This window comes from Nitrospira sp. T9 (assembly GCF_052156535.1).
Lineage (GTDB): Bacteria > Nitrospirota > Nitrospiria > Nitrospirales > UBA8639 > Nitrospira_E.
Map to the genome: position 1 here is coordinate 57,672 of NZ_JBQKUP010000026.1, position 57,061 is coordinate 114,732.

Sequence of the window (57,061 nt, forward strand, 5' to 3'; positions counted from 1 at the left end):
AGGAAAGCCAATGCAAGTGCGAAGCCTTTTTGATGTACGTTGTTTTGTAAGAATCCGTAAAGATTTCCATTAATTTTTAGCACGGGTGGGGATCTTCAAGCCAAGGAAAGATTTGCTCGAGGATCAGGTCCTTCTTGCCGATTCCACCAATGAATTGCTTGAATTCCCCATTCACAAATAGGGCTAAGGTGGGAAGAGATTGAATCTCTAATTCGCCGGGAATGAGGAAATTCTCCTGCACGTTCATTGCGACAATGAGAAGGCGTTTCCCAAACTCTTCCTGGATGTGCTCCAATTCTTTGGACAGAGCTCGACAATGTCCACAGCCTGGTTGCCAAAATTCCACCAAAACCGGCACGGTCGACCTTTCGATTATCCCATCAAATTCGCGGTCTTCAATGTTTGCAATCATCTCATTCAATTATGCTGATTCTTGAGCCTGATAAAATAGGAATGCTTAAATCTAAAAACGGCAGTTGGCCATCTCGAAACCCTTCGACTGCCGCGGAAGCCGCAGCGCTCAGGGGGAACGGATTCTCACCTAACGGGTGACCACTTCGATACCCCGTTCGTGCTGAGGCACTCGAAGCATGAACGGGCTAGCAGCCCTGTAACTGCCGTTTTTATGTTAAAGCATGCGTCGCCCCGGCAATAGGGTGACGATATTCCGTGACAATTGGTTTACGACAATCCGGGAAGCTGATGAGGGAACTCACCTTGTCCAACGATTGTCCCATGACAGGAGGAGAAATCCAATGAAGCTCCCCAATCATACGCTTCAGGGATTGGGTGGCTTCAAAGCCTAGACCGCCTCTTGGAATGTTTTGTTGGAAACCGCTTCCGAATCGATACACAAACCTTCCACTACCCGGTGCTTCCAAATGACCAACCCGCAATCCCATTTTGCTTACTTGAACGGCGGCCACTTGACCTGCCGGATGTCTGCCGATACATAAAAAGGCAGCTTCTTTGGTAATCATCTGCCTGAACGATTTGGATTAATTAAGATTTCCTAAGAACCACCTTTTATTCCAATACAATACTGTGCTGCACAAATTTTTTAATATTGGAATCGGTTGTAACGATAACAATTGTCCAAGGATATTTCGTGTCGCAAATCGCGTTCATAATGGACTCTCTCCGGGAAGAAAAAATTTCATGAAGACCCCCATCGATAATAACCAGTTTCGGACGGGCGATCAGGGCACGGGCCAATAAAATTTGAATCGTTTGACTTGGAGAAAAGTTTTTTCCGCCGTATTGAACCATACCTTGTAATCCGTCAGGAATGTGTTCGATTTCCTCCTGTAAGCCCACCAAATCCAGAACCCACAACAAATCTTCTGTGGCCAGATTTTTTCGTCTCAGGGTGATGTTTTCCATCAGGGTGGATTCAAAGAGGGTCATATGTCGGCTCAGGACGAGCCCGCGGGTTTCATTGACGTCGTCGGGGTGGAGATCCCGGACATTGATGCCATTGTACCGGATGGATCCTTGCGGTGGATGATCCAATCTGGCCAGCAGTCTGGACACCGTCAGCCGTTGGGACTCCGTGACACAGACGATGGCCCATTTTTCACTCGGGGCAAGGTTCATGTTGAGTTCCAGCGTAGGTGGCCATGGCGGGGGCAGGCCCCGTACATGGGAGATGGAAAGTGCCAATCCTTGTGGAGAGCCGGTGGCCGGCAGTTGGACAAATTGAGTTGTCGGTCTTTGATCCTTGGGGAGAGAAAAAATATGATGAATTTCGGTCAAGGCAGTTAAAAAATAAAAGATGACATACGTGCGTTTGATCACCGATTCCAGATTTAACAGGAGGGTGGCAATAATGACTTCCGCAGCGACGAGTTGACCGAGCGTCAGTTGCCCCTGGCTCATCAACCAGCCTGCTGTGCCCAACAGGCCGGTGTGCAGAATCACCTGAAGGAGCAGGGATCCGATGTATTGTCGAACAAGAATGCGAAAACGCGATTGTCGTGTACTGACATACGTGTGGGCCAGGGAATCGGCTTTTTGCAGAATAAGTTCGCGGCTCAGGCTGGATTTAAAATGGCTGAGGTTGTCGGCAATCTCCTGAAACCAATGGTAGGTGTCATATTTTGCCTCGGACATGTGTAGGGTAGCCTGGAGTCCTCCGTGCCCCAATATGCCAATGAAGCCTACCGCAAGCAAGAGGAGAAGATCAAAGAAAAGAAAATACGGGTGATACAAGGCGAGCAAGGTTATGCCGATGACTCCTCCGACTGCCACATTGGTCAGATCCACCAATAACGCGGCAACGGCTCGCTGCATAAAGATAATTTCAAAAAACCGGCTGGCGTATTCACTCCGAAATTGGGTTTCCTGAATCGATGGAAAGGTTCGCGCAAAGGCCAGAGTGAACCGGACAAAGATACGGCGTTAAAGGAGATCCGTGGCGAAAAATTGAAGGGTTTTGAAAATCCCGACAAATACAAGAATGCCGGCCATGATACTGACTAGGGTGACCACCATGATCGGTTGAATGGCGAAGGCGAAGGTATTCACCAGCTCTTGGACCGTGAGGGGAATAATCAGGGAAAAGAGGCCCACGGCCAAGGCATACATGATGATCGTGAGCAGGATCTGGCGTTCCTGCCTGAAAAAGGTCGCCACATGTTGAAGCACCTCCTGGTTCATGGATCGTTCGGAAGGGGGAGGGGAGCCATTGTGCATCGCGTCCTTGACGTCCTCAGGTAACAGGTTGCGTCCATTCGCCGATAGCCCATGAGTAAAAAGCTTTGGCTTGTTGATATTCAGCCTGTGCCTGAATGTGAATGATTTGGGCTTCGATCACATTGCGTTCCCGAAGATTGACAAACAGTAAATTCGTGGCACCCATTTGAATGCGGTTTCGTTCACCCTTAACCAGGGAACGGGCATAGGCAAGGGATTGAAATGCCGCCTCTATGCGCTCTTTCGCCCGATCCAGGGCCGAGCGGGCGTTTTCGATATCCAGGGCCACCTGCTGCACCCGATACCGAGGCAGCCAGACTAATCGTTCAGCCTTGGCCTCTAATTGAAGCTTTTGGCCGGTGGCGTCCTGTTGAAGAAATGGAAAACTCAATTGCACGCCAAATCGGTACCCCAGACCCAGCACAAACTCTACGGGTTTGCGTGTGGGTTCGGCTTCCGCACGAAGATCGGGGAGCAAGTTGTTTTTGGCCACGCCAAGATCAATGTTGTTACGTGCGGCTTCAAGGGACACTTGAAGGATTTCGGGTCGGCGCTGTTGGGCCAGCTCGGTCTCGGGATCTCCTCCTGTCTGCTGGCTTGACGCATTGAACGCCGGGAATTCAGGGATCGAATACCGATCGAAGGAGAGAAGGGCATTATCGTTCCAGGTAAACAGGGACAGTTTGAATTGTTCCTGTTCGGCTTCCCGTTTGGACTTAATGAGGTTTTCCAATCGACGTTAGACCTCCTGGTGGGCTTCAGTGACGTCAAATTCCGCGACCGCCCCTGCTGCAGCCTGACGGGTGAGTTGCTGCAGACGGGCCTTGGCCACGTCTAAGGCTTCCTGCTGCAGTACCACAATCTTCCCTGACCCGACCCATTTCCAAAATTGCGTAGCCGCACCCAAATACAGGTCCTGACGTGTTTGTTGAATGTTCAGGGTCGCTTCCTGTTCGGCGAGTTTGGATTTTTCCAATTCGCCCCGTTCGGGGTTGGTACCCAAGCCTCGAAGGAGAGGCAAAACGATACCGAGGAGAGGTTGATTCGTGCGTTGAACTCCAAGGTCGGCCACATCTACGTCTCCGATACCGGTGCGCCAGCCTGCAAACCCTTAAATTCCCCAGGGATGGCGGGCCTGGATCAGCGTGTCGTTAAACCCCACACTCTTGGTCTGCCCGTCTTTCACGAGCCGTTCCAATTCCCAATCATTGACCAAGGTCGGTTCAAATGCTCCCATGGCTTTTAATAATTTGCCTTGCGCTTCCAGTTTTTCCGTCCGGCTTCCATGCAAAAGAGGATGTTGGGTTTCCACGAGGGTGAGCACAGTTTCCAGATGTAGCGATCGGGATTGCTGGTTTGGGGTAGGAGTGACGTCCGGTCCTGAAGCAGCCCGGAGAAGAGGCGGAAGCAGATTTTCCGGGTCTTCCGGCCTTGGGCAGAATGGACTGTGGCAAAGCTTTGCCATGTTCCTGGTAGTCAGCCGGGAAAAGGTTCACGCGGCGCCAAAGTTCATACCAGAGAGGTACCCGGTTCAACAGGACCCAACCCATCACTTGGGTGCCTTGCCGGACTTGATTTTGTGGTGGCCAAGGTGAGCCTGCCGGATCCGGTACCACCCAGAACCGGAAGCGACCTTGTGCGTCCGATGTCTGATCCACGACACGAATGCGGCCATCGAACGTGCCCGCCATCAATTCAGGCCAGGATGGTAAGGGAATGGCTGGTATGCCCTGAAACATCAGAAGCACGTTTCGATCCTGTTTGAGCAGTGGGGCATCCAGGGCGTCCGCCCACATCTCCACGGCACGAGTGGCGGTGGTTGGAACGATTGTGACCAACGGATCGCCGGGATGTACGATCTCACCTGGGCCCACCCGGGCCATTCGCACCACAGTCCCATCCATGGGGGCGGTAATACGGCTGGCTGCCCGTCGTTGGACGGCATTGGATTGCGTCAAGGCCAGGTCGGCCAGTTCCTTCGATGCGTTGGCGGCTTCCGCCAGTGCCGAAGCCCGTTGTGACCGGGTGTCAAGAATTCGTTGAACCAGCTCTGCTTCAATTTTAGTCCGCCCATACGACAGGGCCTGACGTGATTGGCCCACTTCCTGAAGAGCCGCTTCACTGGATCTGAGTTCGGCTTGAGCGGCCGCTTCCGCTTGAATGGCCAACTCGAGATCCCGCCGGGAGAGGAGGCCTTCGGCTTCTAACACCTGCGAGCGCTGTAAGTTCAGTTGAGCGGTCTGGGCTGATATTTTTGCGGCCGCCAGCCGTTGTTCGACACTTTGAATCCGCCGGGCGGCTTCCTGCACCCGGGAATCGGCCGAGCGGGTGGCCGCGTCGCTCAACTTTTTCATTTCCTCGATTTGTTTCTCCAATAACAGGGCCCGGGATAACGCCGCTTCCCGTCTCTCCTCTAGAGCCTCCCTGGATTGGTCCAGGCGTGACAACAGATCGGGGGCGAGAAATTTGGGATCGACATCGGCAAGTTCAAGCAGGAGATCACCTGTTTGTACCATAACCCCTTCGTTGATTTTCCAGGTCATGATGCGCCCTTCTATGGGAGCATGAACTTCCTGCGGTCGTTCGGCAGGGGAATAGGCCGATAGTTGGCCCTGAGCGGTTATCGTTTGGGGCCATGGAACGAAGACAAGAATGAGAGTAAACAGAAGAAAACAACCGATGGCGAGACGGGTCGCGGTGTACAATTTCGTGGGTATTATGACCGCTGCCCATGACTCATACTGTGCCGGACGACCGGTAACGCGTAGCGAAGAAAGGTCCTGGCGGGAAACGAGTTGAGAGCCGGATGGTTTTGTGGGTAAACGCTCAAGAGCCATCGGTTACTGGTTGTCCACCAAGTTTCCTGGGGATTCGTCTCACCTGTCGCACCCCTCGTCTAGAGGGAGCGCCGAAACGGAATCATATGCCGGAGTGTGGCTCATCGATATCTTAATCGGATATGTCATATTAGGATTTTCGGATCGCAAAGCCAAGTCCTGTCATACTTTTCAATATCCCCAATTATCACCATTGGTCGTTGACATAAACAAATTCATAATTCTTTCTTGAATCATTTAAAAACTGAATGTATGCTTCCGTACATGGAATGGTTAAATTACCATCATCTTCTGTATTTCTGGGTGATCGCGCGGGAAGGCAGCATTAAGCGTGCTTGTGAAGAGCTGAACCTCTCCCAACCGGCGTTAAGTGCTCAGCTTCGTGCGTTGGAAGAATCCCTGGGAGAAAAGTTATTTGATCGGGTCGGACGAACCCTGGTCTTGACCGAGATGGGACAGGTGGCCTACCGGTATGCCGAGGAAATCTTTTCACTGGGGCAGGAATTCACCAACCTTTTGAAAGGTCGACCGACTCATCGTCCTTTGAAATTAGTGGTAGGCATTGCCGAAGTTGTCCCAAAAATGGTGGCCTACAAACTGCTGGAATCGGTCTATACCCTCCGCGAGCCTGTGCAAATTGTCTGTTGGGAGGGACGGTTGGACAGGTTATTGGGAGAATTAGCCTTGCATGCGTTGGATCTCGTGTTGGCAGATACCCCCATTCCCGCCACTGTCAAAATTCAAGGGCACAGTCACCTTCTGGGAGAATCGGGGGTGGCCTTATTTGGGACGAAAAAAATAGCGACAAAATATCGAAAAGGTTTTCCGAAATCGTTAGCCGATGCCCCATTTCTCCTGCCGACGAGTAATTCGATCCTTCGTCGTGGGATGGATGAGTGGTTCGCACGCATTGGAATCGTTCCCAGAGTAATCGGGGAATTTGAAGATGGTGCCACCATGAAGGCATTTGGAGGGGCCGGCCAAGGCATTTTTCCGGGATCGGCTGTCATGGCCAAAGAGATTGCCCGGCAATATGCGGTGCAAAAAATCGGAATCGTTTCCGGTATCCGAGAGCAATTTTATGCCATCTCAGCTGAGCGACGCCTTAAACACCCTGGTGTGCTGGCTATTGTCGACTCAGCTGAAAAAACCATTTTTCGACGCCACGGTTCAGCCTGAAAAGATTTTGTGAATTTCTCATTTCATGAAAATACCTCAAACGACATGCTGTCTGGCTTCCCCCTTTCCAGTGGAGCAGATCCAGGAGGATGGTCTTTGACTCTCACCACCCTCAAACCATTTGGTATGGTTTTTTGTGGCTTAAGACCCTTCAGGACTTTTGAAGGCTAAAAGACGTTGCCCTTCCTGCCGGTGCATGGCGGCCATTTCATGAAGATCCCGAGCTGCTTGCCAGCGTGCGGAGGCCACATGCATGAGGCTTGTCCGTTGGAAGCCTTTAGGATCCATGTGCGGTTTGAGCATCAGGGACGTGGCTTTTTGTTCTATGCGAACGGCCTCACTTTGCAGTTCATCGGCTTGTTGATCATAAATTTTTGCCATCTCCAGGAGATCGTCTCCCGACCAGGGCTTCACATCTTCTGTTTCAGGTGCAGGCATGGCATAAGTCATCGGGGAAGATAAAAAGTTTTGTGAAGGTGATCCTGTAAAAAAGAACACCAGCCCCGCTCCTCCTAAGACCCCAATCAACACATACGCAAAGGCTTTCATTTTGATCCCTCCTTGTTAGTTTAGTTTTTCTGAAACACGACGAATATCGAAATGTTAACAGGAAAATTTATCAGAGTCCCTTTTCGGAATGCTATTTGGGGCCGTAGGAACCACTATGACCCCACCTCGGGTTGTCTTCATCCTTCATTCCATCCAGAAGCGAGGAGTTTGCACCTGTTTAAGAAGTCCTGCTGGAAGGAGCAGGTTCACCGACTCCGTCAGCCCACTGTTGAGCCAATTTCATGACTGCCTGATCAAGGGCCTCGTGTAATGCAATCATTCTGACAGTCTCAAGAGCCTTACCTTCTTCAGGATAAATTGCGCTGGTCATGGCAGATCCTCTCACTCTGGGATACCGGTTGGATGCCAGAGGGACATCCAATTGTTCCAGGGTTGCATGAGAGCGGCCTAGTACCCGGAGAAGTAATTTCCCAGACTTGATGTCCAGCAAACCTAATTCGACCGTCGCGTGGTTTTCCGTCTGCTGACCGTTGAGCCGACTGACTTCGGGGAGAAGATCAAACTGGGCCGGTCCCGTGATTTCCTGGTTGGCTGCCAGGAGTACCAGGACCACATCGAGATCCTTGGTAGCTCTCAGCCCGTCCAGTAGGTTGAATTTATCTCCGGAGGGGATGTCCTCCAGACGGATGACCTCCTCAACGGAAAGCGGAACCTGGTTTTGAACCTCCTGCTTCACCCTGGCCGCGAACTGTAACCAGCTATTGTCGGTCAGCGCCTGCGTAGTCCGGGAGTGGTCCGAGGACATGACGATGGCCATTCCAGCCGGAAGCCGGTCCTGAGATTGAATAGAAAGCTTTTCCTGGATGATCGACGAAGAATTCAATTCTTTTTCAAATTGCGTTTCCAGCCCGAGAGAAGAAGAGCCGGCACACCCGCCCGTCCAGGCAAGGGCTAAAGTCAAAAGAGGAATAATTCTCGAGCAGGAAGATTGGGGGGCCTTTGTTAAAACGTCACATGTACGGCCGGTCACGGATGGGTTATGGGTACGCATGATTCGGATCTCCTCTTCAGTTTGAATCAGATTTCAATAGCGGTTGTTTACAGGGACGAGTTGGTTCGGAAGACCTCCGGGATGGTGATGACGGAAAATGGGTGGGAGGATAATTTCGCTGAAAATCCTCCCATCCAACAAGTCCCTATGCGAGGGTCCAATCGACCTCCTCTTCCTCATCACTGCTGTCGTTGCTGGCAGTTGTCCACTCGGCCTCATCCTCGTCCACATCATCGGACTCACCCTGGGCCAGAGTCCAATCGGTTTCATCCTCCTCGGAGTCTTTGGCGTCCTTGCTGGCTAACGTCCAGTCTGTCTCATCCTCGCTATAGAGTCTCTGGTATCTTTGCCGGCCAGTGTCCAGTCCACCTCTTCCTCCTGAATACCCTCATCGGTGGCCATGATCCAGGTGGATTTGCCGTCGAATAAAGGCAACTGCCCGCTGCCTTCCATACCCCAGCCTGTGCCCATTTGAGGCCAAGCCAGCAGTCCGGCGAGAGCTAACGCAAACATGAAACTCAAGGCTTTGGTTGGTGTCAGTCGAGTGTTCATTTTTGAATCCTCCATGTAAAGTAGACGGCCTTCCGTCCCTGCTGTGAAGGCTTTATGTATTCCTTCGCTATCCATGATTTATTGAATACTAATTTTACATGTATAGACAAATACATAAAAATTCATGTAATCATAAAAAAATTGGATGATTAAAAAATGTTCGGGAATTCTTGATAATGAAGAGTGGCTTGGGGGATAGGATAGGTGTTCCTGCAGATCTTATCGAATATTGTCTGTCCATTCGGCTCCCGGCCCAAAGCCTGGATGCTCATCCCTACCTGGCCGTCATGGATTTCAATGAAAGTGTGCGAATCTGTCCAAAGAAATGTTTCTAGGCTGTTGAGAACACACCCGGGAGATCGGGAGCGGGGCAGTCAGGGTTTTTCGAGGAAGCAAGATTCTGTGAGCAGGGTGAAATTCTTTCGGCAAGGAGCAGATGCGCAGGAGTTAAGCTTGTGGATTTTTCAAGTTCGCGCAGCACCATGGTAAAGATTCGACGATCTTTACGAATGGTGGCCTGTCCTCGTTTCTGCAAGTTTCGAAGTGGCAGCAGGAGGCGGGGATTTTGTTGCAATTGCTTTTTGTGGCGGTCAAGAAAGGCCCAATATAAATTGGTAATGGGGCAATTCGTTTTGGGGTTGAAGGCGCATCCGGTGCAGAAATCACTCATACGATGGATGTAGGCTGCTCCCGAAATATACGGTTTGGTGGTCATGAAAGGACCTGTCCCGAAAGTTCCCATAGCCAAAACATTCGGTTCCACGACCCAATCAAAAGCATCAACATAGGCCACCCAGAACCAATCGGTCAGTTCACGAGGAGACACATCGAGCAGGGTGGCAATATTCGCAAGGATCATGAGCCTGGTAATGTGGTGGGAATAGCCTTGTTCCCAGACCTGATCGATCACTTGATCAAGACAGTGCAGGCCGCTCGCCGCTCCCCAAAAGGCAGAGGGCAGAGGGCAAAGAGTTCATGGCTCCCAAGAATGAAGGAGTCGCGCCTCCATCCAGATCGGGTACATTCCTGGAAGCCTTCCATTTTGGCCGGACCAATTTGTTGTATCCGGCATGACCGGGGATGTCTGCGCTGGGGAAGTGATTCCGGAACCCATCTGTTGCCTGATGGACATGCCGGACAAATTCACGCCAGCCTAGAACCTGCCGGATAAACCCTTCCTTGGAAGGCAAAGGGAGCCTTAAGGCTTCGACCTCTTTGATCATCTGTCCGGGCAGCAAACGATGAATGTTGAGGAGAGCCGCCATGTGGGTATGAAAGAGCGTCTGTTCTTTTTCCGCCATGGCATCTTCATAGGGACCGAAATGCGGGAGACAATGTGTTTTGGCCCAGTGCCATTGCCGGAGAGCATCTTTTTTCGTTCCCGGAAGAAATTCCGGATGAAGTGTGCCTGGGTGGTCGGCAAATCGGGATTCAACGAGTTTGACGACCTCGGTCTTAATAGGGTTGGGCGGAAAGCGGAGTTCCTTTGTGGGGCGCGGGCTTCCTTTCCAGGGCTTACGATTTTCGGTATCGAAACTGTATTTTCCGCCCATCGGGCGGGGACCTTTCATCAGGATGCCGGTGTGTTTTCGAACAAAACGATAAAAGGTATCCATTCGCCAGGGAGGCTCTTTACCCGCGCCCTCCTCAAAGTCATGCCTGGAGGTCAAGCAACCTTCATGAGGAATAAAGGTGACCAAACCCCTTTTGACGAGCGGATCAAGATCCTGCCTGACTTCCAGTTCCGCGGGTTCCATGACGCGCAAAGAGCCTAATTCCTGAATGAGGGTTTTTAGCGTTTCTCGCAAGGGTTCGGAGGTCGTTTGGTAGCGAACGGCCACACCCCGCTTCGCCTGTTCGAGTGCGAAGTGACGCAGGTTGAGAAGATGAAAGGCGATTTTTTGCTTGTGGTAGGGCCTTCTTTTTAGTTTCCAATGCGACTCGATGAACACCACACCAAGGCCCTGAGGATCTTCCCGGCTCAAGGGGCCGATGTCATCGGAAAGTTGGTCCTCTAAAACGAGAATCCAGCTCCTCCCGTTTTCCCCCGTTGCAAAGGAGTTCAGTATTCTGAAAAATTCATTCATGCTTGGTCGGACCGTCCCGGAGTTAGGAATGAAACAGGGCTCAGGCGATCTCTGCATGAGCCAACCGCATGAATGCCGTTACAATCCGTTCGAGGAACCCGGTCAGGCGCGGCCGGTCAGGCGTAAACGGTTTCTGGCAAACCAGTCATACGCCCGAACTAGAAGTTTGTTGATCGTGGGCCGCCGGGCCAATCTTGCGAGAGCTCGCAATCCGATGGCTTCCCACATTTCCCTGAACACCTCGACGCCCGAAATGAGCGTTCCATCCGACCACCGGGCATGAATGACCTGGCCCAAATCACATGGACTTAATCCGTGTTCTGCCGGTAGGTAGGATGAAGACGAAAAATCGATGAATGCGAGGTGTTTCTTCCGGTTGAATATTTTCATGAGATCGATCTCACGACGACAAATTGGGCAGTCGCCATCAAAATACACGGTCAAGGGATAGGGTTTGGTTTCCCCGGAATGAGGCATGACATTGGGGTGCGCATCTGGGGATGTTTGGCAGTGTCCCGTAGAGGACTTCTTATCCATGGTGCCCCTTATTTCGAAACAAGGTGTTTCCTTTAAAAATTCGAAACAGATAAAACAGTGAAGGGAACAGCAACAGTGTGCCAACCAATAACGCCCCTGCGATAAAATGCAGGGTGACCTCGGGAGCGGCAGTATTGAAGACCGTCAGGTTGGGGGGGATCAAATAGGGGAATTGTGCGATGCCCCATGTCCAAATCGTCAGGGTGACTTGCAGGATGGCACAGGTCCGGGCCCACCAGTAGCGCTGTGTCAGGAGCAACAGGATAGCTGCAATTGTCAAACTGCCGACGCCGAGTTGAATGAACACTCCCCAGAGGCTGGTCGTCAACTCTCCCCAGAGTCGCGGCGCCCCGGACCGTCCCAGGTACATCACGGATTCTTCCAATATGCCAGCCAGGAGGACTGCAGTAATCGCCCGTTTCCGGAAAATCTTCTGCAGTGTGGGATCCTGGGTTTCCAGAAGAAGATACGTGGCTGCCAGATAAGAAAACAGCAAGAGGGTCAGCAATCCCATGCCTAACGAAAAAGGCTGCAGCCAGGGAGAGATGTACCCATCAAAAAAGGTTGCAGGGTTGACGGGAAAGTGGCCGGTGGTAATGGCGCCAATGATCATGCCCAGAAGGAAAGGGCTGATGAGACTGGAAATAGCAAACAGTTGATCCCACCTGAGGTGAATGTCATCATCCTTAATGTCATAGTGACGAAAGGCAAACGCTGATCCGCGAAGGACGATGCCGATGACCAGGATGGTCAGAGGAATATGTAGTGTGGTGGAAATATGCACATAGGCACGCGGAAAAGCCGTGAAGATGATCGTTACGATCAGAATCAACCACACATGATTGGCTTCCCAGATCGGTCCGATGGCTTCTCCGATCAATTGATGTTGCGCTCGCCTTGTGGGACCTCTGGCCAGGAGATGCCATACCCCGGCTCCAAAGTCTGCCCCGCCCAGCAAGGCGTAAAACGTCAGGGCGATCAGTAAGACATTGGCGAGAGCGATTTCCAGTTCCATCAGGCGGGTTCCGCCTCCTTCCGTGGGGAAGTCATCTCAAACTGATCGGGAGTGGCTGCGACATGGCGCCACATCAACCAGATCACGATACAGGCCAGGAAAATATACAAAGCGCCAAAAATCATCAGGGGAATGATTAATCCCGGCATGGGTGTGACGGCGTCTGCGGTTTTCAGGTATCCCACAATGACCCAGGGTTGCCGGCCCACTTCCGTCGCTACCCAACCGGCTTCGATTGCCAGGAAACCTAACGGCGTCGCCAACACCATCGCCTGGAGGAATCGCCGGCAATGAAATAGCGTGTTCTTCTTATACATAAGCCAAAGGCCCCAGAGAGCCAGGCCCATCATCAAAAATCCGATGAACACCATGAGTTGAAACGCCGTCCTGGTTATTCCAATGGGCGGCCAGTTTTCCTGTGGGAAATCTTTGAGACCTATCACCTGACCGTTGGGATCCGATGTGACGAGTAGACTCAAGGCATAAGGGATTTCCAGCACATAGTCGAACATTTCTCTTTCTGAATCCCAAACTCCGCCGATTCGAAACGGCGCGCCCTGTTGCGTCTCGACCTGGGCTTCGAAGACCGCCAATTTTAGGGGTTGGAATTCTGCCACCCGTTTGGCGAGGAAATCTCCGCTGAGCGGTTGGAAAATGGCGCTGATTCCACCAATGACCAATGCGATTTTCAAAGCCGATTGATGAAACGCATTGTCGGGTTGGCGGAGAAGCAGGAACGCATGAATGCCGGCCACTGCAAAACCGGTAGCCGCAAACGCGGCAAGGATCATGTGGGGGGCCTGCAATAAACCCGAGGGATTGAAGAGGGCCGCCACGGGATCGATGTTGGCCGGAATTTCGCCATGCATCATAAATCCTCTGGGGGTATTCATCCACCCGTTTGCCATGACGACGACCACCCCGGACATGATTCCACTTAGCGCCACCACGCCTCCCGCCGCGAGGTGTGCACCCGGACTCACCTTTTGCCATCCATAGAGATAGATCCCGAGAAATATGGCTTCCGTAAAAAACGCAAACCCTTCTATGGCAAAGGCTGGTCCGATAATGGGACCGGCCCATTCCATAAACCGGGGCCAGAGTAGTCCCAATTGGAACGACAACACGGTCCCCGTGACGGCTCCAATAGCAAAGAAAATGGCCGTACCTTTGGCCCAGCGTTTGGCAATGATCAGGTAGACGGCTTTCCCTGTTTTCAGCCAGCGCCATTCGGCCATCACCATTAAAAGAGGCATGGCCATGCCCACAACCGCAAAAATGATATGAAACCCCAGCGACATGGCCATTAGGGATCTTGCAGCGATTAAGTCATTCATATAACCAATATACTCCAAAGGGTGAGGTGGGATCTCATCCATGAGCTCAGGTCTTTCGGTTTGGTAGGCCAAGGGTCAATTATTTCCAGGACGGGTCCTTGAGTCCCAGTGTGCAGAGACCGTTCCTTACCCGTAGGAACGAGGACCGAAGAGAAGCGGAGCCAAGCAACTTTTTCCCCGGGAATTTGCATGCGCTCAGGGTGGTGGGGCCGGCTTGAGTGTTTTCAAGTAGGCTTGGACGTCGGCAATCTGCTGGGAAGTTAAGCGATCTTGCCACGCCGGCATATTCCCACGTCCCTTTAAAATCGTCGTCCAAAACATGTCATTATTCTGGAGGATCGGATTTTGCTGTAATGCGGGACCATATTCACCTTTGGCGAGCGCCCCGTGGCAGGCCTTGCAGTTTTTGTCGTACACGTCATACCCCCGGTCGGCTAGCCCGGATGGAAATTCCCTGCCCTGAGAGTCGGGGATGGAGGCCACCTGGGAACTCGGAGAAACACGGGATTGGTCATCTAGTACGCTATGGTTACTGGCCGGTTGTGTGGAAGACATATTTGGTTCGTCGGAGACCTTCAGCAGGGTTAGCATTCCACGAGGATACTTCCGATCGTCAGCCACATGGGGTACCACATGGCAGTGAAATAACCAAGTCCCTGCATGGTTGGTGACAAACTCGACGACTTTAATTTCCGCAGGTCCGATGGAGAGCACTCCGTTGGGATTGTCCCATCCGGGAATCCGAGGATTTCCGGCATTCACCTCTTTCCATTTATGACCATGAAGGTGCGGAGTATGAAATTCAAATCCGATATTTGCGAGAATAATGCGAACCCGGTCCCCCACATTGGTTTTTATAGGACTGTAATCAGGGGCAGAACGGCTATTGATCGTATGGGTATCGTAGTGGCCATCATCATTTGTGTCCCACTCGTCCCAAAATGTGACAAATTCCTGATCGACTTGAGGCCAGGTAGGATCTTCGACGACAAATAACCCATACATGCCATGATCCATATGGTTCGCCGTGTCGAAATGGCAATGATAGAGATAATAACCGGGATCTTCAGCCATCCATTCATACGTGTAGGATTCGCCGGGCATCTGGAGTTGCTCCCGTCCCATGGTTCGCTGACCATTTCCGTCCATATTAAACGGATGCACACCATGGAAATGCATGGTGTGAGGAAGGTGATGCGTGTTGGTGAAATGGACCTTGACCAGGTCGCCTTTGTTGACACGAATGATCGGACCGGGAACTGAAGGCTTTTCTCCTTTTAGGGCATAAGCCCAAACGATCACTTCTTTCCTGGGATCCTCCAGTAACGTGATAGTCATTTCTTCGACCGTGATGGAGAATTTTTTGACGGGTACTTCTTCGGCGTAAATAATGGGAGCATAGATTCCCGAAAACATGATTGAAAGAGTTATACCCACGATAAAAAGTTTAGGCGTTTCAAACAATTGGTTTTTCACGGTGTCCTCCATTGGACTCGTTGGATCTTTCACGCTACCTGAATGCAAGGAATCGGCTCTCGACGATTTCCAGGTTTGGTCAGCAGCATCTGAACGTCACTGATGACGCGTTCCGTAAATCCTCCCTCGCAATAACAAAAATAGAATTCCCACATACGGAAAAATTCCTCGGTGTAGCCCAGTCTGAGAATGTTTTTCCGGTTCCGGTAAAGATTATCGCGCCAGGCTTTCAGCGTCGTGACATAATAAGGCCCGATATCCTCAAGATGAAAGAGTCGCAGATCACTGGATCGTGCGATAGACCCGCTCATGGCGGTGATGGAGGGTATACAGCTTCCCGGAAAAATGTACCGTTGGATGAAATCCACCGATCGTTTGGCGGCCTCGTATCGCTGATCGGCGATCGTGATGGCCTGCAACAACATCATCCCTTCCGGTTTTAAAAGCCGGCTGCATGCGCCAAAATAGGCATCGAAATACTGGTATCCCACCGCTTCGATCATTTCTAATGAAACCAGTTTGTCGTATTTTCCCGTGAGGTCCCGATAATCCGTGCATAGCACGGTAATGCGATTATTCAAGCCGGCTGCGGCCACCCGCTCACAGGCCAGATCGTATTGTTGTTGTGATATGGTGGTAGTGGTCACCTGACAGCCATAACGGGTAGCCGCATGAAGAGCAAACCCGCCCCACCCGGTTCCGATCTCAAGAAGGTGGTCTGTGGATTGTAATTCCAGCTTGCGACAAATGTGGTCCAGGCGCGCCGTCTGAGCATCATGAAGCGTCATGGACGAATCCGGGAATATGGCACTGGAATACATCAGGCTTTCATCAAGAAATAGGGCAAAGAACTCATTACCGACATCATAGTGGGCTGAAATGTTCCGTCGGCTCCCTTTGGCGGTGTTCCGGTTCAATCGGTGTAATAATTTTTGGATGGGCATGGTTAACCAGGCCCATTTGCCATCCATTCTGTCCAGAAGTTCCCGATTGCATAAGAAAATGCGTATCAGGTCCGGAAGATCATCGATCTGCCAATAGCCTGCCATAAAGGCCTCTCCGGCCCCGATGGATCCACCAAACGCCGTATCTGTGTAGAATCGGGGATTGGTGACCGTGACTCTCAGCGGGCATTGCGGCGTGACCCGGCCGAACCGTTGTTGAGTGCCTCCATCATGAAGGGTAATCTCCCCGTTGGTTATGCGGCTGAGCCGACTCAGAAGCGCGCGCCTGGCGATGGCCTCCAGAAACCTGGGTTTGGGAGTGGTCCCCGCCGAAATGGTCGACGGGATTGATAGGGATTTTGAAGTCATAGGCTGTCTGCCGATCTGGCTCCTTCTTGTGGGTTTTGAACAATTTTTGAGGGGTGAGTAAAAATTGGCACGCGTTTAAGAAAAAGTTTCAAGGCCTGCCAATAAATCGCGCCCAGCGCCTTTAAGGGCATGAGGGGATAGCCGGCCAATTCGCGGGCGCACCTCATCCCGTTGATCGGTTCACGCTCCAATAGCAGTGTCGCGTCAAAGATGCTCCGGTTGTGCTGTAAGTTTTTCATATGCACCGAAAGGTGTATGTCGGGAGTTCCGAATGTCCAATCATATTGAATGTCCATGGGCATAAATGGCGAAACATGAAACCCCTTTCCAAACCGGAAACGTAAATGTTCGGTCTGTGTAAGGCTTGAATGTCTTGAAAGGACATAGGCATGCCGTTCGTTCCATGGGGTGTTGGTGATCTCCGCGACGATTGTCTCAAGACATCGAGACCGGGCATCGAAGCAGTAATAAAAGCTGACAGGGTTGAACGAAAAACCGAAATGACGCAAATGCGTGAGTAACCGGATAGGCCCATCCGGGGTATGTCCGGTTTCTCGCCGGATGTGGTCCCGGACAGCTGTCCGCAGAGGGATTCCGGGATCGCCCAGATAGTCCCTTCGTTGAAATCTGACCGGTGCAGGGCCCTTCGTTGACCAGAACCAACGGCCCTCGAAGACGTTGTCGAGCTCATCGAGATCAAGATACGCATAGAACACCGGATAATTGAACGAATGGGCTTTCGGTTCAAACCGCCGATGCCGTATCCGTCCGTGGTAAAGGCAACTCTGCATGATGCGTGGTCCTTTTGAAATGTTCCAACGCGTTCAGGGCACTCACGACGCCATCCTCGTGGAAGCCGTATCGCCAGTATGCCCCGCAAAAATATGTCCGGTTCGGGCCGTTGATCTCTGCCTGCCGCTGTTGCGTGCCGACACTGGGAATGGAAAAAATCGGGTGAGCATAGATCATGCGCTTCAGAATTTTGGCGGGGGAAATGTCCCGGCTGTTATTCAGGGTGACGCAAAATTGAACGGGGGCGCGAAGGCCCTGCAAAATATTCAGATTGTAGGTCACCGCAACCCGATTTTGTGTGTGAACCGGAATATGGTAGTTCCAGGCAGCCCAGGCTTGTCGACGTCTGGGTAGCATTCCGGCATCGGTGTGCAGGACCGCCTCATTGTTCTGTGTGGTCATCGGCCCTAACACCTCTTCTTCCAGGGCCGTGGCGTCGCTTAATAAACGAAGGGCCTGGTTTCCGTGCGTCGCAATGAATACCGTGTCGAAGCGCTCGGAGGACCCCTGCGCGCTTGTCACGGTCACATAGTCCCTGTTTCGTGTGATGCGTTCTACCGGGGCATTGGTGCGGATACGATCGCGAAAGGAAGCGGTCAGTTTTTTGACGTAGGTTTGGGAGCCTCCGCGAATGACATACCACGTCGGACGATCATTAATATTCAGCATCCCGTGGTTATGAAAGAACCGGATAAAGAAGTGCGCGGGCATAGCCCACATCTGTGCAGGATCTGCTGACCAGATGGCCGCTCCCATGGGGATCAAATACCAATCAAGAAATTCTCTCCCGTAACCGGCCTGTTTCAGATAGTGTCCTAGTGTCGTGTTCATGTCCGGATTCGCGAGACACTGGGGGGCCTCCCGATTAAAACGGAGAATGTCTCTGATCATTCTGTAGAACGATGGCCGGAGCAAATTCCGCCGTTGAGCAAAAATGGTATTTAACGTTGTCCCGTTATATTCCAGGCCTGAACGATCACATTTGACGCTGAAGCCCATCGAAGAGGCTTGAGTCGGAACCTCCAGGTCCTTGAGCAGCCTGGTGAAGCAGGGATAGGTTTGGTGATTAAAGACCATAAACCCGCTATCAAGCTGATACCGTTGGCCCTCCCACGCGATCTCATGCGTGTGGGTATGTCCTCCCACATAATCATTAGCTTCAAAAACCGCGATCCGGTGGTGACGGCTGAGATAATAGGCTGCCACATTTCCCGCAATACCCGTTCCGATAATGGCAATGTTCACCGGCGGCCCCTCAGGATTTTCCGGTCCGGCTCCGACAGGGGCCTTCCATAACTGGATGATCGGACCGGAAACGGTTGCACATCAATTCCAAGGCAGGACCGATACGGCCCACAGATTTTTGCCATGTCCTGGATCCTTCTCATCCTCACGTGTTCCTCTTCATGGTTATCAATTCCGCCCAACTTCCCACCGTTGCGGGACACGCTGAATTTTTGAGAGGTCATACCCTTGATCAGCAATTATCTTGAGCAAATGTTGATAATCCTCCTCCGGCAGCCGGGGAGTTCGGGCCATGATCCAGACATAGTCCCGTTTGAGGCGGCCGATGATGGTTTGGCTGTAATCCGAATTGACATACACGATTCGGTAGTCGGCCTTAAACGGCCAGAGAAATTGCATGTCCCAGACGGCATTGGATTCCTGATCCACAACAAATCCTGTCGGGCGATACACCTTCCTTTCACCCTCGAATCCGCCTTTGCGAAAGGTAAATGTGGTGGCGATCGTTCCATCGTCATTGAGTCGATAGGACTCCACTGCGTTGAACGCTTCCGTCTCAATGAACGTCGGAATGTTCGCAATCACGTACCAGTCCCCCATGAAGCGCTCGAGATTGACCTGACCGGCGGTCTGAATGGGAGGCGGGCTGCTGCACCCTAAGAGACTTACGAGCAGCCCACAGGCTATCAATGATGAGGTGTGCATTTTCCTCTTTCCCTACTGAAGTTCATAGCGCAACTTTTTGCCGTCTTTGGTGGTCGATTGTAGTCCGACCCACTCGTCGTCCATGGTATACCAGAGATCAATGGTAAACTTGTCACTTATGATACGGTGATGGCGAGTGGGAGTCGGCACTCCACGTAGTGCGAATGTTTCTTCCGCCACAATCTGAATGTCTACCGGCTGCAATTCGCCCGTCTGCGAATTGAGCAGGCGACTGCTCTGAAACCAGGGTGGATTCCAATAGGCAAAGGTTTTGATACAACCCTCCAGGGTTTGCTCTCCATCATGGGTGTGTAACCGCAACGTTCCACCCTTGGAGGTCCCCTCCACAAAAAACGATTCACCATTATCATTGGTCTTGGCCCGAATCTCCTTGAGGCATTCCCCTTCCCATACTTCAGCATTGGTGTGCCGGTAAGTATAAAACGTGATGAAAAAGTACTTCACATCGAATTCGGCCTCCACATTGATCTGCGTGCGCGTCCCTTTCGTGGACACCACAAAGCGTTGAAACCCGATTTCATCATCATCCAGAAAGACCTTAAAGGCATAAGTCTTTTGGTTGGTGTCCTGGGCAGACCTGGCCATCCCCATGGAGAAAAGAAAAAAGGGCATAAGTGCCAACAACAGCGATGTACCTTCGATCATGGAGAACGTACCAATCATGATATTTCCTCCTGAGGACCGGCTACGGGGTTGGCTTTTTTCTGAGGTCCTGGAATGAAGGCGTTGGTGCTCGCGATGTATTCACGATAGGCTGGTCGTCGATCCACAATAGTTTCTTCGAGCAATGTCACACCGGAAAATTCCAGCAACAAAAAAGTTAACAGGATAGGTGAGAGGATCGACCACCAAGCGCCGGGCGGGATCACAAAGAGGAAAAATCCCCACCAGATCAGGCATTCGCCGAAATAATTAGGGTGGCGTGTAAAGCGCCACAATCCTTGATTCATCACCTTGCCCCGATTTGCGGGATTCATCTTAAAACGAGCCAGTTGCCAATCGCCCACCGATTCAAAGAACATCCCGATAATCCACACGGCTACGGCCAGAATATCGGAGATGCTGTATGCAAATGGCACGGTTAACGCGACCCACAATGGCATGGAGATGATCCAGGCCAACACGGCTTGAAACACAAAAATGATTCCGAGGCTTTTCAGCGCAAAGTTTGGCTCATACTTGCGGCGAATCGCTTGGTACCGGGCGTCCTCGGATTCGCCCCAGTTTCTCCAGGTGATATACACCGTCAGCCGGAGGGCCCAAAGAAGGACGAGGGTGAGAACCAGGGAGGAACGATTCCAGTAGGGCTCCACGCTGCTTGAATAGATAAAGGCAGCCGCGAAGATCATGACGGCCCACATGCTGTCCACGATACTGACGTCCCGTTTGGCGAGACTGATCAGCCACGTGAGTGTCGCCAGGACAAGAGTTCCGACCAGGCCGGATAGGTAGATGAAGAAGGTCATATGGTGCTCTCCTTGAGGCTTGGTGCAAAGCCATCAAAGCGGGTGGATAGTGCCATCAGAATGGGTGTGATGACGGCCCAGCCAATGGCCAAGGCGGTCAACGCCGCGTTTTGGTTACCAAACTCGAGGGCTCCCAACTGGTGTCCTCCATAATAGGCCAATGGTCCTCCAACGCTTCCGGCAAGTGCGGCTATCAACCAGCGCCCTCTCAACCAACGAAGTGAGACGTTCAACAGGGTTGCGAAGAGTCCCCACATGACCACGATCCAGTATGGGGCGGTGTGTGGGATGAGGATGCCGGAGGAGTAGTGCAGCCAATCAAGCCACACGAGCATGCTGTCCCACACGGCCCCGATCACCAGGGCAATTATAATCAGTTTGAATTCCGCTTCAGCTGCGGGGGCACTGAACAGGTGAATGGCCACAATGACCAGAGCCATGAGTGCCCCGATCCACCCGCGTTGGCCGGCTCCGCTGAGTACGCAGGCGAACCAGCCGATCTGAAACAGTAAAAGGTTGCAGAGAGTCCTGGCCATGACTTTTCCCTTCAGGTGAGGTCGGCTTTCTCAAAAAGATAATGGCTGACCGACCATTCCTGCCCCTCACGATGGCCGAATAATTCTGCACACGCCATAAAAAATATCCGCCAGCGGACCCACCAGAGGTCCGCATCCTGTTTTCCGTAGGTCTCGATGAAAAGAGGCCACAAGGCTTCCCGGTGAAAGTCCATGTTTTTTAGCCAGGCGTTAGCCGTTCGTGCGTAATGTGTGCCGGCCCATCTCCATCGATTCACGAGGCTGAACGGACTTCGAATGGCCAAAGGCAGATCATCACTAGGCATCAGGCCTCCGGTGAAAAAATAGCGGCTCATCCAGTCACTCTCGTCCCTCACTTCGAAGGTGTACGGGACGGCTCGATGCACGAAGATATGCATGAAGAAACGCCCGTCAGGCTTGAGCCAGTCGTGAATCCGATCAAAAAGGTGAGACCAATTCCGCATGTGCTCGAACATTTCCACTGACACCACCCGGTCGAATTGACTGTGTTCAACGTGAAATTTATTCATGTCGCAAGTCACCACGTGAATATTGCGCAATCCGCGTTGTTGTGCCTGAGAGTCGATATACGCTTTTTGTGAATGAGAGTTTGAGACTGCCCTAATAAGACTGTGCGGATATTGGGCTGCCATCCAGAGCGACAGAGATCCCCATCCACAACCCAAATCCAGGATAGATTGTCCGTCATGAAGATCAGCATGCGCACATGATTCCCTTAAGGCAGACTCTTCGGACTCTGAGAGCGACTCGACCCCAGAAGGCCAGAACCCGCAGCTGTACTTCATGTGGGGCCCCAGCACGCGGTAAAAAAAATCCGATGGAACCTCGTAATGTTGGAAATTGGCCTTATCAGCGTGGATGGCGATATCGCAGCGAGACATGGTTGCAATAAACGCGGTCTTCAGTGAGGCCAGCTCTTCCACATTTTTGTGGGAAATCTCATGTAATCGTTGGCGAACCAGATGCCGTATGCCACAACGAATGAGAAGATCTGGTGCCCAATCACGATTAGTAATGGAAAGTGCTAGTTTCATTGCGAGGGACATGATAAATGTTTACCCCCTGTGCAGGTCTGGTGGTGACCTGAAGCTCGACGATTCGGATATCAGAAAATCTGTGCTCCGAGTTGGGTTCCATGCCAGATGGTTGAAAGCCCGGCGTGAAGGCGATGAGTACCCCCAAGATGATGAGAGCCAGAATGCCCTGCGTAACATACATTCCAGTTGGTGTTGCCAATTTTCTCATGGAATGTTTTCCGTCATTTTGAAACGATTCAAAAGTTTGACCCATTAGGATGTAAATAAATTTTCATAGAAATCATTTCTAGAGTCTTGGTTCATTTCCCTCTATCCCTATCTTACGTATCCGACTTCCCTTCATCCATCTAAACTTTGACAAACGTTAGACACTGCAAGCGAAAGAATGTATTCATCTCATGATCATTCCAAAAATGATGTACAAGATGCTGAAATAATTTTGAAATTAGCAAGTTGAGCTTCATGCGCTCCTGACATTTCTATCTTAATTCTTGCATTGACGGAGGTGAGTGAAGTACGGCCATGAGGATTTGGCACTGATCCTTTCCATAGATCATTCCGGTCATGGGTCTATCGCACTTGGCCCGATGCGTCCTGTTGGAATGAAAAATTCTTTCTTTAATAGATATCCTCCACTTCAGGGCAATCATTGCCCCCCAACGGGCCGTATTCTGTATTAGGTTCCGCCGGATCAATGTGCTACTAAGGTGAAGAGGGTTTAGACCCTCATGGTCCCTTTAACCCTCTCACCTTCGTCTTTTGGACGGAGAAGAGGGGTCTTGGGATTCCTATTGTTCTGTTTAGGTGAATAGCAGGAGTGGATGTACCCGCGGAACACTTGATACTGAAGGGCAGGGTTCTGGAATAGTGAAGAGAGAAACCATAAGCGTCTGGTTTAAATTCCTTTCAAGGCATGGCGATCCTTTGAGAGAATTGGTATTTTAACCATGCTTCGATTCCCATCCGGCAGTCTGCACCATGAACGCAACTTCGGCCTCCTCTTTTCTGGGGGAATTGCCGAGGAGTGCTCTATGGCCCCATCGAATTAATTGAGAATAAGCTCCCGCAAGATGGAATTTAAAAGGTTATCAGGGAGCACTCAACCCATTGGACTCTGGTCCTATCATGACCTCTTTGGAGGGAACATGTGAATTACGATGCCAATTCAGAAAATGCTTTCAACGCTCGCTCCCTGGAATCGCTGAGCGTGACGATCGGTAGGGGATAATCTTCTCCAAGTTGCACACCCGCCTGCACTAACACTTTTTCAGGCGCTTCCCAAGGATTATGGAGATATTTGTCTGGCACTTTTTTTAACTCGGGAATAAACCGTCGAACATACTCGCCAGTTTGATCAAACTTTTTCCCCTGCGTGACGGGGTTGAAAATTCTGAAATACGGTGCGGCATTGGCTCCACAGCCTGCGATCCATTGCCAGCTGGCACTGTTGTTGGCAAGATCGGCATCAACTAATGTATCCCAGAACCAATCCTCCCCCAGATGCCAATGCAACATAAGGTTTTTGACCAGAAACGATCCGACAACCATGCGCACGCGGTTATGCATGTAACCGGTTTCCCACAGCTCCCGCATGCCGGCATCCACAATGGGGTATCCGGTTTGGCCTTGGTGCCATCTTTTCAGAGATTTCTGGTCCTTACGCCAGGGAAATTTATTAAATTTCTTTTGCAGATTTTTTCGGGGGAGGTCGGGGAAATGGAAGAGCAGACTATGGGAAAACTCCCGCCATCCTAGCTCACTCAGAAAGGTTTCCCCGTCTTTCCGCCATCCTTCCGTGCCCATGCGTTGTTTGGCGGCATACCACACCTCATTCGGTGAGATTTCTCCGAAATGCAGATGCGGCGATAATCGGGAGACATTATTTCCAGAAGGATAGTTCCGGCCTTCTTTGTACTGTTTGAGGCCGTTTTTGAGAAATGCCTTCAGTCGGGCCTGTGCCCCGGTTTCCCCGGGCTTCCAATGGTTTATGAATTTTTTGTGCCAGGGAACGGCCGGCAGTAGTTTTAAATCTATCAGTGCCACACCTCTGTGTGTGGATAGCTTTAAATCTTTTGGGGCTTTTGAGGGTCGTCGGGGTTCATTGCCATTTCCGAGACATCCTTTTTGATAAAAGGGCGTGAACACCTTATAAGGAGTGCCGTCGCTTTTGAGCGCTGTTTGGGGTTCAAAAAGCAGGGAGCCGTTAAAGGTGTGCACCTCGATTCCTTTGGTCTGCAATGTCTCTTGAACGTCGTCATCGCTAGTGATTCGCCAGGGCTCGTAACACCGGTTCCAATAAATCGCTTCTGCTCCTGCCCCTTTGATGACGTCCATTAGTATGTTTTGTGCCGGTCCTGCCTTGAAGCATAGTTGGCCCTTCAAGGCTTCGTTCAGTGCCTTGAGACTTTCATGCAACCACCACCGGCTGGCCCCCCCTAACTTCCATTCTCCGCAATTTTCCTCGTCCAAAATAAATAACGGGACAATAGGGTGCCCTGTTTGGTGGGCGGCCAACAGTGCCGGATTGTCCCTGATTCGTAAATCCTGCCGAAACCAGACGACGACAGGGGAGGTTTCTGTTGTCATGTCTTATGCCTCCGGCGCTGCTCGAAGCCAAAAATTTAAGGCTCCACACTGCCTGCCAATTTTTTAACGATAACGGTCGTTGGCCGATCATACATGTTTTTGTTGGCCGATCAACCTTCGTAATCTTTTTTTTTTAATTTGGCTTACCAGAATGCAGTGCCAGGTTCGCCTTTGAAGGGACCGAGGATTTTTGAGGTGATCCACCCGCCATAAAATTCACCAGACTGTGGTTTGACCTTTTGCTTTCCCACATAGCAGGTATCCACCTTCCCGGGATAAAATGCTAAATAATTGGAAATATCTTCAAACCCTGCCCGGGGATGTGGGTAACTCCATGCGGCATCTTGCGCCATTCGTTTCCCAATCTTAATTGACCAATAACGCGCCATTCCTTTCCACTCGCATACGGTTTGCCTTACGCTCAGCATCAGATAGGCGATTCGGACATCAGTGGGGGGAAAATAATATACCGGAGGGATTCCGGTTTCGAGAATCCGATAGCCCTGGGTTGTTTCAGCCAAGACCAAACCCCCAAACTCAACTCTCATTTGTTGATGAACCCGCTGCAGTCTGGGTGGACGGGGGTAATTCCAAACAGACTCTTGCCCTCGCTTCGGGATCTGGATTTCCGGATTTTGTTCAAAGATGAGTTTTTGCATTGTATTGTCCTAAGATATTGCAGAACAGATTAACGTCATTTCTGAAGTCACTCTATGCGTTTTGTCCTAATTACCGAACAAGAAGCTCACGGTTTTAAGTATTTTCCTGGAATGCGTTCCCCCACTTCGTAGTGAGGAGATGAGTATTTCTCAGAGGTCAGAAGGTTTTTCTATACTATAAGTTGACGGCAACCTGGTAGCCCAACAAAATTGTGACCCTTTCCTTCGCTTTTTATAAGTATTTTTGTAGAACATTGAGCCCTTTATTCCATTTAACTACACTAGTCACGTACTCTCCAAGGAGAACATCCAAAACCCTAGACAATTCTGCCGGACCTCATGTGTTGACGGAGGATTTCTGTCGAATGGAATAATCAGTCTCTCTAGAACGGGATAGTTGGTTAATCAGCATGAATAAAGGAAAGTTGGTAGACCACAGGTTTATGGATTAAATCACGCGAACTTCCGGTGCAAACGAAATGTGACTTCGAAAAAGTGCAAAGGATACCTCAATGGTATCGAGAGGTGGACGTGTCAGGACACACCGATTGCGGGGGCAGGGGCTAATAGATGGTCGAGGTGTAAAGGGGCGTAAAGACTCAGGAATCTGCAATGCAGGAATATCCAACGACGGTGTAAGCCTGTTAGCTATTTTTCGCGAGAGTCTCTTGCCGGGAAATACGTAGCGGTGAGAATATAAAAGTCTTCAGCGGATATGACATAAGACACGGCTGGTCTCCCGTGAATGAAAATTGGCAGATAATTGCATCGTTAATCATTACAGATTATCCGGCTCACTCCAGGTGAGCCGTCTTTCGATGAGCCAGTAGGTGATACCCAAAGCCAACACGACCGCAGCAGTTCCAAAAATATAGGGCGGGGTCATTTCTTTGAAATCGAATATGATCACTTTTCTGGCGATGGCCATTAATGCGGTCGCCACGACTAATTTAATGTGTATGACATCTTTGCGGATATAGAGGGTAATGTTAATGAAAATTTCTATGGCAATGAGTACGGCTAAAAAGGCGCCAAATGTGCTGACGATATCCCGAATGTTGAATGTGGTGAAACTTGGCGAGATCAGTTTTGAATAGATGATATAGACGACATCAACCACTCCCCAGAGAATCGTAAAGACCATCAGCACGGCTAATACTCTGACTGCGGCCCGAATGGTCTGATGAAGGATTTGAATGAGGCGATCTTCCTCTTCAAGGGACAATTCTTCCTGCCCGATTTTTCTGATTCGGTCCTTACGAAAATGATCCATCAAGGATTCCACAATGGTCCCGTGGCTTCCCAAAAATGCCGTATTGAAGTCTTTTTCCGATAGCGTTTCGAGGCCCTTGACGGCTTGAAAATCATCTCCGGAAACCCGTTTAAATCCCATGCTCCAATCAGAATATTCCCGGCGTTCGATGGTTTTTTTCTTGAGCACGTGAAAGTCAGTATGGCGTGGGTCCCGTTTGATTTTCTCAATCAACGCATTGACCACCTTTTCTTCCCCCTCCATGATTTGGATAAAGGTTTTGTTCCCATATAGCAGCATCCCCGTAATGCCCGATTGGGCATTGTTTTCGCGGCTAATCCTCAGAATATCCTCCAAATCATCCTGAGACATGGATCTCGTGGCCGAACTGATATAGGAAATTTGGATCATCGGTTAAATTCCCCCTTTATCTGGGTTGAAAGGCTATGATGTCGTTTCTAGATTGTAACCGCAGAAGAATGAGTCCGGTAGGTCATATGGCACAGAAGAAGGACGGGGATTGGGACAGTTTCCCACTTAAGCGCTAAGAGGATAGACTCCGATTTTAGCAGGAGAAATCGTTTCTTAAGGCACGGAAATATTTCAACTCAAAAATTAGTGAAAACTCCACACTTGGAAAGTTGGGATTGAGAGCAAGGCCAAGTATCTCCGTTTCTTGGCACCTGATGGGCGCAGTCAAAATTGAACTGACATACCCTCGAAGGACGTGCCACCACTAAGTTTTCCAGAGGTCTATCCGCCTAAACCCCAGATTGCTGTGAGATTTGCAGTACTGGAGGGTTTCCGATTTCTTCTAATTCGGCTTTTGAGCGGTAACCCAGGTCGAAATCTCATTCATCCCATTACGCTCTACATTCGAGCCGTCCTGCACGGTAAAGGCCACCGGAAAGCTTGAACCGGATTTAAGCTGGAGATCACTGGGATCATCAGTCGTCAAGGATCGTTTCATGACGACCCGCCACGTTGGTCCATTGCAGCACCCTCCCTTAAGGGCACTATACGGTTCCAATAATTTGTTGCCCAGCACGTTTTGTGTCGCCCGGGTGAGAGTGCTAAAGCCATTGGCGTTCAGATCTTCTACCGAACTGATCCGGAGTGAAGGGTCTGACATGATATTTCCAGACCAGATGCCCTCATAAAAGGGTCCGGAGCTTCGTCCGGTTCGATTCGTATATGTGACGCCCCGTGAGGGTTTCTTATAATAGTAGTCCCAGACGATTGAGGGGGTATTGTTGATCCACGTCCCACATGCCGGCCACTCCATCGCCGAGGTCCTTTTGCCATTCAGCGTTCCATCGCCAAATATTGACGGTTCCTCCCGATTGACCCATGCACTGAAAGGGGGGGGGCGCTTCGGAATCCTGAACCGGAAATTGGATGGCCATTTGATCTTAAAACCTTGTGGCCCAATAACCCCTCGTTAGAAAACCAGTTATTGGCCACAGTCGCCCGGATACCAATATCATTCCCCTTGGTCGCCATCTTCACCATAACAGTCTTCACCGAGATGGTGGGATGCATAGGGGTGGCGATGGTCTGCCCGCTCAATGGCACGACCACTCCGGGGACGGATTCCAAAATTGGATTTGCCGCATCCATCGCGATGTCTCCTGTGATGGAAGCAATGGGAATCGTCACCGGTTGGCTCACGGCCAGAGGGATGCCGACCATGGCGAAAAGACCCCCTATGGCCAGAACTCCGAAGACGAGCATGATTGAGGCCATTGGGCGTTGCTATGTGGGATTCATTATATTTCTTCTTTACGCTGAACGGTCATTTCCCAATATTTCCGATTCTTGGGAAATATCCACTTGGAACATTGTTCTCACACCGGTGACGAATCAGCACCAAACTTTTTTAAGCCTGAGGTTCCTTGATAGCTTGGCTTCTGCCAGCCGATAACGACTCCAAAGACCGATGGAGGCGATGCCGCCGGCCAAAATCATGAAAGTCCCCAAAAAAAATGTTAACGGTTGGGTCATGCGATGATTCCTCCTTTTCAAGAATGGAAAAGGCAATGAAATGTTTGTAAGGGACAATGATGCAGGTTCTTGTCCCCACAAGTTGACGCTCACCTCGTGAATGATTTTTTCCCACGCTGATTCCATGGCAGGGCTCCAGGCATCTTCCGCTAACTCAGAGAAAATGTCCAAATATGTTTCCGCCATCCTGAGCAGTTGTTGAGGTTCCAGGTGGTTCACCGTTGTGGGAAGCAGGTCTGTCCATTGTTCTCTGATGGATGAATGAATTTTTCCGCATGAGCGGATTTCCCTTATGATCGTATCGAGAATCTGGACGATTCGCCTGCTGAATGGTTGTAGTCCCATTGTGAGGAGAGAGCTTGTGACTTCAGGATGATCCCGCAACAGGCGATGAAAAAGCTTGTCGGCAAAAGCATCCTCAGCGTCCTTAATCCATCCTAGGCCACATTCCAGAATATGAATGTCTGTATCTGAAAATTTGGGGGTAATTTGATCCATGTCAAGGTGCCTTTCCTTAAGGTCTCTGAATGTTGTTCCTTTTTCAGTGTACACCCTGGAGTCTGACGGAGGCTAAAAGGAGGCCGAAGGGAAATGGAGAAACCTTAGACAAACGGACCGCCCAATCTCCGCATGTGCGTGTCTGAAGGCAGCCCCTCTCAATGGCAGACATCGAAATTCAAATGTTGTCGGGCGGGGAATTCTAGAAAACAGGGAGAATGCCGGATATCATGCCTCCAGCCATTTTCGAATATCCTCCGCCGCACGGCGACCGGAAAAGATGGCTCCATCGATAGTCCCGGTGGCGCAAAAATCTCCACAGACGAAGACGCCATCCTGAACATGTGTCTGACGGGAGAACGGGTTAGGAAATGGTGGGACCTGGACGGGTTGAGCGGCTGCGATGTGATAGGCGCGAATTGGCTGCCAGTCTTCTACTGGTGAGCCAAACCATTCCCGCAATTGTTGGCGAACCCGGGTGGCAAGGTCTTTTTTTGAAGAATCATCATGGTTGAGCACTGAAACGGAGATCAACTGGCTTTTGGACGTGGAATAGGTCGGGGCGATTTGAGTGAGGACACAGAGATTATTGATTGGACCGGCTCCCTCTCCGTTCAATAATAGAAATGGCCCTGAAAATGGCGCCTCAGGGGCGCCATAGTAGAGACAGGTCACGCGGCGATAGGGAGATGATTTGAGGCCGGGAACAAGTCTCGTTGCGGCTGGTCCGTCGGTAGCCAGGACAATGGCGCGAGCGGATAGGACTTCCCCGGATTCCAAGGTTACCGATGTCTTCTGAATGGATGTGACCCTCGCTTGAGTTCGAATTTGTCCTGCTGGAAGACGGGATACCAGTTGTCGGGGTATGGTTCCCATCCCCCTGCCGGGAAGTGAAATGTTTCCAGACGCAAACATTCGAAAGAGAAATTCCGCCATACGACTGGAAGTCTGTAATTCCGGATCCAAAAATACACCACCAAGAAATGGTCGAAAAAATCGTTCGATCATGGAGGAAGAAAATCCGAAATTTTTGAGGTGTTGGAATGTTGAGGTTTCGGGCCTTTGAAACAGATCGTTCAGATTTCCTGACCGGGCCAGATGGCGAAATGTTGCCATTCGAATTTTATCTGAAAGGGTACCAACAGGAGTGAAAAGCGCCTGAATGCTCTGCATGGGATGACGAAAGGGATCCGGCATTCGATGCCATTTTCCAAGACACCGAATCACCGCACCAGGGAAAAAATGATGAAGCTCGAGGGAAGGATAATCCAGCATGCGTTTGGCTTCAGGATAAGCCGTGGAAAAAACCTGGAAGCCCCGGTCTAAAATGAAGCCGTCGAGGTGATCTGATCCAATTCGCCCTCCTACCTCTTCGGATGCTTCCAGAAGTAAAAAATCTATCCCATGATCCGCTAAGGTATTTGCGCAGGAAAGTCCGGCAAGGCCGGCTCCGATAATGAGCACATCAGCATTCATCATAGAAGATGTGTGTTTTTTTAGGCCCAGGAGGATAAAAGGATATGCCTGCTGTGTCGAAAGACCTGCAAATTATGACTCTTCTAACACCTCAATGGAATTGCCGAAGGCATCGGTGATGTAAACCGAATTGAGTCCGTCACGATGGGTAACAAGCTCTCCAAATTTGTGGGCATCTGGACGACTGAGCGCAAAATGAGACGGATGTTCCCGAGGAAGGACCAGGGCGAGCTTGGTATTGGCGAAGGCCAGAAGCGCCCAGGTGTCATCGATATAATCGACACAACAGTTGAAACGGGAGGTATACCATTCAACCGCTTCGGCCACATTGGGGACGGGAATCGCCACATGATGGATGGTATCCAGTTTTGGGGATTTCTGCGGGGGCTTTTGCTTGTTGGTCAAGGTGCGTTGCCCTTTCGCTGCCATGCGCTTTTGCTTACCTCTTTTTGCGAGTATTCCCGAAGGGGGCAAGAATGACAGCCTATGAAAATTGTTGGATGTGCTCCATCAGCATTTTTGAGACCTTTTCCAGATTATAGGGCCAGGCATAGATGAGAGTGATTTTCGGATGTTTCTTGCGGAGTTCTTCCAGTTCTTCGGGGATTTCACTTTCGGAATGCGATCCTCCGGGAGTAAACATGGTCGAAACCACTGTAATAGTCTGTGCTCCCTGGCGAATGAGGGATTCCACCGCTTCGGCCAGTGTGGGTCCACAAAACTCGTTATACGCCAGGCCAAACAAGGATCCATTCAAAAGTGGCTTCATTACGGCTCCGAGGGTTTCGAGGCCGGCCTTGTAAGGATCTGTCTCAGGGGTCCGCGGCCATGTGCGGACTTTGGTGTCCAACTCTAATTCTTCGGGCGACATGGGACTGCCCGTTGCCCTTCGCTGGGCTTCAAGGCGTTTCAGTTTTGTAATGAGATCAGCCGGGTAGCCTTTGGGAATGCCTCCGTGTCCGACAAGAAGAATAGCTTTTTTAGGTTCTGACATGTTGCGGACTCCTTACTGTTGCCAGGAGAGAATTATTATGGGTGGAAAGCCCTGGCGCTTTCCGCCATGCCAGTTCGTTGTTGCAACGTTTTGACGTCATGGACTTGGGTGAAATAGGTAATGTTGTGAGTGCGAAGAAGAGGCTCATACGGTTTAAACCCCGGCCCCCCCACCATTACCGCACACAATGGTTGAAGAAGTCGAGTGATCTTTTGCAGCCAGGATCGTAGTATTTTCTCTTCCGGTTCAAGATTACAGGAAAGGAGAATGAGCTGTGTGTGTTTCCGGCGCAGAGCCATTTCCAGCATCTCAAATGCAACATTGGGCCCGAGATAGATGCTGTGCCATCCAAGCCCTCGCAGAAGAACCGCCGCAGTCAGGGGAGCAATTTCATGAAAGTCACCAGGCACACAGGCGATTAAGGCGTACGGTCCTCCCAGAGGAGGTTCTTCGCGTAGAACGTTAATGAGGCGTTGACGCACCACGCGGCTCACGCTTTGTTCCCCTCTTAGACTCATTCCTCCTTGATGCCACAGGTCGCCAATCAGACGCAAGACCGGAAAAATAATGTTATCCAGGGCTTTCTCAAGCCCCATGTGATTGATCCACTTTTCAAGCTTGATGGTAATGGTTTGGACGTCCTGGTGGCGGGCCAAACGAATCATTTCCTGAGTGTCATTCCAATAGGTGGGGGCTATCCCCGAGAGGTTGAGAGGGACATGATTCATCGAATGTCGGAGTTCCTGCTCCCCAGCCTGGGCCAATTGACCAATGGATTCACCGTGATCCAATTGTGATTTCAGATAGAGGAGAAATTGAATGTCATCTTCGGTAAAGAGACGATAGCCGTTAGTGCCTCGCTGCGGATGGACTAAATGGTAGCGTTCTTCCCATTTCCGGATCACGTGGGTGCTGAGTCCGGTGGTACTGGCCACAGATTTAATCCGATAGGTCTGGGAATCTTTTGGGTTGTTAGACATGGTTGCGCAACATGAGTTCTTTGGGGTGCGGGTTGAGATAAATCTGGTCAACTAAATAGGGTACGGCCAGGATGCGCACATAATGTTTAATGAGCGTGAGCGGCACAGCCAGGGGGGTGAGATGCCGGTGGTAATCCTGAATGGTTTCCTGCAACTCGGCTCGTTCAACCGGGCTCAGTTGGTTTTTAAAGTGGCCCGCCAGATGCTGGAGCACATTCACATGTTTTCGCACGGTGGCCTTGCTTTTCAGGGCGTCCATAAAGAGCGGGCCATAATGATTGGCCAGCTCACCGGGTGTGTATTGGCCGGCCTTCGCGATGAGTTGTCCAAGGTCCTGATAATGCGAGCGGCTGTGGGTGAGCAATAAATATTTGTGGCGGGTATGGAATTGGACAATGGCCCCACGGCTGATACGACCCTGTTGAAAAAGGGTTTTCCACCTCCGATAACAGAAAATGCGTTCGATAAAGTTTTCCCGAATTGGTGCGTCGCTCAAGCGTCCTTCTTCCTCTACAGGGAGCAGGGGAAACGCTTTTTGAAAGGCGGCTGAAAAAATACCGGTACCCTGTTTAGAAGGTTGCCCTTTCTCGGTATAGACCTTGACCCGATAGACTCCGCAACTGGGGGAGCTTTTTTTGAAAATATATCCATCTAAATCAGTTTCTTGTAATTCCTGAACCCGGCGCTGACTAAAGGTCTGGAGTGTCATGGTGTGATCAATGTGAGTGCGGATGGTCAGGAGTTGTGGCGCATCGGGATCCCCGGCCAAATGCATGGCCTCTCGCGGGGTGGCCAGTCCCGCTTCGACTTCCGGACAGACCGGGAGCCATTCGACAAAGGGGGCCAGCACATCTGTGAGGAAGGCATCCCGTTTGTGTCCGCCATCGTATCGAACCGTGTCGCCGAGCAGGCATTGGCTGATGCCCAATCGCGGTTTCAGGTCTTGCAGTTGGTTCCTTGTCAGAGCTTCTTTTTCCGAAGTACTCCGGTCTTTCGCGTGATCAATGGCGATGAGTTGTGTGGTCATGGTCATACTCATTCTTTCAGTTGAGGTTCACCGGTTCACGGAGAGTCTTTTGGATTATTTAAAACTCCTGGTACGCGTTGATTGAATGCCTGTGAACGGGATTTGGTATGATCCACAATTGATAAGAGGCGGGTTGTGTAAAAAACCAAATCCGATTCGAGGAAGGGAATCCCTCAGGCGAAAATAATTTTTACAAAATCTGATAGAGGGAGCTATGGCCATGGTAGTTCTCATCACTAACCGTATTAGCCTGATTGGTGGTTGCGCATGGTGGCGTCAGTTTATACCACCTTGCCGTCTGCAATTTTCCTTACTCACATGGCTTGAGGTGTTTGCTCCATTAAGACCGATTCGCTGATTCGAACCAGGCTCACGGTGTGTTCTCCTTGCGGTCCCGTGAGTCCCAGTCTTACGGTGCTTCCTATTTCTCCGCGGATGAGCCCGACCGCTTCCTGATAGGTTTTGCCGGCCACGGGGACCCCGTCAACGGTCAGAATTTCCTCCCCATGATTCAGTCCCGCCCGTGCGGCGGGCCCGGACGGATGCACTGCGCGAATGATCAATCGAGCGGGTTCTCCAATTCGACCGGCTGTGATATGCAAGGCAAGTCCCACAATCCCCGAGGGAGGGGGGGTGTTGGGGCCTGGAGGACTGGCATGAGGATTCGTGGGAGCTGCTGAATCAATAGAGCGGACATCCTCACCCAAGGCCCATGGGGTGCATACCATCGCTGAAAGGACCACGGCTCCTAAAATGTTGAGACACGGACTTGCATAGGTATTGAAGGGTAAGCGTATCAGCATAGCAATCTCCTTTAAGACAGTGCGGGTGACATACTGGAAAAACCGAGGACACACAAACCCATGAGCAGCACAATGGAATTCAATTGAACGGAACGCCGATGGAGGCCATCTCTTTGTCGTTGAAGGAGAGGCGTGGAAATCCCTTTAAGTTGTTTGGCTTTGAGCTGATCGCTGAGTTCATTAATCTGGGCAATCAGAGGAGTTCGGCAATACTGCTCGATTGCGAGTATTCCCAACCACAACGTAGCGGGTACAAGTACCACGGGTCCGAATCCATGGAAAAAACCCAGGGCAAGGCTGGTGAACCATCCAACGGCGGCACTGAGCATTCCCAATCCGTAGTAGGGAGGAAACAGACTTCGCACGACTCGTGCAAAAGCATCGGCATCCAGCGTCCGGGAAAGCACGGGTGCTGTGACAAAGGAAAGAAAGATAATTTTCCCGACCAACACAGCGCTGGCCAACAAATTGAAAAAAATGAGAATGTGTTCAGTCATCGCGTCACCTCTTAAGAAACATTGGCGAGCAGGCTTCGGGACACCTGCAAGGCCTGGTCAAAATCAGGCAGCTGTCCCATGGGTACCATTTCAACATATCGAATAATCCCCTTAGTATCCAGCACGACCACGGCGCGATGAAGGATGCTCAGATCTTTTAGCAGAAGGCCTGTATGTGTGCCGAAGTGATAATCAGGAGCGTCCGATAAAAATGTCATATTATGAATATCCGCCTTATCAGAAAATTCCTGTTGATCCTTATAGGTATTGGTACTAAGGGTGACAAATGACATCAATTGATCCAAGCCTCCATTGCGTTCACTGAACCGGTGAGTCTGTTCATCGCACACCGGAGTATTCAGCTGTGGCACAACACTGATTAACGTCACTTTTCCCTTGAGAGTATCGAGGGAAATGGCCTCCCCATCTTTTCCGATAACGGTCACAGAGGGGATGAGGCTGCCTTTCTCTAATAAGAGAGGCGCTCCCAAGACGGAGGATCCCCCGAAAATAATAATCAATCCGGCAGTCAAAACCGGAAAACACAGCATGATAAAGAGTAACCAAAGTGATTGTTTGTTATCTGTGATGTTCATAGGTTTGCTCCTTAGCTTAAATGGTCATGGTCCAGCTATGTTGCTTGAGATGATGGTTTGCCAAATATTGATTGTAATGCTTTCTGGAGGGTGGGATAGGAATAGGAAAATCCACTCTTCAGGGCTTTTTGCGGGTGAACGCGTTGGCCGGTTGTCAGCATCGTGGCAAGCTCTCCCAGGGCGATGTCCAACATAAATTCCGGAACGGGGAACCAGGATGGACGGTTCATGGATTGCCCCAATGTCGTACAAAAGTCGCGCATGGTGACTGTTTCGGGGGCGACTCCATTGACCGGTCCGACTAGTGTAGAGCGGGTGATCACAAAAAGAATGAGACGGGCAAGATCATCACGGTGAATCCACGAAACATATTGCGTTCCTGGTAAAACGGGACCGCCCAGAAACAAGCGAAAGGGCAAAGACATTTTTGATAAGGCTCCCCCTTCTGGTCCTAAGACCATTCCGAATCGGATTGGAATGACCCGAAGACCCAAGGCTTCGGCTTCCATGGCCGTATTTTCCCAAACCTGACAAAGATCCGAAAGAAAGCCTTTGCCAGGAGGAGAAGATTCATTCAGCTCTTCTTCACCCCTGGCCCCATAGAAGCCGACTCCTGAGGCGGAAATAAAGGTGTGTGGTTTTTTCCCCCAGCTTGGGATGGCTTGAAGCAAGGCTCGAGTCGGCTGCACCCGGCTGTCAATAAGCTCGTGTTTTCGTTTGTCCGTCCAGTGGGAATCTGCAATCGGTGCACCGGATAAATTGATGACGACATCTGCGCCGTCGCATTCCTGCACCCATGGTCCCTGAGTTTCGCCGTCCCACTGGACGAAATGACTGTGTGGGGCGCAAGACGCGCTGTAATTCCCAGCATGGCGGGTGAGAATGATTATGGAATGCCCTTCATCAATCAACACCCGGCAAACCTCTCGTCCGATAAATCCTGTTCCACCGGCAATGACAATCTTCATATCCAGTCTCCTATCTTCCGACTTCCGAGGGGGCATCCCATTCTTGTAAATCCACTGAAGGAACAATATGAGCATCCCCTACCAGATCAATGCCAAAAGGATCGGGCTTATGGGTGTCTTCGGGATAGACGGTGGCCGAAGTTGAGAGAACATCCACGTCAACGTTGAGGGTGCGCTCGGGAAGGATGCGAATGGTCGTTGTAGTCTGACCCATGGGATGCCAGATGACGAGATTGTAGGTCCCAGGCGGAATGTCGGTGATGGAAAATTCACCTCGTTTTCCGGCCATAGTGACATAGGGATGTGGAAGGAGGACACTCCAAGCTTCCATGTATTCATGGTAGCTACACCGAAAGAGGACAACCCCCGTCTCATCCACCGCATAAGTGATTTCCGCCCCGGCTCGATGTGTGCCGGTGATGCCTTCTGAAAGAAAATCACTCTTACGATTGTCGGGATGCGGTGGAAGATTCTTCCCGAATAGATAAAGTCCACCCCTGTCAGAGGTCAGAAAAATTTCGAGCTTGTGTTCAACGGGATCCCAATTTTGAAAATGAAATTGCTGACCGGCTTTTGCGGTGCTGACATACGGAAGAAACATGCAGTCTTTGGTTTGAATAATGCCCGGTGTCGAGGGAGCGGGTTTTCCCCGTGGAACGTTTTCCAGATAGACAACGGCACCCGGGAGAGTATGGTCTTGTCCCAATCGAGTGATAGGTGAAATACGCCACCCTTTCCCGTCCGAAATGCGTCCACAATAATAGGGATCGGCATAGAGAACGAGATTGAATCGTCGAGGAGAAACGGGCGTTTCCTTGATGAAAGCTGTCCCCTTAAGATTCCCACCCGTAAAATTTGAGACTTCCTCATAGGCAAATCCGGAATCCACAGGAAGGAAGACCCACCAGAAAGAGTAGATGAACATTGCGAGTAATGTTCCTCTTCTGGTAGGGAAGGTTTCTGTCCTCACATTCACCATGATTGTCTGCCTGTCGCCATCGTACCTAATAATTTTTGTTCTATGCTTCCTTACTTAATTCACGGGGAAGGAGATGATAATTCCGCCCATGACATCCCCCAGCTTGCGATCGCGCTTAGGACTGAGCAGATGCGTATTGTGACAATTGACGCAGGCCTTGGAAATTGCCCTGTCTGCATAAATTGCCTGGAAATATGTCTGTTCACCCCTGGTGATGTAGCCTGTGTATGGTTGAGCAGGTTCACGTTCTACGGCCGCCAGACCAGCTGCTTCGAAGTCAGTGGCAGGACCATTTTTTTGGTAAATAGGAAGAAGGCTTGCTAGACGATACTCAAGGCCGACGCCTTTCTTCTTCACTGCCGATCCTGATAACAGCAACATCTGAGCCGGTAGGGGTAGAGCGTTCCTGGACTCCCAGGCTTCCGAGGCGACAACGGTCCCTGTTTCCTGCATGCGGTCGACGATATGCGTGGTATACAAGGTGCGATCCGATTCAATCACCGCATAAATGAAATCGGCTACGATTTCCGGTCTGATTCCCTTTGTCGAATGGTTGCTTTCTTCACTCTCGGCCATATCTGGCATGGTAAAGCCAAACAGGATGACCGCTGAAGTAAACCAGAGGGCGTGTAAAATTTTCATCATGATACCTTCATGACTCCTTACTGGGTATTGCCTTGTGCTGCGGTTTGACCTGGGCCGATGTCCCGCGCACATCGAAACCCAATGCCATGAGTTTTTAAAGCAAATCCACCTTTGCCTCTGGAGGTCGCTCTCAAATCGGTATCAAAACTTTTCCATGAACCTCCACGGAGCACTTTGAGAATCCCGGCTTCGGGGCCCATGGGATTTTTGTCCGGAGCACTGGAGTAGTATTCGGAGTCGTACCAGTCCTGAACCCACTCACGGACATTGCCGGCCAGGTTTCGGAGTCCGTATGGTGATTGGCCTTCCGGAAGAGCCGTCACCTCCACGAAGGTCTTTTTCTCTTCCCAGTCTCCTTCATAGTTGGCTTTCTGGGGGGTGGGAGTCTCGTCCCCCCAGGGGTAGAGTCGGCCATCGTTTCCTCGAGCCGCCTTCTCCCATTCAGCCTCGGTGGGAAGACGTTTGCCAGCCCAGAAGCAATAATCGACAGCATCATGCCAGGTGACCTGAACTACCGGCAGGTCGGCAATCCCCTCCTCTTGATTGAACGGGCGCTCGGAAAACACATTCATTGGAGGCTTATGTAATGTTTCCTCCAGGAATTTCATATAATGCCCATTGCTTACTTCATACTTGTCGATGGCAAAGGCATTGAGATAAATCTTGCGGCGAGGTTGCTCGTCGAGGCGACCCTCTCCGGGGGCGCTCCCGCGAATGAATGGACCGGCCGGAATGGTGATCATTTCTACCGGATCCTTTTCAATGATGGGTCCCTCCACTGCAGTGGCAGCCTGTGGGATGGTTGCCAGCATGAGTGCGATTATCATTAAACACCACATCTTCATTGTTTCTTCTCCCGACTGGCTCGCACAATGTTCTGAGTGATCTGTAGGATTTTCTGTGTGAGAGTTTTTACGGAATCAATTTGGTTGTCCCGCTCAGCTTTTCTGGCCTCCATCAACAACGCGCGAGCTTCATGTAACTGTTGTTCAATGCTGGATTGAACCGCTGGTGAAGCCAGTGTTCCGCCGATGGCAGCAGCATGAAACTCCTCCCAGGCGTATTCTGTGGCCTGAGCAGATTGATAAATGAGGTCCCGGGCCCCTTCTGTCTCCTCTGTCATCAGTGGTGGAACTCCGTAGACCGGAGTTCCACCATCCATCCATGGAAGGGCGATAAGGAGGAGGATACTCACTAAATAGGAGGAGACCACTCGCATGTTTTTTCCTATTCTTTTCTTTAGTTGATTGACCCTCATGGACTGTTCCTACTGAATTTTCCCTTGGACTATCTCCTGCATCTGTTGAAGTTCTGTATTATGGGGGTCAAGTTCAAGGGCAGTCATCAGATGTGTCCTGGCCTCCTGCCATTTTTCTTGTCCCATACTCTTCATAGCGTCAATCGTGGCCGTTCGTACTTTGTCATTCACTGCATTGGAAGCGGTCTTAGCGCATCGGAATCCAAGACCCACCCCATAGCTGTTATTGGAAGGATGATTCCAGAACCGATGTGTTGTGGTAATACTGGATTGTGCTGCAATCCATGATCCACCCCGAATGACCCGCTTGGCTCCAACGGTTAAGCGATCCACATATGTGCCGGTTCCTCCAATCCAAATGGGTTTAAGCGGACCCTGGGTGTTCACGGGATGCGGTGTCTTTTTATAAAAGTCCGGATCATACCAGTCTTCCACCCATTCAAAGACGTTGCCTGCCATGTGGTGGAGTCCATAGGGGCTTGCTGCTTCAGGCATGGAGTCCACTGGGAGGGTGGCTTCATGATTTTTGCCATAGTTGGCTTTTGCCGGATCAAACTCATTGCCCCACGGATATTGAAATCCCTCTGGGCCTCGAGCCGCCCGTTCCCATTCGGCCTCGGTCGGGAGTCTTTTGCCGTTGTATTCGCAATAGGCCTTGGCGTCAAACCAATTTACACCAACCACCGGCTGGTCGGGTTTATTCAATCGAGGATCGTCCCAATAGGCCGGTCCAGGATGCCCCTTTTCCTTCATGAATTTTGCAAAATCGCTGTTGGATACCTCAAATTTATCAATGAAAAACCCATCAAGGACTACCCAGTGGGCCGGTCCCTCATCATGAAAGGCCTGCTTGGACCAGGGCATACTCATTCGTCTTTGATACAGCGTGGCGGATTCACGTGTGGCGCTGGCCTCTGACGGGTCTTTATCGATTCCCATGATGGCTGGACCGAAGGGCACATAGGCCATTCTTTCGGGCACTCCAGCAGTGTCCTGAGCGAATGCTGACGACGGATTAAGCGTGAACAGGAGCCCACCCAGGAGGACGCCTGCTACAGGCAGGCGTCCTTGGGATCTGGACAAGCGTTCTTTTGTGACTTCTCCTGGTTGTATGTTTGTCATAACGTTCTTCCCGTTTGGTTAAAGGCTAATGGAGGAATAGTCAGAATGTGTTCATCCAGAGCTCCCCGATTTACTTTTTCCCTTTACGTATTTGATCCATGATCAAGGTCTGGGTCTGCAGGTATTCCGCATTTTCCGGATCGGCCTTCAAGGCTTTTTCAATAGACTTCAGAGCCTCTTCCCATTTTTCCTGACCCATGCTGATTAGAGAGAGCATGAAATCATATTGGACCATTTGAAGGCCTGATGGTGAAGCCGACTGGGCACATCGAAAACCTAAGCCTACGCCATAGGAATTGTTCTCCGGTTGATTCCAGAAACGATGACTTGTGTGAAGTGAACTTGCCGGAGCCAGCCAGGACCCACCTTTTAATGTTTTGACCGGTCCCTGATTCGCAAAGTTGAGCCCTGTGGCCGGACCCTGGGGATTCATGGCGGGACTGACATTGAAATACCCGGGGTCATACCAATCTGAAACCCATTCAAAGACGTTGCCCGCCATATTATATGCTCCGTACCCGCTCTTCCCTTCTGGGTAGGAATCCACAGGAGTAGTTTTCCCAACCGTCTGTCCATAATTGGCCTTGGAAGAATCAAGTTGGTGCCCCCAGGGGTAGTGAGCATGCCCATCGGGACCTTTCGCCGCTCGCTCCCATTCCGCCTCTGTCGGTAACCGTTTCCCCTTCCATTCGCAAAAGGCGCTGGCGTCATACCAGTTGACGCCCACCACCGGTTGCTCGGGCTTATTTAATCGAGGGTCATCCCAGTAGGCAGGAGCGGGATGCCCCGTGGTCTTCATGAATTCCTTATAATCTTTGTTGGATACCTCATACGTGTCGATATAATAGGCATCGAGGACCACATTATGAGGTTTCTCATCTTGATGGTCGTTGCTCCCCATAACAAACTCTCCCCTGGGCACGAGTACCATGTTTTCTGGGCTTGCGCTAAGGGCAGGGGTCGTGATGAGGAGAAGTGAGGTAAGCATGGTGCCGCCGATGGTCCGATGAAGTTTCTTCATAGAAGAATTTTCCTGGTCCGATGAATGAGTGGTTGAGGCAATCCGTGGTGCATTCATGACGTTAACCCTCCGGTTAGTTGTTGGATTGATGGTGAATAAGATGCCGGTTCCTTAGGATTGTGGCATCGAAGAGATCTCCGCATTGCAAACATTTCCACACGGGAATCTGAAATTCAGAGGTTCCCTGATCAGGTGAGATACAAAAACTACTCACCAAGAATCCCCCGCAACGCGAACATTGAGTTGAAAGTTTTCCAGCGCTCTCATTGTCTCTCCTTCCCGTTTGCTGGATCGAGTGTGGTTTGGTGAGTGTCATTGTAGTTCCTCCGGGTTAAATTAAAAGTGGTTAACTTTTTTTAATCAATGTTTGTCTAATGTATGTTCAAAGTTATAGCAGTACGTTTAATGTTTGTCAATAGTTTTGTTTTTATATAGTTTGACATACATTATACATATTGATATAAATACCTAATGCAAATGTATCGAATCCATCGTTTTTCAAAGCTGACTGGCCTTTCTCCTCATGTCATACGAGCGTGGGAGAGGCGCTACGGATTGGTGACCCCCATACGAGGTGAAAATCGCTATCGCCTCTATACGGATGAGGATGTGGTGTTGTTTCGATATCTCAAGTCTCAGGTAGACCAGGGGATGGCCATTGGGGAATTGTCTGAACAGGGACTTGAGCGTCTCCGTGAACAGGCTCAGCGGGTTTTTGTGGAAACCTACCGTGAGCCGCCACCGTCTGAACGTTTGGTTACCGAGTTATCACAAGCATTAGAAGAGAATGATCGGGCGGCTTTTGAACGGAAATTGAATGGCGCCTTAGCCGTGATTCCTTTTGAGGAGGCGGTGCATCGTTTTTTGCTTCCTTTACAAGAACAGGTAGGGCAACTGTGGCACGATGGAATGCTTGGCGTCGGCCAGGAACATTATGCCTCCAATCAAATCAAACAAAAGATTTTTTCGGCCATGAATCAATTTCAAACATCGGATGAGGGACCTGTGGTGGTCGTTGCCTGTCCTACGAATGAGTGGCATGAAGTCGCGGCTATGACCGCAGCGTATGTTTGCCGGGCACGGGGTTGTCGAGTGCATTATTTGGGAGCCAATTTACCCATTCCTGAATTGGCTGCTTATTGCCACCGGAACCGTCCGATCTGTGTGTTGCTTTCCGTGACAATTCTGGGGTCTTTGCATGAAGCCCGCGCCTTGGCTCAAGAAGTCGCTGATAAGATAATCCCTCTGTCTTCAGTGGGGGTAGGGGGACAAGGTGTCCAGGCATATGCTGAAGTATTTTTGGAAGAAAACATCATCGTCTTTCAGGACTTATCCGCTCTTGACCGTTTTGTGTTTTCCCTCAAGCACTAACTGCTGTATAGCCTCCCCAATTTCCCAATAAAAGGTCTAAGATAATCAAATCAAATTTCAATCAGCCTTCCTCCATGGGTTCTTTTTAATTTTTCCTTCATAAAATTCCCTGTTTCATATTTTAGAACGCTTTGATATGGTGGACTTTTCCTGCATTCGGAATCAATGGAATTCGAATGCATGTTCAGTAATCAAGGCTTTCACTTTGAAATGAGAAGAACACGTGGCCTGAAATAATTTGACGACTTGAGGGAGATTGGGTCGCATGGAAAACGACTTGTATCAAATCATCTATGCCAGTGCAGCAACGCGGCCAATTGAAGAAGATGAGTTGCTTGTGATGTTGAAACACGCACGAGAAAAAAACAAGCGACTTGGAATTACCGGCATGTTACTGCATTGCGATGGATCGTTTATTCAAGCTCTTGAAGGACCCAAGGACCAGGTGATGAATATGCTTGGTATCATTCGACAGGATACCCGCCACAGCCGCATTGCGGTGTTATTTGAAGGACTGATCCACAACCGGAGTTTTTCCCAATGGTCCATGGGATTCAACAGACCCTCCAAGGAAAAATTGGCTGGGAGCGAAGGGTATACGCCCTATCTTGATCTAGGCGATGATGCTCAGGCCATTAAAAATTACTCCAGTGTTGCCCTTAAGTTAATTGGGGCGTTTCGTGAACTATCTGATAAAAAATCGTCATCCCTGGAGGGATAGTCCCCCGATCTTCTCCATCTTCTTACGGCAAAGAGACAAGCCCGTAGCCATTTCGATAACACTCCCGTGAAGTGACGTTTTCCAGCCAACATCGCAAGTGCCGCTTCGTCTGGTGCGAATGACTCTCATGCGACGATGTCGTTGCTCTTCCTTTAGCAAAGGCCGGTTCGTGACCTGTTGACGACTATTTTTGTCGAATTAGGTTGGGTGTTTTTTATCATGCACATGGCGTAGTTTGATTCAAAAAGGAGAGCAAGTTTCGACGTAAAATTACTTGCGGTCCAGGTTAGGGTGAGCGCCGAGGTGAGCAAGTTGGGTTGTATGGGTGACCTCTGTTCCCATGATCGGTCTGGTTTAAACATCAAGAAATTGAGTCAATGCCCGAAAGAACAGTATGCGACCCCCGATTCTCTCCTCTGTTGATACCACATCACAGGCTTCAACTCTTTTGAACCCGTGGTGGGGGGCATGGTCGGCGCTCCTCATCCTCGGATGTTTCTATGTGGTTCAGACCCTTGGGATTTTCATGGTTTCGGTTGTGGGTGGTGCCGTCGTGGGCTTAGCCGAGGGAATAGGAATAGGGCCGCGATTGGGCACGTTATCCCCCTATAGGGAAATTTGGGTACTTCCCCTGTCCCTATGTGTGGGGACGATGGGAGCGATAGTGGTCTCGATACAAGTGGCGACAAATCGAGCGACCCCATCCATGGATGCAGTCTGGTTCTGGGAACTTCTTGGGAAATCCTGTAATTTCCGGAGTCTATGGTGGTGTTCGTTGCTGGGGTTAGGCTTAGCTTTAGGATTTGTTACATGCACTGAATTCGGTGTGCTTCCCTCGGACGACCTTCCTCAACCGCTCTTTGATGCAATGATCAGTGCGCCCCTTCCGTTACAGGTTGGGTGGGCTTTGATGTTTATTGGTTTGTTTCCTGTTGTTGAAGAGGTGCTCTTCCGTGGGTTCTTGTTTACCGGATTGTCGCAATCGTGGGGACCGAGTGTGGCTGGTTTGATGACCACGGTGCTGTTTGTCGCAGTTCATATGCCAAAAGTGCTTGAGTATTGGCCAGCGCTCTTGGCTATATCATTGATTGGTGCGTTGACTGTTTTGTTACGTATTCGAACTGGAATTCTTGCCCCAGGAATCGCGCTACATAGCACCTATAACGGTGTCTTAGTTACTGCGGCTTTCTTCGTGCAGCCCCCTTCCTAGGCAGCCGGTTTGTAGGGGTATTTCGATGTGACATGTTTCTTCTACCGATTGAATAGGTCTTTAGCCCTGGATTGACAGGGGCTGATATGTCTGTTAAACGAATTAGTAACAACAACGATGTTGCTGGTCATTAAGTAAAGACGTGGTTGTGGACAATGGGCGTCCAATTCCGTAGAGGGGATTGGGCGTTTTTTTTTATTTTAGTCGAATGCGAAAAATGGGAGATGGGTCGAGGGAACTGACACTTTGAATCGACAATCTTTCTAAACGAACGGTTTAGCCATTAGGTAAGAAACAGCATTCATACTCCACCTTTCGAGGAGCGAACGGTGGGGAAGGTGGCAAAGGCGCCACTGCTCGGGCAAGGCGGAAGAATCCGACCTTAGTTCAGGCAGGTGGCGCTTTTTTTGTTGGACAACTGAACAACCTGGTTAAGGAGAACGTCATGCATACGGTGGATGTCGAACGGATGATTCAACTGGCAGAGAGGAAAGTGGGGTACTTCCGAAGTAATCCCATCGGATACCTCGTCTTATCCGCACTGGCCGGCATTTATCTCGGGTTTGGAATTTGTTTGATTTTTAGTGTCGGTGCTCCTTTCTGGGCCGGAGGTTCTGCCGGGTTGAAACTCGTGATGGGCGTGTCATTTGGCATTGCGCTCACCCTCGTCATCTTTGCGGGATCGGAGCTATTTACCGGAAACAATATGGTGTGTGCCCTTGGTGCCCTGGCGAAAGCCATCACGATGAAAGAGGTCGGGCTGATTTTTTTCTGGTCGTTTGCGGGCAATCTTGCCGGATCATTGGGATTGGCCTGGTTGGTGGCGTATTCAGGGGTGGTGGGAAAGGCGCCGCAAAGCGATCTATTGCTGCACGTGGCATCCCTTAAAATGAATCTATCGATGGGGGAACTGTTTATTCGCGGGATTCTTTGCAACTGGCTTGTGTGTTTGGCAGTGTGGATGGCATCCCGCACGACTAATGATGCCGCCAAGATCATGCTGATTTTTTGGTGCCTCTTCGCGTTCATCGGAAGCGGGTTTGAACACAGCATTGCCAATCAATCGCTTTTGGGAATGGCGTTATTTCTTCCCCATGGCCCGGATATTTCCTGGGCCGGTTTTATGTGGAACCAGATCTGGGTCGTGTCCGGAAATATTGTGGGTGGAGTCGTATTTATGGGAGGTGCTTATTGGATCATCAGTCCTGTGCGTGGGTGGATCAAGAAAACAGAAAGGATCGTGGAAGGTGTGGCACCTGAATCGTCACGGCCGATCCATCTACCAGCGGAGGGGAAATTATCATCTCATCCCCTGGCTGTTGCTGGGAAAAATTAGCAAATCCCACGGATTGTTGACGAAATCGAGAAAGACAGCAGGAAGGGATTCTCATGAATAAGATTGAAGTGCTCAAGGGGGAAAAAGACGGCTTGGACATCAAAGAGGATATTGCCCGATATGCCGAATTAGGGTGGGAGGCGATCCCGGATGAAGATATTCAACGCCTGAAATGGTATGGATTATTTTTGCGAAATCCCACGCCGGGATACTTCATGATTCGCGTGCGGATTCCAGGAGGAAGAACCACGTCGGTCCAGATGCGCACATTGGCGCACCTCGCGAACACCTTTGGAAACGGCGTGTTGGATCTGACAACCCGTCAGCAGTTTCAATTACGGCATATGAAGATAGAGCATGTACCGGAAGTGTTTCGTCAAATGGAAGAGGCGGGCTTGTGCTCGTTGCAAACCGGCATGGATAACGTCCGAAACATTATGACGTGTCCCGTGGCCGGTTTGACGGCGCAGGAACAACTGGATGCCACGGATCTGGTCAAGCGGCTCACAGAAGAACTGGTAGGGCATCGGGCCTATTCGAATCTCCCTCGAAAGTTCAACATGGCGATTACCGGCTGCCTCGACAATTGTTTACATCTTGAAACACAAGATCTGGCTCTGGTGCCCGCGAGGGTCGATGAGGAGGGCAACGCGATCACCGGATTTAACCTATTGGCCGGAGGCAAACTTGGATCCGGCGGGTACCGCATTGCCACTCCACTCGATGTGTTCGTGACTCCTCGGGAAGTCGTGGCGGTGACCGGGGCCATCCTTCGCGTCTTTCGGAATCATGGATGCCGGGACTCGCGCACCACTGCCAGATTGGCATTTTTGTTGGATGACTGGGGCGAAGAACGATTTCGTCTGGAAGTCCAGCGGGAAGTAGGATGGGAATTGTCACGAGCGGGGACCGATGTACGGAAGTCGTCCGTCAACGATCATATGGGTGTCTATCGGCAAAAGCAGTCAGGCTTGAACTATGTGGGGCTTAAAATTCCCGTCGGCCGGATTCAGGCGGATGATTTACACGGAATAGCCGGTCTGGCTGAGACCTACGGCACCGGGGAACTCCGATTGGCAGCCAATCAAGCGGTCATCATGCCCAACGTTTCGGACCGCGTGTTGGGAGACCTGACAGAGGAGCCTTTATTACAACGCTTTGTTTACAATCCCACTCCGGTACAAAAGGGCCTGGTCAGTTGCGTGGGGAGCGACTACTGCAACCTCGCCGTGATCGAATCGAAAAGTCGGGCGGTGGAAACCGCCAAACGAATTGAAGCGATGATCGGCACGGAGATGAAGCCCATCACCATGCACTGGTCGGGATGTCCGGCAGGCTGCGGAAATCACCTTGTAGCCGATGTCGGTTTGTTAGGGAAAAAGGTCAGAATTAAAGGTCAGATTGTCGAGGCCGTGGATATTTTTGTCGGTGGCCGTTCCGGCCCCGATCCCAAGCCTGCCATCAAGTTATTAGAGGATGTCCCGTGCGATAACCTGGCGGAGGTCCTAAGCGGAATTCTTCCGTACCACTCCAGGGAGAAAATGCATCGTACAAAGGCAAAAACCATAAGTAAGCGCAGCGTATCCCGGCGGGCCATTGATACGGAAAAGACAGCCGGCGGAAGGAGCGAATCCGCGGCTACGTTACTTACCTCACCAAGTATGAATTAAGCTCCAACCGGTTTGGAAATTTCTGCTATCTATCGGGTAGACGTAGCACGGTTTCAAAGCTATTCTGATATTATGTCCATATCACTTGCCTTTTAAAGGACATGATTAAGCTTCTTGCCAAACTGCTCCGCGTTCTAAATTCAGAAACCGATCCAGGGCAAATTTCTTTGGGATTGTGTTTTGCGATGATCGTGGGGCTCACCCCATTTATGAGCTTGCACAATTTCTTTGTGGTCCTGCTGGTATTTGTTCTGCGTGTGAATCTATCGGCTTTTCTGTTGGGGCTGGCCCTGTTTACGGGGATTGCCTATTTGCTAGATCCGCTCTTCCACCTGCTCGGGCTGGCCGTTCTGACCGCTCCGTCCCTGGCAGATCTTTGGACTTCTCTCTATCAATCGGTGTGGTGGCGATTGGAGCATTTCAATAATTCTATTGTGATGGGCAGCCTGGTGTTTTCCGTTGCGATGTTCGTTCCTGTTCTTCTGCTTTTGAACCTCCTGATACGTCGCTATCGCCAACATGTCATGGCCTGGGTTCAGAAAACACGGATCATGCAAATGTTCAAAGCCAGTAAGTTGTATCAGACTTATGAAACCCTTTCGTCATGGAGGCCAGGCTGATGACGAAATGGATTCGGTGGTGGGGGCTTGGGACATTTGTGTTGTTTGCGGCCATTGTGGGTTGTGTGTGGATATTTTTTGTTGATGGATGGGTGAAAGGTGCAATTGAAAGTGCAGGGACCAAAGCTGTGGGAGCCAAGGTGGAGGTCGATGCGGCCGATCTCAGCCTGTTTCCGGCAGGACTCTCCTTGACGAGACTGCAAGTGACAAATCCCAAAACGCCCATGACGAATGCGGTGGAAGTGGCCACGGTGACGATGAATCTAGACGGACTGAACCTGTTTCGAAGAAAAGTCATTGTTGAGGAAATGACTGTGGAAGGGGTTCGATTGGATACTCTCCGAACCACTTCCGGCGCCGTTCAGCCGGTCTCAGATGTGTCTCCTGAAGAAGAGTCCGGGATGTTTTCTCTTGCTCTTCCGGCTCTGGAAGTGCCTGACGTGAAAAAAATTTTAGAGAACGAAGATCTGGAAACTCTCCGGTTGATTGAAGCGCTGAAGGGGGATATGCAGCGGGAACAGGAGGCGTGGGAATCACGACTTAAAAATTTACCGGGAAAAGCTCAGCTGGCCCAATATGAGGAACGCGTAAAAAATTTAAAAAAAGCGGGGAAGGGGGGATTGGAAGGCTTGCTGGGAGGAGTTGGCGAAGTGCAAGCGTTGAAGCAGGATATTGAACAGGAAATTGAATCTCTCACAGGCGCCAAAAAGGATTTTGAAAAAACGGTGGCGTTGTTCCGTACTCGGTTGCAGCAGATTCAAACCGCACCACAACGGGATATTCAACATCTCAAGGCTAAATATAATTTGTCTCCGCAAGGGTTGGCCAATATGAGCCAAATGCTATTAGGGCCTCAGATCAGTTCGTGGGTTCACCAGGGGGCGTTTTGGTATGCACGAGCGAAACCGCTTCTGGAAGGAGCAAGGACCGTGGGTGGGGAGGATGGTCCTCAGGTGGACAAGCCTTTGCGGGGGAAGGGCCTGGATGTGCATTTCATGGAAGCGAATCCGCTCCCGGACTTTTTGATTCGTTTGACGAAGGTATCAATCGATTTAGACTTAGGGGGGTTGGCGGGGACTGTTCGCAATATCACCACCGACCAACCGACTTTGGGACAACCCACGACATTCGCCTTTTCCGGGGACCGGTTAAAGGGGGTCCAGTCTGTTGCATTGGAAGGGGCGCTCAACCACGTGGAGCCCGCCGATTCCAAGGATCAGTTGACGGTGCAGGCGAAAGGGTATGAACTCACCGATCTCGCATTGTCCAAAGATGCCAAATGGCCGGTTACCCTGACGAGCGGTATGAGCGATATCAAAGTGAATACGGAACTCAAGGGCCAGGCCTTGACGGTTCATGGCGCCGGGAATCTTCGTGGCCTTCACCTGTCCGCAGGAAGGGAGGATGATCCCAATCCTTTGACCAAAGCGCTTAGCTCTGCCGTGACTGGTATTTCCCAATTGTCTATTCAGGCCGATGTAACGGGGACATTTGAGCAACCTGATGTCACGATATCCTCCGACCTGGATCGTATTCTTCAGGATGCGGCCGGCAAGATGGTGAATGAATTGGCTGCGAAATTTGGTTCTGAGCTTCAAGCGGCCATCTCGGCGAGGATTGCAGAACCGATGCAACAACTCAAGAATAATTTATCCGGGTTTGAACGAATTGCCGGTGAGTTGACGGAGCGGGTCACGCAGCATAATGATGTGCTCAAGAGTCTTTTGGAAAAAGGTCTTCCCAACAAAGGTCTAAAGGATCTTCCCGGCGGATTCAAACTTCCGTTTTAACTGGGACCTCAAATGTGTATTATATTTCACAAAGCTTATTGTAGGCGTCCAAGGCTGCAACTTTGTAGCATTCCGCTAGCGTTGGATAATTGAAGACTGTCGTGAGGAAGTATTCCAGCCCCCGTTCGGTATGAAGGATGGCCTGTCCGATGTGAATAAGCTCGGTCGCTCCAGTCCCGATCACATGCACACCCAATAGCCGGTGATCGATTCGATGAAATAATAATTTCAACATGCCGTTTGGATCCCCCAGAATTGTGCCCCTCGCGATTTCGCGGTAACGGGCGACTCCCACCTCATACGGAACTTTTTCGAGTGTCAGTTGCTCCTCCGTGGCTCCCACCATAGAAATTTCCGGAATGGCATAAATACCAACAGGAAACAGGCTTGTCATCGGTGTGGCTTCCATGTCGAAGGCATAGCAGGCCGCTAAACGGCCCTGCTCTGAAGAGGTGGCCGCCAGGCTTGGAAAGCCGATGACATCGCCCGCAGCCAGAATATGCGGGACAGTTGTGCGATATTGCGAATCGACTTGCAGTCGGCCACGGGCATCCACGGTCAATCCGGCCTTCTCGAGTTGGAGTGTCGACGTGGCTCCCGTTCGTCCGACGGAATAGAGGACCAGGCCTGAGACCAGTCGTTTTCCGGAGGCCAAATGAATCACGACTTTTGGGGATGGTGTGGTCGCGATTTCTAATTTTTCGACAGTTTCACCCAGGCGAAAAGTCACCTGGTGATTGCGCATCTGATAAATGAGTTCATCGACGATTTCGCCATCCAGAAATTCCAATGGTCGGATTCGTGAATCCACGAGGGTGACTTCGACGCCAAGTGTGCCTAGCATTGAGGCATATTCAATGCCGATGATCCCGGCTCCAACCACGGTCATGGTTCGTGGGAGCTGTTGCAAATGGATGATGCTATCACTATCGAGAATATATTGGCCGTCAATGGCAATGTTGGGTGGAGGCGTTGGGATGGTTCCCACGGCAATCAAAATGTGGGCGCTCGACAGGGTTTGTGAATGTTGGTCCGTGTGAACCAATAGAGTGTGAGGATCCACAAATGAGGCTTCTCCTTGTAAGAATTCCACATCGTTTCTTCGTAATTGATCGTTGATCACCTCACCTTCGATGCGAATGACTTCTGCCACGCGAGTGATCAGTTGCTCGGCCGTGGGTCGTGTTTTCGCGGTTTCCGGTAAACGACCCCAATGTTGATGGGGTCCGGTAAAGGACAAGACGGCTTCCCGAAAGGTTTTACTGGGAATGGTTCCGGTCTCTAAACAGGCACCGCCGACTGCACGCTTCTTTTCAATAACCGCCACGCGTTTTCCTACTTTGGCTGCTTGAATGGCCGCCCGTTGTCCAGCCGGTCCGCTTCCGATACAAATCAGGTCGTATTGAAAGGGTGAAGGTGTCGTGATCTGGGAGCTCATGATGATAGAACGAAGGAGGATGCCATAACAGATGAATGGTCAGAGCATAGCGTGGCAAAAGAGATTAGTACAGGTCAAGCGTATTCTGGAACCTATGGCCGCATGATTGCTGCCGGGGTTAATTGGCCTGTGTGATGAGTCTGTCTGCCCGTATAGGCATTGAAGTCGGGCGGAAATCCGGTTGTAAAGGGGGAAATCATCTTTGGAATGTGTATGGGCTGTCCATCTTGACTGTCCTGACTCTTTTTATGATGTCGAGGAGTGTTCGTGTGAATTGGAGACAGGCAACGCTCAAGGTTTAGGGGTTCGTGTGAGCGTGTGGATGATGATTTCCGGAAAGCAGAACAGCCGAATGGGAAACAGGGAGGTGCCGACTCCTCGAGAGGTGTACCCGCGCATGGATTGGTATTTCCAGGGGCCTGCTTTGTAGGCCCTGGGACAGCGGCAATGGGTAATGATGGGTTGGCTTCCTGGAAGACAGATTTGGCCTCCGTGTGAGTGGCCGCAGAGGTACAGATCCATTCCGGCATTCGAGGCCTCAGGAATAATCTCCGGGGAATGCACTAAGAGAATTCGGACGGCGTCTGTGGGCGCGAGGCGTATGGCTTTATCCAGGTCGCCCGTTTCGTAATAATGGACATCATCTAATCCGAGAAGCCAAATCGCATCCGATCCTTTTTCCAGCGATTGAGCTTCATTGAGCAGCATGCGGATTCCGCACCGCTCAAGTCCGGGCACCATTTCCAGCCAATCGTGATTTCCCAAAATGCCCGTGACGCCATAGGGAGCCTGGATCGTGCTGACCAATGACTCCATGAGAGTCAGTGTCTTGTCATAATGGCCATACGTGAGAAAGCGAAAATCGCCGGTCATGACGCACAGGTCGTATCGCAAGGTAGACAGAGCTGTCTGAAGCGCCTGGCCTTTATCGATCATCCCTTCGATATGAAGATCTGATAAATGCAGAATTCGAAATCCATCAAAGGATTTGGGCAGATGAGGAATCGGGACGGTGTGCTCGACAATTCGATATTGGGACGTATTCTTGACGGCCAACGGCCAAAGGCCGGTCGTTTTTAAAAGAGTTTTGATGAGCCAGGCAATGGCTGGAAATTCCTCCATATGTATGTGAAGGTGATACCCTTTTAAAAGGAGGGCCGAATAGTGGGCCTGCATTTCCATGCGCTGGCCTGCATGTTCAGGCCCGATACGGTCCACTAATTTGGCAAAGGCTTCTTGGTCGTGGTGATGGGTCATATGCTTGTCAGCCAAGTGGGATCAGAGGTAGCATGGTCATTATGCAACGATTAGATCTCATGAATCCTGAACTGCCCGATATCCAATTTGTCCTCATGGTATTGGCATTATGTACGGCAGATCTCGAAACGATGAATGCCCCACATTCTGTGAGAGAGACGGTCTTCAATCGGTGTTGGGCATTAATGCATGAAAGCCCTCCGCCTGTGAAGACGCCAGAGCGGGTCCTGGATTTGACCCTGAGTGATGAAGTCACTCTGGAGGCCTTGGTCCATGTGATCCGACAGACTTTCGAGGAGCATGGTTTTGTTGAATTGACCTGGGATCATCCACCAAGCGAACCGACACGCGAATCGACTCCGGAAGCCCGTCCTTTGGTCGAGCGGCTAGAACAGTGGGAACCACCTCCAGACAATTTGAATCCTCCTGCATCTTCAAACTAATTCTCTATCCTCACAAGCGAAGATTGGCCGGTTCTCCGCATTAATAGATGGAGATCCTTCCTGCTCAGCGAAGAATCATCCCTTGGGTCCTGGGGCGCGATAAATAATGGGAGTTGCCTGAGGAACAATTATAATGGGACTGAGAAACGTGAACCTCGTGATACCTAATGGGGGGAAACGAATAACCGACTGGAGAACGGGCGAACAACTCAAATGGAAATTTTCCTGTGGGGTCTTGGTCGCGTAAACCCGTTTACGGACTTTCTGCAGGTCATGAGTTGACCATTTTCACCTGTTTGGGCGTGGCCTGAGAAGAGCCAAAGGCACCCAGACTCCGGAATTTAGTCTCTCGCTGTTTTCGGAGTGTTGCGGGCGACATTTTCTGTAATTGCAAGAAATGGGTGTCGAGTGCCTCGGAGACCCGGTCGGCCATGAGTTTCGCATCGCGATGGGCTCCTCCCATGGGTTCAGGTATAACCTCTTCGATGATATTGAGTTTGCGCAACTCCGGTCCCGTCATTCGTAAGGCCGTCGCGGCATCGGCGGATTTTGAGGCGTCTCCCCATAAAATGGCGGCGCAGCCTTCCGGGGAAATTACCGAATAAATGGCATGTTCGAGCATCAGAACCCGATCTGCCACACCTAAGGCCAACGCGCCACCACTGCCGCCTTCTCCTGTGACCACGGCAAGAATCGGCACTTGCAATCTGGACATTTCCAGTAAATTTCTGGCAATGGCTTCAGCTTGGCCGCGCTGCTCCGCATCGACGCCGGGGTATGCTCCTGGAGTATCGATAAAGGTGATGATTGGTCGGTTGAAGCGTTCCGCTAATTTCATGAGACGCAACGCTTTTCGATAGCCTTCAGGTTTGGCCATACCAAAATTTCGGCGCATGCGCTCTTTTAAGGTTTTTCCTTTTTCATGACCGATGGCCATGATGGAGCGACCCTTCCATGTGGCAAATCCTCCAATGATCGCCCGGTCGTCGCCGAATAGGCGGTCACCATGGAGTTCCATAAAACCATCAGTCATGTGCTCCAGGTAATCAGAAATCGAAGGGCGTTGCGGGTGTCTGGCTATTTGGCTATGTTGCCATGGGGAAAGATTGGCATAGACCTCACGTTCAAGGTTAGCCAGTTGTTCGGTCGATTTGACGATGGCCTCCTGAACCGAGACCTTCTTGGATTTTGATTTCACTAACTTGGCGATGCGTTCTTCAAGTTCCTTCAGGGGTTTTTCAAAGTCCAGGTATTCACGCACGGACAAGCTCCTTGGTAGAGGGAAATTATTGGAAGGTGACCGTGGATGTGCCGAGGAGATGTTCCACTTCTTCTAAAAACTCCGGGGACGGTGAAATGCCGATGTCCGATAATCCTGACATGCTGGCCGTCAGATTAGGATGCAAGTGAAACGCCAACGAAATAGGAGTCGGACCACGGTGGCGTTCAAATATGTCCTTTAAGTCTAGCAGATTGTGGGGAGAAACGTCCTGTTCGTGAACCTTAAGGGTCACATGCTTCACCGTTTCATTTTCTAATTGGGAGAGCGATTCGACTTTGGTGGCTTTGATACGGGCGCCATTATCCATCAGATCCACGGTTCCGGTAATCCGAACCACCGATTCCGGCCCCAATAATTCCTCGTGTTGCTTAAAGGTCTCAGGGAAAATAATCGCCTCAACGGTTCCGTGCAAGTCTTCCAATTGGGCATAGGCCATTCTGTGGCCTTTTTTCGTTGTCGTAATTTTAAGACTGGAAATGACTCCGCAGACCTTGACCTCTCGTCCGTCGCCGACATCGCGAATGGTCTGGGTGGAGCAGGTAGAAAAATGAGTGATCCCAACGCTGTGGCGGTTGAGAGGATGTGCGGTGATATAAAAGCCGGTTAGCTCTCGTTCATATTTGAGTAAGTCATTCTGCGACCACTCGGGAATCTGTGGAATGACGAAACCAAAACCTTCCTGCTTGGGGGATGCCGGCTCCGGAGCCAGTATTTCAAATAGACTGGTTTGGCCTTCCCGTTTGTTGCGTTGGACCGTCGAGGCATGGTCCAAGGCTTCATCCAGGACCTTAAACATGCTGGCGCGCGTGAAACCCATGGAATCAAAGGCTCCGACCTTGATGAGTCCTTCCAGCACCCGTTTGTTGACCTTTTGCGAATCCATGCGGCAACAAAAATCAATAAAGGAGGAAAACGGGCCTTCCCTGTCTCGTGATTCTAAAATCACGTCCACGGCGTTTCCTCCGACGTTTTTGATCGCCACTAACCCGAACCGGATACCCTCAGGCACGACACTGAAGTTTTTTAAGCTTTGGTTGGCATCGGGAGGCAGAATGTGTACCCCCAATTCACGGCATTCGGTAAAATAGCCAACCATCTTGTCGGTATTTCCCATTTCAGATGTCAGCAGGGCGGCCATAAATTCAGTGGGGAAATGGGCTTTCAGGTAAGCCGTTTGGTATGTCACGACCGCATAGGCAGCGGAGTGAGACTTATTAAATCCGTAGCCTGCGAAAAAGGCCATTTGGTCAAATAATTTTTCGGAAAGTTTTTCCGAAATTCCCTTCCCTTTGGCGCCCGAGACAAACAATTCTTTTTGTTTGGCCATTTCCTCATGTTTTTTCTTGCCCATTGCCCGGCGAAGTAAGTCCGCTTGCCCCAATGAAAATCCTGCCAACTGGTTGGCGACGGCCATGACCTGCTCCTGGTAGACAATCACCCCATAGGTTTCTTTGAGAATGGGTTCCAATTGCGGAGGGTCATAGACAATTTGGGAGGAGTCCCGTTTTCGCTTAATGAAATCGTCCACCATGCCGCTTTCTAAGGGGCCTGGACGATAGAGCGCGAGGATGGCGATCAGATCTTCAAACGTTTCCGGTTTGATTTTAACCAAGAGGTTTCGCATGCCGGAACTTTCCAGTTGGAAAATTCCTGAAGTTTTTCCAGAGCTCAGCAGCTCAAACGTCTGGAGATCATTCAAGGGCAGATTATTGATGTCCAATGGCGGCTCATCAGGATGCTGAGCATTGACCATCCGAACTGCGTCATGAATCATGGTCAGGGTTTTGAGCCCCAGAAAATCGAATTTCACCAACCCGACTTTTTCCAGATCGGTCATCGTGTATTGGGTCACGATTTCGTCGTTACTTGTTTTGTAGAGGGGCACATGATCCATGAGGGGTTTTTGCGAAATGACCACGCCCGCCGCATGAGTCGAGGCATGTCGCGCCAGGCCTTCCAGGGCCATGGCCGTATCCATGAGTTCCTTCATTTTGGCATCTTGATCGACAAGTTCCTGCAGGCGTGGTTCCTGTTTCAGGGCATCCTGGAGGGTGATGTTGAGTTGGGTGGGAACCAACTTCGCAACCCGGTCAACTTCGGCATAGGGAAAGTCCATCACTCTCCCCACATCCCGGATGGCCGCTTTG

59 protein-coding genes (1 of these 59 running past the window's edge) are annotated in these 57,061 nt (G+C 50.7%); 9 read left to right on the top strand and 50 right to left on the bottom strand.

Translation table 11 applies throughout. The features are described from left to right. Positions 1-76 precede the first annotated feature (76 nt). The 8 genes from ACTRXD_RS03655 to ACTRXD_RS03690 all read right to left on the bottom strand — a co-directional run bounded on the left by ACTRXD_RS03655 (position 77) and on the right by ACTRXD_RS03690 (position 5,531). Positions 77-412 carry a thioredoxin family protein gene (locus ACTRXD_RS03655; protein ID WP_442430485.1) on the bottom strand — a complete coding sequence of 112 codons (336 nt, stop codon included), beginning with the start codon at positions 410-412 and terminating at the stop codon, positions 77-79. A 211-nt stretch (positions 413-623) separates the two neighbouring features. Beyond that, on the bottom strand, positions 624-980 hold the full coding sequence (locus tag ACTRXD_RS03660; RefSeq protein ID WP_442430486.1) for a hypothetical protein: 357 nt from the start codon (positions 978-980) through the stop codon (positions 624-626). Positions 981-1,026: 46 nt separating this feature from the next. Next, on the bottom strand, positions 1,027-2,292 hold the full coding sequence (locus ACTRXD_RS03665; RefSeq protein WP_442430487.1) for an ATP-binding cassette domain-containing protein: 1,266 nt from the start codon (positions 2,290-2,292) through the stop codon (positions 1,027-1,029). 108 nt (positions 2,293-2,400) lie between these two features. Beyond that, on the bottom strand, positions 2,401-2,694 hold the full coding sequence (locus ACTRXD_RS03670) for a hypothetical protein (protein WP_442430488.1): 294 nt from the start codon (positions 2,692-2,694) through the stop codon (positions 2,401-2,403). A 16-nt stretch (positions 2,695-2,710) separates the two neighbouring features. Beyond that, positions 2,711-3,427, bottom strand: coding sequence for a TolC family protein (locus tag ACTRXD_RS03675; RefSeq protein ID WP_442430489.1), 717 nt, complete (start codon positions 3,425-3,427; stop codon positions 2,711-2,713). Between the two features lie 6 nt (positions 3,428-3,433). Next, positions 3,434-3,766, bottom strand: coding sequence for a TolC family protein (locus ACTRXD_RS03680; protein WP_442430490.1), 333 nt, complete (start codon positions 3,764-3,766; stop codon positions 3,434-3,436). A gap of 39 nt (positions 3,767-3,805) precedes the next feature. Then, entirely contained in the window at positions 3,806-3,931 is a 126-nt protein-coding gene (locus tag ACTRXD_RS03685) for a hypothetical protein (protein ID WP_442430491.1), read from the bottom strand. Further along, a complete protein-coding gene (locus ACTRXD_RS03690; RefSeq protein ID WP_442430492.1) occupies positions 3,918-5,531 on the bottom strand; it encodes an HlyD family secretion protein in 1,614 nt (537 codons plus the stop codon). Before ACTRXD_RS03690 ends, ACTRXD_RS03685 begins: the two co-directional genes overlap by 14 nt. A gap of 264 nt (positions 5,532-5,795) precedes the next feature. On the opposite strand from ACTRXD_RS03690, the gene nhaR reads away from it, so the two are divergent. Beyond that, the gene (nhaR, locus tag ACTRXD_RS03695; RefSeq protein WP_442430493.1) at positions 5,796-6,710 is read left to right on the top strand and encodes a transcriptional activator NhaR; all 915 of its coding nucleotides are present in this window, start codon (positions 5,796-5,798) and stop codon (positions 6,708-6,710) included. Positions 6,711-6,851: 141 nt separating this feature from the next. Here nhaR and ACTRXD_RS03700 read toward each other — a convergent pair whose 3' ends face one another. The 38 genes from ACTRXD_RS03700 to ACTRXD_RS03885 form a co-directional block, all read right to left on the bottom strand. Then, positions 6,852-7,259, bottom strand: a complete 408-nt coding sequence (locus tag ACTRXD_RS03700) for a hypothetical protein (RefSeq protein ID WP_442430494.1) — start codon at positions 7,257-7,259, stop codon at positions 6,852-6,854. 178 nt (positions 7,260-7,437) lie between these two features. Beyond that, the gene (locus tag ACTRXD_RS03705; protein WP_442430495.1) at positions 7,438-8,271 is read right to left on the bottom strand and encodes a hypothetical protein; all 834 of its coding nucleotides are present in this window, start codon (positions 8,269-8,271) and stop codon (positions 7,438-7,440) included. Between the two features lie 300 nt (positions 8,272-8,571). After that, on the bottom strand, positions 8,572-8,823 hold the full coding sequence (locus tag ACTRXD_RS03710; protein WP_442430496.1) for a hypothetical protein: 252 nt from the start codon (positions 8,821-8,823) through the stop codon (positions 8,572-8,574). A gap of 331 nt (positions 8,824-9,154) precedes the next feature. Beyond that, on the bottom strand, positions 9,155-9,733 hold the full coding sequence (locus ACTRXD_RS03715; RefSeq protein ID WP_442430497.1) for a hypothetical protein: 579 nt from the start codon (positions 9,731-9,733) through the stop codon (positions 9,155-9,157). A 4-nt stretch (positions 9,734-9,737) separates the two neighbouring features. Beyond that, positions 9,738-10,910 (bottom strand): cryptochrome/photolyase family protein, encoded by a 1,173-nt coding sequence (locus ACTRXD_RS03720; protein ID WP_442430498.1) that lies wholly within the window; start codon positions 10,908-10,910, stop codon positions 9,738-9,740. 102 nt (positions 10,911-11,012) lie between these two features. Continuing rightward, positions 11,013-11,447 carry a thiol-disulfide oxidoreductase DCC family protein gene (locus tag ACTRXD_RS03725; protein ID WP_442430499.1) on the bottom strand — a complete coding sequence of 145 codons (435 nt, stop codon included), beginning with the start codon at positions 11,445-11,447 and terminating at the stop codon, positions 11,013-11,015. Beyond that, entirely contained in the window at positions 11,440-12,462 is a 1,023-nt protein-coding gene (locus tag ACTRXD_RS03730) for a cytochrome d ubiquinol oxidase subunit II (protein ID WP_442430500.1), read from the bottom strand. Before ACTRXD_RS03730 ends, ACTRXD_RS03725 begins: the two co-directional genes overlap by 8 nt. After that, entirely contained in the window at positions 12,462-13,799 is a 1,338-nt protein-coding gene (locus tag ACTRXD_RS03735; RefSeq protein ID WP_442430501.1) for a cytochrome ubiquinol oxidase subunit I, read from the bottom strand. Before ACTRXD_RS03735 ends, ACTRXD_RS03730 begins: the two co-directional genes overlap by 1 nt. Positions 13,800-13,994: 195 nt before the next feature. After that, positions 13,995-15,275, bottom strand: coding sequence for a multicopper oxidase domain-containing protein (locus ACTRXD_RS03740; protein ID WP_442430502.1), 1,281 nt, complete (start codon positions 15,273-15,275; stop codon positions 13,995-13,997). A 29-nt stretch (positions 15,276-15,304) separates the two neighbouring features. Next, positions 15,305-16,588: a class I SAM-dependent methyltransferase gene (locus tag ACTRXD_RS03745; protein WP_442430503.1), complete on the bottom strand. Its 1,284-nt coding sequence runs from the start codon at positions 16,586-16,588 to the stop codon at positions 15,305-15,307. Next, positions 16,585-17,382, bottom strand: a complete 798-nt coding sequence (locus ACTRXD_RS03750) for a DUF1365 domain-containing protein (RefSeq protein ID WP_442430574.1) — start codon at positions 17,380-17,382, stop codon at positions 16,585-16,587. Before ACTRXD_RS03750 ends, ACTRXD_RS03745 begins: the two co-directional genes overlap by 4 nt. Next, complete coding sequence (locus ACTRXD_RS03755) at positions 17,333-18,625, bottom strand: NAD(P)/FAD-dependent oxidoreductase (protein WP_442430504.1); 1,293 nt, start codon at positions 18,623-18,625, stop codon at positions 17,333-17,335. The genes ACTRXD_RS03750 and ACTRXD_RS03755 overlap by 50 nt, the downstream gene beginning before the upstream one ends. 168 nt (positions 18,626-18,793) lie before the next feature. Beyond that, complete coding sequence (locus tag ACTRXD_RS03760; protein ID WP_442430505.1) at positions 18,794-19,330, bottom strand: lipocalin family protein; 537 nt, start codon at positions 19,328-19,330, stop codon at positions 18,794-18,796. 12 nt (positions 19,331-19,342) lie between these two features. Continuing rightward, complete coding sequence (locus tag ACTRXD_RS03765; protein WP_442430506.1) at positions 19,343-20,014, bottom strand: DUF6134 family protein; 672 nt, start codon at positions 20,012-20,014, stop codon at positions 19,343-19,345. Continuing rightward, positions 20,011-20,817, bottom strand: coding sequence for a DUF1295 domain-containing protein (locus tag ACTRXD_RS03770; protein WP_442430507.1), 807 nt, complete (start codon positions 20,815-20,817; stop codon positions 20,011-20,013). Before ACTRXD_RS03770 ends, ACTRXD_RS03765 begins: the two co-directional genes overlap by 4 nt. Then, positions 20,814-21,353, bottom strand: a complete 540-nt coding sequence (locus tag ACTRXD_RS03775) for a DUF2878 domain-containing protein (RefSeq protein WP_442430508.1) — start codon at positions 21,351-21,353, stop codon at positions 20,814-20,816. The genes ACTRXD_RS03770 and ACTRXD_RS03775 overlap by 4 nt, the downstream gene beginning before the upstream one ends. 11 nt (positions 21,354-21,364) lie before the next feature. After that, positions 21,365-22,420, bottom strand: coding sequence for an SAM-dependent methyltransferase (locus ACTRXD_RS03780; RefSeq protein WP_442430509.1), 1,056 nt, complete (start codon positions 22,418-22,420; stop codon positions 21,365-21,367). A 1,143-nt stretch (positions 22,421-23,563) separates the two neighbouring features. Next, entirely contained in the window at positions 23,564-24,997 is a 1,434-nt protein-coding gene (locus tag ACTRXD_RS03785) for a cryptochrome/photolyase family protein (protein ID WP_442430510.1), read from the bottom strand. A gap of 143 nt (positions 24,998-25,140) precedes the next feature. Next, positions 25,141-25,656: a DUF427 domain-containing protein gene (locus ACTRXD_RS03790; protein WP_442430511.1), complete on the bottom strand. Its 516-nt coding sequence runs from the start codon at positions 25,654-25,656 to the stop codon at positions 25,141-25,143. A gap of 778 nt (positions 25,657-26,434) precedes the next feature. Then, positions 26,435-27,319, bottom strand: a complete 885-nt coding sequence (locus tag ACTRXD_RS03795; protein WP_442430512.1) for a phosphate-starvation-inducible PsiE family protein — start codon at positions 27,317-27,319, stop codon at positions 26,435-26,437. A 403-nt stretch (positions 27,320-27,722) separates the two neighbouring features. Continuing rightward, positions 27,723-28,193, bottom strand: coding sequence for a hypothetical protein (locus ACTRXD_RS03800; RefSeq protein ID WP_442430513.1), 471 nt, complete (start codon positions 28,191-28,193; stop codon positions 27,723-27,725). A gap of 20 nt (positions 28,194-28,213) precedes the next feature. Further along, positions 28,214-28,642, bottom strand: coding sequence for a hypothetical protein (locus ACTRXD_RS03805; protein ID WP_442430514.1), 429 nt, complete (start codon positions 28,640-28,642; stop codon positions 28,214-28,216). Positions 28,643-28,771: 129 nt separating this feature from the next. Then, entirely contained in the window at positions 28,772-29,410 is a 639-nt protein-coding gene (locus tag ACTRXD_RS03810) for a globin (RefSeq protein WP_442430515.1), read from the bottom strand. 228 nt (positions 29,411-29,638) lie between these two features. After that, entirely contained in the window at positions 29,639-30,889 is a 1,251-nt protein-coding gene (locus ACTRXD_RS03815; protein ID WP_442430516.1) for an NAD(P)/FAD-dependent oxidoreductase, read from the bottom strand. A 69-nt stretch (positions 30,890-30,958) separates the two neighbouring features. Beyond that, positions 30,959-31,315 carry a VOC family protein gene (locus ACTRXD_RS03820; protein WP_442430517.1) on the bottom strand — a complete coding sequence of 119 codons (357 nt, stop codon included), beginning with the start codon at positions 31,313-31,315 and terminating at the stop codon, positions 30,959-30,961. 55 nt (positions 31,316-31,370) lie between these two features. Beyond that, entirely contained in the window at positions 31,371-31,880 is a 510-nt protein-coding gene (locus tag ACTRXD_RS03825) for a sirohydrochlorin chelatase (protein WP_442430518.1), read from the bottom strand. Between the two features lie 35 nt (positions 31,881-31,915). Then, on the bottom strand, positions 31,916-32,860 hold the full coding sequence (locus ACTRXD_RS03830; RefSeq protein ID WP_442430519.1) for a MerR family transcriptional regulator: 945 nt from the start codon (positions 32,858-32,860) through the stop codon (positions 31,916-31,918). Beyond that, on the bottom strand, positions 32,853-33,887 hold the full coding sequence (locus ACTRXD_RS03835; RefSeq protein WP_442430520.1) for a YbgA family protein: 1,035 nt from the start codon (positions 33,885-33,887) through the stop codon (positions 32,853-32,855). The genes ACTRXD_RS03830 and ACTRXD_RS03835 overlap by 8 nt, the downstream gene beginning before the upstream one ends. 314 nt (positions 33,888-34,201) lie before the next feature. Further along, positions 34,202-34,690: a PDZ domain-containing protein gene (locus tag ACTRXD_RS03840; protein WP_442430521.1), complete on the bottom strand. Its 489-nt coding sequence runs from the start codon at positions 34,688-34,690 to the stop codon at positions 34,202-34,204. Between the two features lie 11 nt (positions 34,691-34,701). After that, a complete protein-coding gene (locus ACTRXD_RS03845; RefSeq protein WP_442430522.1) occupies positions 34,702-35,187 on the bottom strand; it encodes a DUF4149 domain-containing protein in 486 nt (161 codons plus the stop codon). 11 nt (positions 35,188-35,198) lie between these two features. Then, on the bottom strand, positions 35,199-35,783 hold the full coding sequence (locus ACTRXD_RS03850; RefSeq protein WP_442430523.1) for a redoxin family protein: 585 nt from the start codon (positions 35,781-35,783) through the stop codon (positions 35,199-35,201). 35 nt (positions 35,784-35,818) lie between these two features. Then, positions 35,819-36,751, bottom strand: a complete 933-nt coding sequence (locus tag ACTRXD_RS03855) for a TIGR01777 family oxidoreductase (protein ID WP_442430524.1) — start codon at positions 36,749-36,751, stop codon at positions 35,819-35,821. A 10-nt stretch (positions 36,752-36,761) separates the two neighbouring features. Continuing rightward, positions 36,762-37,676, bottom strand: coding sequence for a carboxypeptidase-like regulatory domain-containing protein (locus ACTRXD_RS03860; RefSeq protein WP_442430525.1), 915 nt, complete (start codon positions 37,674-37,676; stop codon positions 36,762-36,764). A gap of 108 nt (positions 37,677-37,784) precedes the next feature. Further along, positions 37,785-38,375, bottom strand: coding sequence for a Tll0287-like domain-containing protein (locus tag ACTRXD_RS03865; protein WP_442430526.1), 591 nt, complete (start codon positions 38,373-38,375; stop codon positions 37,785-37,787). A 17-nt stretch (positions 38,376-38,392) separates the two neighbouring features. Beyond that, positions 38,393-39,220 (bottom strand): formylglycine-generating enzyme family protein, encoded by an 828-nt coding sequence (locus ACTRXD_RS03870; RefSeq protein ID WP_442430527.1) that lies wholly within the window; start codon positions 39,218-39,220, stop codon positions 38,393-38,395. Beyond that, on the bottom strand, positions 39,217-39,594 hold the full coding sequence (locus ACTRXD_RS03875) for a hypothetical protein (RefSeq protein ID WP_442430528.1): 378 nt from the start codon (positions 39,592-39,594) through the stop codon (positions 39,217-39,219). Before ACTRXD_RS03875 ends, ACTRXD_RS03870 begins: the two co-directional genes overlap by 4 nt. A gap of 48 nt (positions 39,595-39,642) precedes the next feature. Beyond that, entirely contained in the window at positions 39,643-40,755 is a 1,113-nt protein-coding gene (locus tag ACTRXD_RS03880; protein WP_442430529.1) for a formylglycine-generating enzyme family protein, read from the bottom strand. Positions 40,756-40,825: 70 nt separating this feature from the next. Beyond that, positions 40,826-41,776: an SUMF1/EgtB/PvdO family nonheme iron enzyme gene (locus ACTRXD_RS03885; protein WP_442430530.1), complete on the bottom strand. Its 951-nt coding sequence runs from the start codon at positions 41,774-41,776 to the stop codon at positions 40,826-40,828. A gap of 471 nt (positions 41,777-42,247) precedes the next feature. Between ACTRXD_RS03885 and ACTRXD_RS03890 the strand changes: the two genes are divergently transcribed. The 7 genes from ACTRXD_RS03890 to ACTRXD_RS03920 all read left to right on the top strand — a co-directional run bounded on the left by ACTRXD_RS03890 (position 42,248) and on the right by ACTRXD_RS03920 (position 50,494). Further along, positions 42,248-43,147, top strand: coding sequence for a MerR family transcriptional regulator (locus ACTRXD_RS03890; RefSeq protein WP_442430531.1), 900 nt, complete (start codon positions 42,248-42,250; stop codon positions 43,145-43,147). 265 nt (positions 43,148-43,412) lie between these two features. Then, positions 43,413-43,868 carry a BLUF domain-containing protein gene (locus ACTRXD_RS03895; protein WP_442430532.1) on the top strand — a complete coding sequence of 152 codons (456 nt, stop codon included), beginning with the start codon at positions 43,413-43,415 and terminating at the stop codon, positions 43,866-43,868. A gap of 394 nt (positions 43,869-44,262) precedes the next feature. Beyond that, a complete protein-coding gene (locus tag ACTRXD_RS03900) occupies positions 44,263-45,078 on the top strand; it encodes a CPBP family intramembrane glutamic endopeptidase (RefSeq protein ID WP_442430533.1) in 816 nt (271 codons plus the stop codon). A gap of 445 nt (positions 45,079-45,523) precedes the next feature. After that, on the top strand, positions 45,524-46,414 hold the full coding sequence (locus ACTRXD_RS03905; protein ID WP_442430534.1) for a formate/nitrite transporter family protein: 891 nt from the start codon (positions 45,524-45,526) through the stop codon (positions 46,412-46,414). A 53-nt stretch (positions 46,415-46,467) separates the two neighbouring features. After that, positions 46,468-48,084, top strand: coding sequence for a ferredoxin--nitrite reductase (locus ACTRXD_RS03910; protein ID WP_442430535.1), 1,617 nt, complete (start codon positions 46,468-46,470; stop codon positions 48,082-48,084). A 101-nt stretch (positions 48,085-48,185) separates the two neighbouring features. Further along, positions 48,186-48,704 carry a TIGR03546 family protein gene (locus ACTRXD_RS03915; protein WP_442430536.1) on the top strand — a complete coding sequence of 173 codons (519 nt, stop codon included), beginning with the start codon at positions 48,186-48,188 and terminating at the stop codon, positions 48,702-48,704. Beyond that, complete coding sequence (locus ACTRXD_RS03920; RefSeq protein ID WP_442430537.1) at positions 48,704-50,494, top strand: TIGR03545 family protein; 1,791 nt, start codon at positions 48,704-48,706, stop codon at positions 50,492-50,494. Before ACTRXD_RS03915 ends, ACTRXD_RS03920 begins: the two co-directional genes overlap by 1 nt. 19 nt (positions 50,495-50,513) lie before the next feature. Here the strand turns inward: ACTRXD_RS03920 and sthA are convergent, their stop codons facing one another. Continuing rightward, positions 50,514-51,932 (bottom strand): Si-specific NAD(P)(+) transhydrogenase, encoded by a 1,419-nt coding sequence (gene sthA, locus ACTRXD_RS03925; protein ID WP_442430538.1) that lies wholly within the window; start codon positions 51,930-51,932, stop codon positions 50,514-50,516. A gap of 291 nt (positions 51,933-52,223) precedes the next feature. Further along, positions 52,224-53,189 (bottom strand): metallophosphoesterase, encoded by a 966-nt coding sequence (locus ACTRXD_RS03930; protein ID WP_442430539.1) that lies wholly within the window; start codon positions 53,187-53,189, stop codon positions 52,224-52,226. Positions 53,190-53,230: 41 nt separating this feature from the next. Between ACTRXD_RS03930 and ACTRXD_RS03935 the strand changes: the two genes are divergently transcribed. Continuing rightward, on the top strand, positions 53,231-53,632 hold the full coding sequence (locus ACTRXD_RS03935; RefSeq protein ID WP_442430540.1) for a hypothetical protein: 402 nt from the start codon (positions 53,231-53,233) through the stop codon (positions 53,630-53,632). Between the two features lie 271 nt (positions 53,633-53,903). Here the strand turns inward: ACTRXD_RS03935 and ACTRXD_RS03940 are convergent, their stop codons facing one another. After that, positions 53,904-54,899: an acetyl-CoA carboxylase carboxyltransferase subunit alpha gene (locus ACTRXD_RS03940; RefSeq protein WP_442430541.1), complete on the bottom strand. Its 996-nt coding sequence runs from the start codon at positions 54,897-54,899 to the stop codon at positions 53,904-53,906. Positions 54,900-54,918: 19 nt separating this feature from the next. Then, positions 54,919-57,061: the 3' portion of a DNA polymerase III subunit alpha gene (gene dnaE, locus ACTRXD_RS03945; protein ID WP_442430542.1), read on the bottom strand. The gene runs 1,322 nt beyond the window's last position; only the last 2,143 of its 3,465 coding nucleotides appear in the window; its start codon lies off the right edge, out of view; its stop codon occupies positions 54,919-54,921.

What these genes read in the sequence shown, in the direction of transcription:
- ACTRXD_RS03670 (WP_442430488.1), bottom strand. Translation starts at nt 2,694, where the DNA reads ATGCACAATGGCTCCCCTCCCCCTTCCGAACGATCCATGAACCAGGAG.
- ACTRXD_RS03660 (WP_442430486.1), bottom strand. Translation starts at nt 980, where the DNA reads ATGATTACCAAAGAAGCTGCCTTTTTATGTATCGGCAGACATCCGGCA.
- ACTRXD_RS03775 (WP_442430508.1), bottom strand. Translation starts at nt 21,353, where the DNA reads ATGGCCAGGACTCTCTGCAACCTTTTACTGTTTCAGATCGGCTGGTTC.
- ACTRXD_RS03905 (WP_442430534.1), top strand. Translation starts at nt 45,524, where the DNA reads ATGCATACGGTGGATGTCGAACGGATGATTCAACTGGCAGAGAGGAAA.
- ACTRXD_RS03810 (WP_442430515.1), bottom strand. Translation starts at nt 29,410, where the DNA reads ATGGATCAAATTACCCCCAAATTTTCAGATACAGACATTCATATTCTG.
- ACTRXD_RS03830 (WP_442430519.1), bottom strand. Translation starts at nt 32,860, where the DNA reads ATGTCTAACAACCCAAAAGATTCCCAGACCTATCGGATTAAATCTGTG.
- ACTRXD_RS03805 (WP_442430514.1), bottom strand. Translation starts at nt 28,642, where the DNA reads ATGCTCGTCTTCGGAGTTCTGGCCATAGGGGGTCTTTTCGCCATGGTC.
- ACTRXD_RS03820 (WP_442430517.1), bottom strand. Translation starts at nt 31,315, where the DNA reads ATGGCAGCGAAAGGGCAACGCACCTTGACCAACAAGCAAAAGCCCCCG.
- ACTRXD_RS03910 (WP_442430535.1), top strand. Translation starts at nt 46,468, where the DNA reads ATGAATAAGATTGAAGTGCTCAAGGGGGAAAAAGACGGCTTGGACATC.
- ACTRXD_RS03700 (WP_442430494.1), bottom strand. Translation starts at nt 7,259, where the DNA reads ATGAAAGCCTTTGCGTATGTGTTGATTGGGGTCTTAGGAGGAGCGGGG.
- ACTRXD_RS03765 (WP_442430506.1), bottom strand. Translation starts at nt 20,014, where the DNA reads ATGATTGGTACGTTCTCCATGATCGAAGGTACATCGCTGTTGTTGGCA.
- ACTRXD_RS03730 (WP_442430500.1), bottom strand. Translation starts at nt 12,462, where the DNA reads ATGGAACTGGAAATCGCTCTCGCCAATGTCTTACTGATCGCCCTGACG.
- ACTRXD_RS03835 (WP_442430520.1), bottom strand. Translation starts at nt 33,887, where the DNA reads ATGACCACACAACTCATCGCCATTGATCACGCGAAAGACCGGAGTACT.
- ACTRXD_RS03690 (WP_442430492.1), bottom strand. Translation starts at nt 5,531, where the DNA reads ATGGCTCTTGAGCGTTTACCCACAAAACCATCCGGCTCTCAACTCGTT.
- ACTRXD_RS03885 (WP_442430530.1), bottom strand. Translation starts at nt 41,776, where the DNA reads ATGAAGAAACTTCATCGGACCATCGGCGGCACCATGCTTACCTCACTT.
- ACTRXD_RS03770 (WP_442430507.1), bottom strand. Translation starts at nt 20,817, where the DNA reads ATGACCTTCTTCATCTACCTATCCGGCCTGGTCGGAACTCTTGTCCTG.
- ACTRXD_RS03685 (WP_442430491.1), bottom strand. Translation starts at nt 3,931, where the DNA reads ATGGGAGCATTTGAACCGACCTTGGTCAATGATTGGGAATTGGAACGG.
- ACTRXD_RS03875 (WP_442430528.1), bottom strand. Translation starts at nt 39,594, where the DNA reads ATGCGAGTGGTCTCCTCCTATTTAGTGAGTATCCTCCTCCTTATCGCC.
- ACTRXD_RS03870 (WP_442430527.1), bottom strand. Translation starts at nt 39,220, where the DNA reads ATGAAGATGTGGTGTTTAATGATAATCGCACTCATGCTGGCAACCATC.
- ACTRXD_RS03825 (WP_442430518.1), bottom strand. Translation starts at nt 31,880, where the DNA reads ATGTCAGAACCTAAAAAAGCTATTCTTCTTGTCGGACACGGAGGCATT.
- ACTRXD_RS03710 (WP_442430496.1), bottom strand. Translation starts at nt 8,823, where the DNA reads ATGAACACTCGACTGACACCAACCAAAGCCTTGAGTTTCATGTTTGCG.
- ACTRXD_RS03735 (WP_442430501.1), bottom strand. Translation starts at nt 13,799, where the DNA reads ATGAATGACTTAATCGCTGCAAGATCCCTAATGGCCATGTCGCTGGGG.
- ACTRXD_RS03795 (WP_442430512.1), bottom strand. Translation starts at nt 27,319, where the DNA reads ATGATCCAAATTTCCTATATCAGTTCGGCCACGAGATCCATGTCTCAG.
- ACTRXD_RS03725 (WP_442430499.1), bottom strand. Translation starts at nt 11,447, where the DNA reads ATGGATAAGAAGTCCTCTACGGGACACTGCCAAACATCCCCAGATGCG.
- ACTRXD_RS03760 (WP_442430505.1), bottom strand. Translation starts at nt 19,330, where the DNA reads ATGCACACCTCATCATTGATAGCCTGTGGGCTGCTCGTAAGTCTCTTA.
- ACTRXD_RS03815 (WP_442430516.1), bottom strand. Translation starts at nt 30,889, where the DNA reads ATGATGAATGCTGATGTGCTCATTATCGGAGCCGGCCTTGCCGGACTT.
- ACTRXD_RS03915 (WP_442430536.1), top strand. Translation starts at nt 48,186, where the DNA reads ATGATTAAGCTTCTTGCCAAACTGCTCCGCGTTCTAAATTCAGAAACC.
- ACTRXD_RS03780 (WP_442430509.1), bottom strand. Translation starts at nt 22,420, where the DNA reads ATGTCCCTCGCAATGAAACTAGCACTTTCCATTACTAATCGTGATTGG.
- ACTRXD_RS03855 (WP_442430524.1), bottom strand. Translation starts at nt 36,751, where the DNA reads ATGAAGATTGTCATTGCCGGTGGAACAGGATTTATCGGACGAGAGGTT.
- ACTRXD_RS03800 (WP_442430513.1), bottom strand. Translation starts at nt 28,193, where the DNA reads ATGGAGTGGCCGGCATGTGGGACGTGGATCAACAATACCCCCTCAATC.
- ACTRXD_RS03745 (WP_442430503.1), bottom strand. Translation starts at nt 16,588, where the DNA reads ATGACTTCAAAATCCCTATCAATCCCGTCGACCATTTCGGCGGGGACC.
- ACTRXD_RS03840 (WP_442430521.1), bottom strand. Translation starts at nt 34,690, where the DNA reads ATGCTGATACGCTTACCCTTCAATACCTATGCAAGTCCGTGTCTCAAC.
- ACTRXD_RS03895 (WP_442430532.1), top strand. Translation starts at nt 43,413, where the DNA reads ATGGAAAACGACTTGTATCAAATCATCTATGCCAGTGCAGCAACGCGG.
- ACTRXD_RS03890 (WP_442430531.1), top strand. Translation starts at nt 42,248, where the DNA reads ATGCAAATGTATCGAATCCATCGTTTTTCAAAGCTGACTGGCCTTTCT.
- sthA (WP_442430538.1), bottom strand. Translation starts at nt 51,932, where the DNA reads ATGAGCTCCCAGATCACGACACCTTCACCCTTTCAATACGACCTGATT.
- ACTRXD_RS03655 (WP_442430485.1), bottom strand. Translation starts at nt 412, where the DNA reads ATGATTGCAAACATTGAAGACCGCGAATTTGATGGGATAATCGAAAGG.
- ACTRXD_RS03935 (WP_442430540.1), top strand. Translation starts at nt 53,231, where the DNA reads ATGCAACGATTAGATCTCATGAATCCTGAACTGCCCGATATCCAATTT.
- ACTRXD_RS03665 (WP_442430487.1), bottom strand. Translation starts at nt 2,292, where the DNA reads ATGCAGCGAGCCGTTGCCGCGTTATTGGTGGATCTGACCAATGTGGCA.
- ACTRXD_RS03880 (WP_442430529.1), bottom strand. Translation starts at nt 40,755, where the DNA reads ATGACAAACATACAACCAGGAGAAGTCACAAAAGAACGCTTGTCCAGA.
- ACTRXD_RS03720 (WP_442430498.1), bottom strand. Translation starts at nt 10,910, where the DNA reads ATGAATGAATTTTTCAGAATACTGAACTCCTTTGCAACGGGGGAAAAC.
- ACTRXD_RS03930 (WP_442430539.1), bottom strand. Translation starts at nt 53,189, where the DNA reads ATGACCCATCACCACGACCAAGAAGCCTTTGCCAAATTAGTGGACCGT.
- nhaR (WP_442430493.1), top strand. Translation starts at nt 5,796, where the DNA reads ATGGAATGGTTAAATTACCATCATCTTCTGTATTTCTGGGTGATCGCG.
- ACTRXD_RS03900 (WP_442430533.1), top strand. Translation starts at nt 44,263, where the DNA reads ATGCGACCCCCGATTCTCTCCTCTGTTGATACCACATCACAGGCTTCA.
- ACTRXD_RS03860 (WP_442430525.1), bottom strand. Translation starts at nt 37,676, where the DNA reads ATGTTCATCTACTCTTTCTGGTGGGTCTTCCTTCCTGTGGATTCCGGA.
- ACTRXD_RS03865 (WP_442430526.1), bottom strand. Translation starts at nt 38,375, where the DNA reads ATGATGAAAATTTTACACGCCCTCTGGTTTACTTCAGCGGTCATCCTG.
- ACTRXD_RS03845 (WP_442430522.1), bottom strand. Translation starts at nt 35,187, where the DNA reads ATGACTGAACACATTCTCATTTTTTTCAATTTGTTGGCCAGCGCTGTG.
- ACTRXD_RS03790 (WP_442430511.1), bottom strand. Translation starts at nt 25,656, where the DNA reads ATGCAAAAACTCATCTTTGAACAAAATCCGGAAATCCAGATCCCGAAG.
- ACTRXD_RS03705 (WP_442430495.1), bottom strand. Translation starts at nt 8,271, where the DNA reads ATGCGTACCCATAACCCATCCGTGACCGGCCGTACATGTGACGTTTTA.
- ACTRXD_RS03850 (WP_442430523.1), bottom strand. Translation starts at nt 35,783, where the DNA reads ATGAACATCACAGATAACAAACAATCACTTTGGTTACTCTTTATCATG.
- ACTRXD_RS03920 (WP_442430537.1), top strand. Translation starts at nt 48,704, where the DNA reads ATGACGAAATGGATTCGGTGGTGGGGGCTTGGGACATTTGTGTTGTTT.
- ACTRXD_RS03785 (WP_442430510.1), bottom strand. Translation starts at nt 24,997, where the DNA reads ATGACAACAGAAACCTCCCCTGTCGTCGTCTGGTTTCGGCAGGATTTA.